The organism is Aquimonas sp., from assembly GCF_044377145.1.
Taxonomy (GTDB): Bacteria; Pseudomonadota; Gammaproteobacteria; order Xanthomonadales; family Xanthomonadaceae; genus Aquimonas.
The window spans coordinates 1-56,494 of the sequence record NZ_JBILJQ010000020.1; the positions used below are offsets into that span (position 1 = coordinate 1).

Genomic DNA, 56,494 nt, shown 5'->3' on the forward strand with positions numbered 1-56,494 from the left:
GCGCACATGCGCCCGCCACCGCCACGCCTCCGAACACGCCATCGACCGGTCCTCCGTTGGGGAAACCGGAGACGGTCGGGAGAATCAGGTAAGGAAGGTAGGTGAGGTGGGCGGACGCTTACAATTCAACCGCTATACTTGCGTGACGGTCGCCACGCTTGCAGCTGTCCGACCACCCCCGATTTCCGTGCTGTCCTGTTTGCGGGGCAGCGCACCGCCCACCCGCCATCGGCCAACCGCCGACGGTTGCCAACGGAGCCGTATATGAGCATCGAACATCTGGAAGACATCGCCCAGGCCATGGTTGCCCCGGGCAAGGGCATCATCGCGATCGACGAGTCGACCAACACCATCAAGAAGCGCTTCGAGTCGGTCGGGATCGAGAACACCGAGGAGCATCGCCGCGCCTATCGCGAAATGCTGCTGACCACGCCCTCGTTGAACGAGCACATCTCCGGCGCGATCCTCTACGACGAAACCCTCCGCCAGGCGACCCGCGCCGGTGTGCCGTTCTCCGAATACATGCTCAAGGCAGGCATCCTGCCCGGCATCAAGGTCGACAAGGGTACCCAATCGCTGGCCGGGTTCCCGGGCGAGCTGATCACCGAGGGCCTCGACGGGTTGCGCGATCGTTTGAAGGAGTACGCGCGGCTCGGCGCCAAGTTCGCCAAGTGGCGGGCGGTGATCACCATCAGCGAAGACACGCCCTCCGGTACCTGCATCGATGCCAACACCCATGCGCTGGCGCGCTATGCCGCGCTGTGCCAGGAGCAGGGCATCGTGCCGATGGTGGAACCCGAGATCCTGATGGACGGCAGCCACGATATCGAAACCTGCTACGAAGTGACCGAGGCCACCCTGCGTTCGCTGTTCGGCGCACTGTATGAGCAGAACGTGCTGATCGAAGGCACCATCCTCAAGGCCAGCATGGTTCTGTCGGGTAAGGATTGCCCGGAACAGGCCAGCGTCGAGGAAGTGGCGCTGGCGACCCTGCGCTGCCTGAAGGCGTCGGTTCCGGCCAATCTGCCGGGCATCGTGTTCCTGTCGGGCGGCCAGAGTGACGAGAACGCCACCCTGCACCTGAACGCTATGAATGAGTTCGGCCACTCGCCGTGGCCGCTGAGCTTCTCCTACGGTCGGGCAATGCAGCAGGCCGCGCTGAAGATCTGGGCGCAGGACATGGCCGGCAACTATGCGGCGGCGCAGAACACCGTGTTCGAGCGCGCGCGCGCCAATGGCCTGGCCGCGCTGGGCGAATACGAAGGCTGAGTCTGCGCCTCAAGTTGTCCACGCGAACGCCGGCCCTTGCGCCGGCGTTCTTTTTGCTGCGGCGCAGCGAGGTGATTTGTTCGAGCCTCGACTGAAGTCGAATGGAAGCGATCCTCCGAGTCTGGCTGCATAGGTGCAGAGGCCTGCTGAGCGAGCTCCACGGTGCAGGCCTTGCATGCAACGTCGGTTGCCACCTTTCCCTGCCCGAGCCTATCGACATGTCAGAGTCTGTATCGCTCGCTGAGCTCGACCTTCTGCAACTGCCAATCCCGCTGGCTGTGGTCACCGCAGACCGACGCGTGCAGGGCTGCACACCGGCATTCGCCCAGATTCTGGGTAAGGCGCCCGCAGCCTTCGCAGGGCAGGCACTGGCGGCACTCGGCATGGCCGACAGCGTCTGTGGCGAACAGGCGGTGCGGGTGGAATCCGGCGTGGCGGTGCCCTTGCTGGTGCAACCCTGGAACGGCGCTTGGCTGATCGTGCCGGCGCCGGCCGCGCGTGCTGGCAGTCGAGAGCTGCTAAGCGTGTTGGCAGGACAACTGCAGGCCTGTGATCTGAACTTGCCGGCGCTCGATCCGATGCTGAGCGATCACTCCAGCCTGCCGTCGATCAAGGCCGGACTCGGCAATCTTTCGGAAGCATTGCGCCAAGCTGTACTGCTGGTGCGCCAGGTCGCCGCCGAAGTGCCCAAGCTCAATGCCGGCAGCGCGCAGGTCGGCGCCTCTTCGGAATCACAGGACGCCGCGCTCGCCGAAGCGCTGGGCTCCGCAGCTGCGCTGCGCGAAGGATTGAAGGCCGCCGCTGATGCTCTCGATGCGGTGCGCGGCATGGCCGATGAAGCTGGCGCTTTGGCGGGCAACGGCACCCGCATTGCTGATGCTTTCAACCGCACCATGCAGGAGGTCCAGGACAGCACCAAGCGCGCCGATGCGATCGTCCAGACCATCGATGCGGTTGTGATGCAGACCAATATCCTGTCGATCAATGCCGGCATCGAGGCCGCCCGTGCAGGTGACGCCGGGCGTGGCTTCGGGGTTGTTGCGCGTGAGATTCGCGCGCTGTCGGAACGCACTGCGGGCGCGGCCCGCGACGTTCGCGCCACCTTGGGCGAAATCCATCAGCGCATTGCTGAGGGTCTGCGCCAGGCCGGCGAAACCGGTAGCGCCCTGGCGAGCGTGGTCGAGCTGATGGGCCGCGCTGGAGGAGCGATGCGCGACGGGGCCTCGCGCGTGCTCGCGCGCAGCAGTGATGTCGTCGCACTTGAGCAACTGATGCTGGGCGTGTCGGCGGAAGCGGCGCACAACCTCGATGCGGTTGCCTCCATGCTCCAGGTCAGCACCCGGATGGCCGGCCAGATCGGAATTCTGGACGACTGCGTCGGTCTGTTCCGCCTCAGCGGTGATCCGCTTTCCGAGCCACGCCACGCACGTGCACTGGAGCTGGCGCGCACAGCCTCGGCGGAAGCCGGCAAGGCGTTGGAATCGCTGCTGCTCAAGCGGAGCCTGTCCGAGGAGTCGCTGTTCACAACCGACTACATCCCGATCGCGCGGACCGACCCGCCGAAGCACTCTACGGCGTTTGATGGTCGCTGCGATGAAGTACTTCCAGCCGTGCAGGAGCCCGTGTTGGCCGCAGCGCCGTGGGCGGTGTACGCCATCTGCGCCAACCGCGATGGTTATGTGCCTACCCATAACCATCGCTTCTGTCAGCCGCTGACCGGCGACCCGAAGCTTGATCTGGCTCACAACCGCACCAAGCGGATCTTCAGTGATCGCGTGGGGCGCAGCGTTGGTGCGCACACCGAGCCCTATCTGCTGCAGGTCTATCGTCGCGATACCGGCCAGATCATGTTCGACATCTCGGTGCCGATCCGAGTCGGCGGGCGACATTGGGGCGGCTTCCGTATCGGCTATGCGCTGACCTGAGCACAGTGGCGCGGCTACAATCGCCGACGAAAAACCACTGCGGAGACTGCGTCATGCGCCCACATCGAGGTCCGGCGATCGCACTCGCGCTTGCTGCGGCGCTAGCGTCGTGGTCGGCAGCAGCTGCCGGACCTGCGGCACTGGCGATGCTGCCGGGCCGTTCTGCTCCGAGCCTGCAGGCCGCCGACCAAGCGCAGGCAGTGCAAGTCAGAACCGATGTCTTTGCCGCGGCACCCGATCGACTGCACCTGCAGTTGCCCGGGGGCGAAGTGTGGGCCTACACACGCGCGCTGGAGCGGCATACCGATCAGCGCTTCAGCTGGCACGGCAGCCTGGATGCCGATGGCCAGCAGCCAATCGTGATCAGCGTGGCGGGCGACAGCGTGGCCGGATTTCTGAGCATGCCAGATGGCATGTGGGAAATCGTGCCCGGCGCGTATGCACGCGAAGCCTGGCTGATCAAGCTTGAAGACCAGCGTCTGCCCGGCTGCGCAGGCGCCGTCACCGATGAGGGCGGTGCTGAAGCGCCTGCAGAGTTTTCGCCAGCGGAGGCTGCGGGCGTTGTTGACGGTGGGGAGCAGATCGATGTGCTGCTGTTCTACACCGCGGCCGCGCAAACCGCCGCCGGCAGCGCGAACGCTATCCGCGCGCAGGCGCAGGCAGCCGTGGACGCCGCCAACACCGCGTTCGCCAATAGCGCCATGCGGATGCGTTTCCGCGCCGTGGGCATCGAGTTGCTGGAAGGGTGGGAGGAGACCGCCGATTCTGGCGGCGCCGAACTGTCGCGGTTCAGGTCAAATGCGACGGCGCTTGCCCGTCGCGATGCCACCCGCGCCGACATGGTCAGCTTGATGGTTGCCAATCTCGCTGGCGGCTGTGGGATCGGCTACGTCATGCGCAATGTGGGCGCTGGCTTTGCGGGCAGTGCGTTCCAGATTACCGACCGCGATTGCGCCGTGGGCAACCTCAGCTGGGCTCATGAGCACGGCCACAACATGGGCTTCGAGCATGACCCGGCGAATGGCGCCACGCCGGCGACCGCGTCCCGGCCGTGGTCGTTCGGCCACTACGTCGACGGGCAGGGCAGTCAATCCTTTCGGACCGTGATGTCCTATGCGTGCCCGGCTGGCGGGTGCACGCGGCGGGCCTACTTCTCCAACCCGCTGGTGACGTTCAACGGCTTCGCCACCGGCGTGGCGGACCAGCGTGACAATGCGCGTACCGGCGATGAAGTGGCGGATGTCGTTGCCAACTTCCGCCTGGCCTTGCGCGATTTCAGCGATGGTTTCGAGTCGCGCTGAACTGCGCTCGCTGCCTTTGATCCGCCGGCATCCGAACGACGGCGGGACTCGGTTCAGCGCTTGGCAGGGGCGTGCTGTGTGATCTGCCTGCTGTACCGGCCTGGAGCATCACGGCCCAGCCGCTGCCGCCGGCGTACAGGTGAATCCGCGTGAGCCGCGCTCGGTGCGGCCTTCAAGTCGCGCCAGCAGTGAGCCGGCGCGGCCGTCCAGACGCCAGTCGTAGATCAAGCTGAAGGCCATCACCCGCGCGACGTACTCGCGGGTTTCGTGGAAGGGGACGGTTTCCAGCCACAGGATCGTGTCGTCGAGCAGCGGCGCGGTCTGCGGGCGCGCCTGCCGCCACCGCGCCACCGCCGCCGGACCGGCGTTGTAGGCCGCCGTCGCGAGCCCTGGTTGTCCGTCGTGCGCGTCCAGCATCTCGCGCAGATACGCGGTGCCGAGCTCGATGTTGAGGATCGGATTGTGTAGCGACTGCGCGCCGCTGAAGCTGTTGCCCAGGCCGCGCGCGGTCTGTTGCGCGGTGGTCGGCAGCAGCTGCATCAGTCCGCGCGCATCGGCGGGGGAGCGGGCGCCACTCATCCAGCTGCTCTCCGCGCGGATCAAGCCGGCCACCCAGGCCGGGTGCAGCCGGTGACGCCTCGCCTGGCTGCGCAGGGCACCCGCGTGTGGCAGCGGGAAGCGCTGCCCGTAGTAGCGCATGCCGTCACCGCTGCCCAGTGTTTGTGCCGCGCGATCGTTCCAACCGCGGGCAAGGGCTGCCTCTACCGCCAGCGCCTGCTCTGGCAACGGTGCGTCGCGCAGCGCTGCAGTCCACTCCTGCGCTGCCCAGCCGGGACGTCCGAGTTGGTACAGGTCCAGCGCTCGCACCAAGCCGGCGTTGGTGGCGACCCGGTGGCGCGTGGCACGCTCGGTCGGTGGTTCAAGCACACACAGGTGGTAGTCGCGATCAAGCAGGTCAGCGGCCAGGAAGCCGTGGAAGTTCGCCTCGACCGCGGCCTGCACCAGCAGTGCCTGCGCACGCTCGGCATCGCCCTGCTGATGCCGCAGGCGCGACTCGATCAGGCGCCAGCGCGCAGAGTCGCGCTGACTGCCCGGCATCGAGGCCAGCGCGGCGAGTGCGCCGGAGGCATCGCGCTGGGCCAGCCGTTCGCGCACCTGCCATTCGTGCAGGCGCGCATCGAACGCGCTGGCCGGCACGCGGGCGAAGCGATCCGCGGCCTCCGGCAGATAGCTCGCAGCGCTCCATAGCGCGATCGTGTTGCGCAGGCGTCCGCTGCGCTCAAGCTCCAGCTTGAGCGGTGTCTGCAGACTCTCCAGCAGCGCTTCGGCGGCGGCTGGATCAGCCTGCGCCAACCGCTCCAGCCCGGCCTCTACGGCCGCGCGGGTACGTGGCGTCGAGGGCCAACTGCTCGCCACTGCGGACGGACGCTCGATGAACAGCGCTTCGGCCTCAACCTGGGTCCGCAGGCCGGCGTCGAGCCGACGCGCCAGAAAGCGCATCAGGCCGGCGTTACCGCGCTCGGCGGCGCGCTCGATCCGCAGCAGCACGCGCGCGGTGTCCAGACGGCCGAAGCCACGCAACGCGCCAAGCACCGGGTCGCAAGTGACGGGCAGCGATTCGCCGCTGTCCCACAGCGCCAGCGCGTCATCGATTGCAGTCGCGTCGGTGCCCAACGCGAAGCGCGCGGTCAGCGCGTGGCAGCGCAGATCCGGATCGGCCGCACTGACGATGCCGTCGTCAAGCTGGCGGAAGCCGGCCCAGTCTTCGCGCTTGGCCAGCACAGGCAGGGCGAGCCGCCGCAGCGCCTGTGCGGCGGGTTGGCCGGCATGGCGATCAACGAAGTCAGTCGCGGCAGATCCGCGCAGTGAAGCGGGGTGCCGACGAAGGTAGCTGATTTCGATCCACGGCCACAGCGGATCGCTGCCATGGCGTCGACGCAGCGCGTTGAGCTCGCTGGCGCTGGCGCGTTCGACCTCGGCCAGCGCGACCCGTAGCGTGGCGATGCGAGCGGTGTTGGCGGCGCTGTCCGCACGGCTGTCGACGGGGATCACCGTCAGCATTGCCGCCAGCATCAGCAGTGCAGGCGCCAGCTGCCTGCGCAGTAGCGAGAACTTCAACATTCCATGTCGTCCGCAGTGAGGGGAGATCGATCGATCGCGCGATGAAGTCTCAGCGCGCTGCTGCTAAGTTGCAGGCCGGACAAGACTAGCAAGCCACGCATGAACATGCTTTTTCTCTACCTCGCGCTGGGCGCAAGCGCCGGCCTGCTGGCCGGCCTGCTCGGCGTGGGCGGTGGTCTCGTCATCGTCGCTGCGCTGGCTTGGCTGTTGCCAACGCAGGGCGTACCGGCCGGCCAGGTCATGCACGTGGCACTGGCGACTTCCTTGGCCAGCATCGTGCTGACCGGCCTGTCGTCGGCGCGCGCGCATGCCGGCCGCGGCAGCGTGCTGTGGCCGACCGTGTGGCGGCTGGTCCCCGGGCTGATCATCGGTGGCGTTGTCGGTGCGATGTTCGCCGCCAGCCTGGCCAGTGAAACCCTGCGCTATGTGGTGGCCGGCTTCTGTCTTCTGGCCGGCACGCAGTTGGCCTTCGGCACCCCGCGCGCGAAGGTCGAGCGCAGCGATGCTCCCGTTTCCGCCTGGTTGACGGCCGCGGGTGGGGCTATCGGTGCGCTGGCGGCGGTGGTCGGTATCGGCGGCGGCAGCCTCACGGTGCCGATGTTGGTCTGGCTGGGCGTGCGCCCGGTGCGTGCGGTGGGCACGTCCAGCGCCTGCGGGGTTGCGATCGCCCTGTCGAGCGCCGCCAGCTACGCCCTGCTGGTGCCATCTGCACCGCTTCTGCCGGGCAGTGTCGGCTACGTGTATCTGCCGGCCGCGTTCGGCATCGCCCTGGCCTCCGTGCTACTTGCGCCCGCCGGCGCACGGCTCGCGCATCGGCTCACGGGCCCGGCATTGAAGCGCGTGTTTGCCGTCTTCCTCTACCTGGTCGGAGTCTCTCTTCTGGTGGGCTGAGAGTGCTGCGCAGCATGACTGCACTTGCGAAAACGTTACGGGTTATTTACAAATCGCACCGCGTCGTATCCGGTCGGGGGAGCTGGCGACGCGATCCGGCGCGCACCCGCGTCATCATCCACTAGGGGAGTCATGAACATTCCACGTATCCGTCTGGCGGCGGCGATCCGCTGTGCGCTGCCGATCCTGCTGTTACCTGCTTTCGCTACCGCACAGGAAGATTCAGCCCGAGAGCTGGAACGCATCGAGGTCACAGGTTCGCGCATCAAGAAGGCCGAGATCGAAGGCCAGACACCGGTCCAGGTCATCACCCGCGAACAGATCCAGCGCACCGGCCTCACCGCCGTCGCCGATCTGCTGCAGCAGATGACCGGCGGTGGCTCCTCGCTCAACACCAAGTTCAACTCCAGCGGCAACTTCGGTTTTCCGCCGGACGGCAGCGGCGTGGGCGCGGGTGCGGCCACGGTCGATCTGCGTCACCTCGGCGCGCAGCGCGTGCTGGTGCTGGTCGACGGCGTGCGCTGGGTGAACGAATCCTCGGCCTCGGGCGTGGGCTCGGCCACCGACCTCAACACCATCCCGCTCGGCATCATCGAGCGCATCGAGATCCTGGAGGACGGTGCATCCGCGATCTATGGAGCGGACGCCATCGCTGGCGTCGTCAACATCATCACCCGGCGCGAAACCGACGGCGCCCAGGTCTCGGTGCAGTTCGGCGGCTTCGGCGGCGACCGCGGCCAGACCAGCTCGATCGATGCCAGCCTGGGCGGCAGCGGCGATCGCCACGCCTTCTTCCTCGGCGTCTCGCGCACCGAGCAGAAGGAGATCGCCTCTTCGACCTACGACTTTTCCGGCGTACCGCGTCCCGGCACCGGGCTCACCTTTGGCAGCTCGGCGACGCCGAACGGCCGCTTCGCTTTCACTGACCCCAATACGCGGCAGGCGCAGAACATCACCACGCCGAACGGCCAGTCATTTCCGAACGGTCCGCGCTACCCGCAGGATTTCATCCCCTTCACCACGGCGAACCGCTTCAACTTCGCCGAGTACAACCTGATTCTCACCCCAAGCACCCGCAAGTCGGTGTTCTCGCAGGGCCGCATCGAGCTGGGTGAATCCACCACCGCCTACGTCCGCGCACTGTTCAACCGTCGCGAGTCGGCCAATCAGGCGGCGCCCGAGCCGATCTTCCTCGGCCCCGACGCCGGCACCGGAAATCCCTATGCCGACAACATCCGCATTTCCGCGAGCAACCCCTTCAATCCTTTCGGCTTCGATCTGATCTCCAGCGGCCCCGGCGCCAACCTGGTGCTGATCGGCCGCCGTCCGATCGAAGGCGGCCCGCGCCGCTTCGAGCAGGTGGTCGATACCTGGTACTTCGGCACCGGCCTTGAGGGCAGCTTCGACCTCGGCGGCCGCGCCCTGCTGTGGGACCTGAACTACGCGCGCAGCAGCAACCAGGCGGAGCAGACCAACTTCGGCAGCTACAACATCCGCCGCATCGCTCAAGGCCTGGGCCCGCTGGCGGCCTGCCAATCCGATCCGCGCTGCGTGCCGATCAACATCTTCGGCGGCCCCGGCACGCTGACCCGCGAGATGCTGAACTACATCCAGCCGGTGGTGCGCGACGCCAGCGAGAACAACATCGAGCTGATCTCAGGCAACCTGACCGGCGACCTCTTCAGCCTGCCCGCGGGCGCGCTGTCGTTCGCGACTGGTTTCGAGAACCGTCGCCTGGACGGGTTCTACCGCCCAGATGCGCTCACCGTCGCCGGCGAGTACAACGGCGTGCCCTCGCGACCGACCTCGGGCGAGTACGACGTCACCGAGTACTACGTCGAGCTCAACGCGCCGATCTACGAGGCCGGCAGTTCGCGCCTCGACCTCAGCGTGGCGGGCCGCTACTCGGATTACTCCACCTTCGGCGGCGAGACCACCGGCAAGCTCGGACTGCGCTGGCAGATCAACGATCAATTCCTGCTGCGCGGCACCTTCGCGGAAGGCTTCCGTGCGCCCTCGATCGGCGAGCTGTTCGGCTTGGCCAGCCGCTTCGATGCGCAGCTGGACGACCCCTGCCTGATCAGCCTGACCAACCTGCCGCCGCGTGCGAACTGCACGGAGGAGTTCGGCGTGCCCCCAGGCGCCCAGCAGGCAAACTCGCAGATCTCCGTGACGACGGGCGGCAACGCCAAACTGCAGCCCGAGAGGGTCGACAGCACCTCGGCTGGCTTCGTGTGGAGCCCGGGCTTCGCCGAGAGCAGCGCCTGGTCGCAGCGTCTCGACATCGAGTTCGCCTGGTATCAGCACGAGCTGGAGGGTGGCATCCAGGCCATCGACGCGCAGACCCAGCTGAACCTGTGCGTCGCGGGCGGCCGGTTCTCGCCCTTCTGCCAGGGCATTACCCGCGCCTCGACGGGTGGCATCAACGGCTTCGACAACCGCCTGCAGAACCTCGGCAGCATCGAGACCAGCGGCTATGACCTCGACATCGGTTGGACTCTGCCCGAAACCGACCTCGGCGAGTTCCGCGTCGATTGGCAGAACACCTTCGTCGACGACTACGTGGCGCGCGGCGCCAACGGCGTCCAGCAGCCGCGTCGCGTGGGTATCGAGGTCAACAACAGCGCGATCCCCGAATGGACCTCCAACCTCGCGGTCGACTGGACCTACGGCGACTTCAGCGCACGTTGGACCACCCGCTTCATCGACCGTGTGACAGAAGACTGCGGCGCCGCGCGCACCTTGTCGGTCTGCCGCAACCCCGCGCCGAACGCCAACCCGCTAGGCTCAACCACCTACCACGATCTGCAGCTCGGCTGGAAGGCGCCGTGGGTCCAGGGCGCGCAGTTGACCCTGGGCGTCAACAACGTGTTCGAGAAGCAGGCGCCGATCTGTCTGTCCTGCTCGCTCAACGGCTATGACGCGTCCACCTACGACCTGCCGGAACGCTTTGTCTACGGCAAGTTCGAACTGAAGTTCTAAGCGGCGGTTGACCGCGCCGATGCAGGCACGGCGGCTCAGTCTTACCCCGACAGGCCCCGCCTTCAGCGGGGCCTGTCGCATTTTTTTGGGGCGTCAGTTCTTGACTTCTGCCAGCGCGGCGCGCTCGCGGGCGATCAGGGCGTCGGTGACTTCAAGCTGGCGGGCGAAACCGCCGGCTTGACGCAAGCCGACCCGATAGCGGCCGTTGATGATCAGCTCCGGTGTGCCGGTGGTGCCGAAGTTCTGCGCGGTTTGACGCGCCCGCGCCAGCTGGGCGTTGACGGCGAAGCTGTTCATGGTCGCGAGGAAAGATTCGCGGTCGGCGCCGAGCTCGGCATACAGGTCAGCCACCCCCTCGGCGCTGGTGATCACCCGGCGCTCGGTGTGCAGCACCTTGAACACTGCGGAGTGGGTGGTATCGAGCAGGCCGAGTGCTTTCGCGGCGAAGTGGGCGCGTGCGTAGGTATCCCAGGCGCCGCCGAAGGCCGCGGGCAGATAGCGGAACTCGACGTCATCACCGAGCTTGGGCTTCCAGCTGTCGACCAGCGGCTGCATGCTGGCGCAGGCGCCGCAGGTATAGCCGAACACCTCGATGACTTCGATCTTGCCGGCCGCGGCCGTCGTCGGAACCGGCGGCTCGATCAGGTCGTAGTCGCGCCCTGCCTGCAGGTCGGACACTGGATCGGCGATCTGGGCCTGGCTCTGGAAAGCGCTGGCGCACAGCAGCAGGGCGGTGGCGATACGAAGAATCATGAGAGGTATCCGTCGGCTGGATCGACGCGGGCTGCGCCGAGCGAAGCTCCCAGACTGCCGGACCCCACGCAAGTTCAACCTGCAGCTTGATCCGTCACCTCGTTGGCGGTGGATTGCCGCTGCGCAACGGGTTTCGGCGTCTACAGCTGGCCGCCGACTTCGATCTCGGCCGCGACCGGCACGTGATCGGCTGGCGCGCCTTCCAGCAGCCAACGACGGCTGACCTGGATGCCGGCAGAGACCAGGATATGGTCGATCGCCCGTTTCGGGCGCCAGCTCGGAAAGCTGAGCAGGATGTCATCGGGCGGCTGCAGTCGGGTTCGCCGATACAGCAGCTGCATCTCCGAGCACAGCGGCTCGCAGTTGAAGTCGCCCATCAGCACCGCCTGTGGTGCGTCTTCGATCAACTCGGCGATAAAGGCCAGCTGTGCCAGCCGCGACTTCACGCCCAGCGAGAGGTGGGCCACGACCACCACCAGCTCATCGGCACCCGTCCCGTAGCGCGCCAGCAGCGCGCCGCGGCCGGGGATGCGACCGGGCAGCGGGTGGTCGATGACCTCGGTCGGTTCCGGTCGGCTCAGCAGGGCATTGGCGCTGGTGGCGATGCCGCCCATGCGCCGGTTCGGCTGATGGCTCCAGAACGGAAAGCGCGCGCGTTCGGCCAGGTAGTGGGTCTGGTTGACGAAGCCGGAGCGCAGAGAACCGGGATCGGCTTCCTGCAGTCCGACCAGATCGAAGCCGCGCGCCATGCCGGCCAGGGCATCGAGATTGCCGCGCTTCTCGCGATGCGGCAGCACATGTGTCCACGGCCGGGTCACGTAGTCGCTGTAGCGATCGGTGCGCGCGCCGGCCTGGATATTGGCGCTCAGCACCCTCAGCCGGGTCGTGATCGGCGTGGGCGAGGGCGCAGACGCAACGGCCCCGGGCGCGGGTGCGACCGGGGCCGTGGATGGGAGCGGCGAGGCAGCTGGCGGATCAGTTCGCCGCAACGGCGGCGCGCTCCTTGGCGACCAGCGCATCGGTGATTTCCAGCATGCGCTGGAAGCCGCCTTCGCGCGGCGACATCACCCGGTACTTGCCGTTGACGATCATGCTCGGCGTACCGTCCACGCCGTAGCGCTGCACGGTCTGCTGGGCACTCGCGATCTTGGCATTGACAGCAAAGCTCTGCATGGCCGCCAGAAACTCTTCGCGCGTCACACCGTACTCGACGTACAGATCGGCCACGTCTTCAATGCTGGCCACCGGCTTGCGCTCGACGTGCAGCTTGTTGAAGGTGGCGACGTGCGAGCGATCCAGAATGCCCATGGTCTCGGCGGCGTAATAGGCGCGGGCGTAGACCTCCCAGGCGCCACCGAACACCGCCGGCATGTAGGAGAACTGGACATCGTCGGCCAGCTTCGGCTTCCAGGCGTCGACGATCGGCTGCAGGTTGGCGCAGTGGCCACAGCTGTAGCCGAATACTTCGATCACTTCGATTTTGCCGGCCGGCGTCGACACCGGCACTGGCGGCTCGATCAGCTGATAGTCCTGACCTTCCACAATGCTCGCCTGAGCGGGCGGAACCTGGGCCGTGCAAGCGGCGGCGGAAGCGAGCAGCGCAGCGGCAGCGAAGAAGCGCATCAACATGGGGAGGACTCCGGAGTGTGGGGTCGCCCGGGTCGGCGCGGACCGATCTGAATGCATCTGCAAGCAAAGACCCAGCCTGTATTGCAGATTTGGCCGCCGATGGACAGCGCCGGAGGTCAGCGGTTCCCGCGGCCGCCCGGCGCCTGTTCAGCTGGTCGGGCAGAACTCACTGTGCCGCGTGCAGGCCTTCCGCGTAAGTCGCCAGGGCCTGGATTTCCTCGTCGGTAAGGTAGCGCGCCACGCCAGCCATCACCGCGTTGGCATTGTCGCCGGTGCCGTACACCGCGCCGTCGCGGTAGGCGCGCAGCTGAGCCGCGGTATAGGTCGCATGCTGGCCGCCGAGGCTCGGGTAGGACGGGCCTGGATTGCCGCTGCCGGCCGGGCCGTGACAGGCGCCACAAGCGGGAACGCCGCGCTGCAGGTCGCCACCGCGGTACAGCTGCTCGCCCACCTGGTAGAACTTCTTGCCTTCGTTCGGGCCGCTGGCGACCAGGCTTTCATCAGCAACCCCCGCGCGCACCTTCTGGCTGGCGAAGTAGGCACCGATGTCGCGCATGTCCTGTGGCGACAGCATCGCCGCGAAGCCGAGCATGATCGCGTTGGCGCGCTCGCCACTCTTGTACAGCGCCAGCTGCCGCGCGATGTAGCGCTCGTGCTGGCCGGCCAGCTTCGGGTACTGCGGATCGGCGGCGTTGCCGTCCATGCCGTGACAGGCGGCGCAGACCGCGGCCTTGCCAGCGCCAGCGGTGGCGTCACCGGGCCCAGCGGCAGCAGTGTCGTCGGCCAGCGTGGCGACTTCAGCGGGTGCAACTTCAGGCGCGACATTGACCTGCGCGGGAGCGGTAGCGGGACTCTGGGCGAAAACCGTGGTGGCGGCCAGCAGGCCGACCAGCCCTAGGTAGCGGCGAAAACTCATTACACTTGCTCCGAACTGGATGCTGTCTCGACCGCTTGAACCGCCGCAGGCTGCGGCAGGCGCGGGAATCGCGGGATTATTCCAGCCCGCCCATGACGGGTCAACGAAGCCGGCACCCGTCCGCACCGGAAAGCCCATGTCCGAGCATCATCCCTTCCGCGCTGCCAGCTATCTGCTGAGCGTGCACAACCTGCATCAGCTGCCCAGTGACGACGGCCTGGAAGTCGCCATCAGCGGCCGCTCCAACGCCGGAAAATCCAGCGCAATCAACCGCATCTGCAGCCAGACCGGACTCGCTCGCACCAGCAAGACGCCGGGCCGCACGCAGCAGTTGGTGTACTTCCAGCTCGCCCCGCAGCGCTATCTGGTCGACCTGCCGGGCTATGGCTACGCGAAAGTCCCGCCGGAGCTGCGCGACCACTGGCGCGGCCTTATCGAGAACTACTTCCAGAGCCGCCGCGCGCTGGCAGGGCTGGTGGTGGTGATGGACATCCGCCATCCCCTGCGTGAGTTCGACCTGCAGATGCTGGGCTTTGCCCAGGCGCGCGGTCTGCCCTGCCATGTGCTGCTGACCAAGGCCGACAAGCTGGGCCGCGGGCAGCAGTCGCAGACGCTGAAAACCGTGAAAACGGCCCTGGGTGAGGGCCACAGTGCGCAGCTGTTCTCCGCGCCCAGTGGCATCGGCGTCGACGAAGCGCGTGCGCGCTTGGCGGGTTGGCTCCAGCTCGGGCCGGTCGCGGGGGGATCCGATCAGAAATGAGTGGAGTCACTGAACTCCTGCGGGTCGCAGGAAATTTCCTGAACGAAGGCAAGCCCGATAAGGCTGTCGAAGTGCTCGCCGCGATTGCGCCCGAGCGCCATGATCCGGACACGCTCTACCTCTTGAGCATCGCAGCTCTGGAATGCGGAGAGCCCGACCTTTCCCGCCGCGCCGCGGACGCCTGTCTCCAGCTTTCGCCGAAGCATGCCGGCGCGCATTTCCAACTCGGGCTGGTAGCGCTTGAGAAAGGTGAACGCGAGCGCGCTCACGCATCCTTCGATGCGGCGCGGACCCTGGCGCCCGGCTGGGCCGAGGCGCACTACAACCTTGGCGTGGTGCAGGCCGAGTCCGGCCAGTTTGAAGAGGCCGAGCGCAGCTACGGGCTCGCATTGCAGGCGCAACCCGACTTCCCGCATGCAGCCAACAATCTGGCCAATCTGCTGTTGGAACGTGGCCAGGCCGTCAGTGCCTTGCGGCTGCTCCGCGAAGCCGTGGCGCACGATCCGCAGTTTGCCACCGGATGGTGTTCGCTCGGTCGGGTCCTGCTCAGGCAGGGACACAGTGAGGAGGCCGTGCAGTCGCTGCGCAAGTCGCTGTCCCTGCAACCCGATTCGCCGATCGCGCTGGAAAACCTGGGCGACGCCCTGCGCCAGCTCGGGCGCGTCGACGAGGCGCTGGCCGCATTCGAAGCCGCATCGCTGAGCCCGCCGCAATCGGACTCGCTGCGCTTCAAGCTGGCCTCGTTGCGAGGCGAGCCGATTGCACGCCCACCCGATCAACTGGTGCAGTCGCTGTTCGACGACATGGCAGACAGCTTCGATGAGCGTCTGGTCGAGCAGTTGGGCTACCGGTTGCCGTTCGAACTCGATCGCCTGCTCGGCGATGCTTCCGGGCCCGCTTTTGCGAACGTGCTCGACCTTGGCTGCGGTACCGGGCTGTCGGGCGCAAGCCTGCGGCCGCGCGCCGGACGTCTGGTCGGCGTGGACCTGTCACCGCGGATGCTGGACCGGGCGGCTCAACGCGGCGTGTATGACGAGCTGCAGCAAGGCTCGCTGCAGGCCGCGCTGGAGAACACCTCCGCCGCGAGCTGGGATCTGATCGTCGCCACCGATGTATTCGTCTACGTCGGTGACTTGGGCCCGGTGTTTTCCGCCATCGCGCGCGCGCTCGCTGCGGGCGGGACGCTGTGCTTCTCGGTCGAACTGGCGCAGGGCGACGGATTTCAGCTGCGCTCCAGCGGCCGCTATGCGCATCCCGAGGCCTACCTGCGGGAGCTCATGGATCGCAATGGGCTCGCGCTAGCCCATTGCCGGCAGATTCCGCTGAGGCGCGAGCACGGAGAGTTTCTTGAAGGCTTGGCGGTCTGCTGTCGTCGGGTCAGCTGATACCGAGTCCTTGGGTTCGTTGCCGAGTTCATCGCGCTGTAGTTCTTGCTTCCTCGCCAGCATCCGCCTTGCGCGAGCGTTCAGCAGCTCAGAAGAGCTCGATGTCGTCGTCCTTGTTCTTCATCTTCTCCATGAAGATCTGCAGGGCCTGCTGCACCGACATGCCGTGCAGCAGCACGGCCTCGAACATCTCGACCTCTTCGGGCATCGAGTAGCGCGCGCGGATCTGCTCCTGCAGCTCCAGCCAGCCGTCGGCGCGGGTGGCGCGGTTCTCGTCGCTGACCAGGTTGGCCAGCGATTCCAGACCATGGCTGACGTGCGACAGGCGCTGCACCAGCCGGTCGTAGAACTGGAACGCGATGATCGACTGATGAACCATGCCGGTGACCTGGTGGGTCGCCGAGGCCATGCGACGCTTGAGTTCGCCCAGGTTGCCGTCATCAGGCAGCTGCGCGGCGCTTTCGCCGATCGTGCCCATGTGTCGGGCCATCGTAGTGAAGGTTTCGGTCAGCACCTGTACCGAGCTGTCGCTGTCGCGCATCGCCGCTTCGATCTGGCCGACCGCGAGCTCCATCATCAACACGGTCTCCCGCATCTTGTCCCAGGCCGGATCGGGTTTGCGGACTTGGGTGCCACGGGGCTCGGCAGGCGCGGTCATCGGTTGTACTCCTGGGCAGACGTTTAAAGAGCCGCGGGCGCGAGCCGCGCGTCGCGCTGGCACATCGCCGGAAGCTCAATGCTGCGAGCAACCCGTTCAGGCGTTGCCCTGCTGCAGACCGGAAAGCAAGTCCTGTACCGACTGAAGCCTGACGCCGAGCGCAGCCAGCGTTTGAGGCAGCCGCGACCCGAATCAGGCGCGATCCAGCCGCGGATCGAGCCGCCCGCGCAGTGCGTCGACCGCGGTGTTGACCAGCACGATGCCTACACCGATGCAGGCGACCACGCCCAGCACCAGGGTGTAGTCGCGGTTCAAGGCGCCCTGCACGAAGTAGCGGCCCAGGCCCGGCAGGCCGAAGATCTGCTCGACGACCGCCGATCCACTGAGCAGATTGATCGAGGCCGGTGCCAGCCAGGCGACCAGCGGCAGCGCGGCCGCCGGCGCCGCCTGCCGCAGCAGCAGGGTGCGGCCGGGCAGGCCACGCGCTTGGGCCGCGCGATACCAGTCGCTGGCCCAGGCCTCGATCAGGCCGGCACGGACCAGTCGCGCGGCATAGGCCAGATTGGGCAGGGCCAGGGCCAGCACCGGCAGTACGAGTTGATCCGCGCGACCCCAGCCTCCGGCTGGCAGCCAGCGCAGCAGTACCGCGAACAGCAGCACCAGCAGCGGTGCCACCACATACTTGGGCAGGGCGAGACCCAGCCCGGTCAGGCTCATCAGCAGCCGATCCAGCGCCTGCCCGCGGCGACGCGCGGCCAGCCAGCCGAGCGGCAGCGCGAGCGTGATCGCCAGCACCAAGGCCAGACCACCGGTGAGCAGGGTCACCGGCAGCGCCTGCGCGATCAGGTCGGCCACCTGCTGATCCGGGTAGGTGAACGAAGGCCCGAGGTCGAGCGTCAGCAGGCCGCCAAACCAGTCCAGATACTGCTTCCAGAGCGGCGCATCGAGCGCATAGCTGCGGGCCAGCGCCGCTTCAATCTCCGGCGGCGCCGAGCGCTCGCCGTCGAACGGGCCGCCGGGCGCCAGCCGCAGCAGCACGAAGCACAGGCTGAGCAGCAGCCACAGCGTGAACACGGCTTCCGCGCCACGTTCGAACAGGCGGCGCGCGCTCATTCGACAAAGCTCAGGTAGCGGCTCGGGTGGCGATCGAGCGGATTCGGCTCGAAGCCGCGGAGCTGCGGATGCACCAGGTGCTTCGAGGTATAGACATACAGTGGAACGATCGCGTGCGCTTCCAGCAAGCGTGCTTCGGCCTCGGCGTGCAGGCTGGCGCGCACGGCGGTGTCGGCGCTGTGTTGTGCGGATTGCAGCAGCGCGTCGTAACGGGGGTCGCGGTAGCCGCTCCAGTTCAGCGGGCTGTCGCCCACGAACAGGTCGAGGAAGCTGCTGGCGTCATCGAAGTCGGCGATCCAGCCGCCGCGGAACACCTCGGTGACCCGACGCTGCCGACGATTCTGCACGAAGACCTTCCATTCCTCGTTGCGCAGTTCGGTGATCACGCCGAGCTGCTCGCGCCACATCGCCGCCACTGCCAGCGCGACGCGCCGATGCACGGTCGAGGTGTTGAAGCGCATGCTGAGCCGCGCCGGTCGTGTCGCCGAATAGCCGGCTTCGGCATAGGCGATGCGCGCGCGGACAAGCCGCTGCTCGGTGCTCCACTGCGCCCACTTGGGCAAGGCACCCTCGTACTCACGCACGCCAGGTGGAACCAGGGCGTAGGCGGGCAGCTCGCCCATGCCGGTCACCGCACGCACCAGCAGTTCGCGATCGATCGACAGGCTCAGGGCTTCGCGCAGCAGCGGCGCATCCAGTGGCGCACGTTCGATGTTCAGGCCCAGAAAGAACACCCCCAGATACGGGCTGACCCGCAGCTGCTCGCCGAAGCGCGCGCGCAGGCGATCCATCCGTCCGGGCGGTACGGTTTCCGTGATGTGCAGATCGCCAGCGGCGTAGCGCTTGAGCTCGCTGGCGGCATCTTCGGTGACATGAAAACGCACCTGTTCAATCGGCGCAGGGCTGTGAAAATGCGGATTGCGCTGCAGCGTGATCATCGACTGCGGGCGCCATTCGCTAAGCCGGTAGGCGCCGTTGCCGACCAGCCGCTCGGGCTGGGTGTGCTGGCTGCCGTGTGCGGCGGCCAGATCGGCCCGCAGCGGAAACGCGATCGGCAGGGTCAGCCGCGGCAACAGATCAATCGGCTGCTTGAGTTCGATCTCGACGGTCTGCGCATCCAGCGCACGTACGCCGAGATCGCTCGGTGGGATCTGCCCGGCCTGCAGCTCGGCGGCGCCGCGGATCGCGTACAGCAGCGGTGCCAGCGGTGCCGCTGTGGATGCGGCGAACGCGCGCTGGAAGCTGGCGACGACCTGATCGGCGGTGATCATGGTGCCGTCGCTCCAGCGTGCCGCGGCGCGCAGATGGAAGGTCCAGAGCTTGCCGTCAGCGCTGCGCTGATAGCGTTCGGCCAAACCGGCAACGATGCGACCCTTTGCATCCTGCGTGACCAGGCCTTCGTACAGATCACGCAGCACATTGCTGCAGGCGATCTCCTGACAGCGATGCACGTCCAAGGTCGAGGGTTCCGGCCCGTTGCCGCGTTCCAGCACACGCGCCGGAGCCTCTGCCGTGGTCAGTGCAAGCAGTATCGGCAGACCGATTGGCAATGACGAAAGGAATCGCATGAGGGCAGAGGTCACCGGTTGGATAGGGGCGAACGGGCAGGTGCGGCTTCGACTGTTAAGCTCGCGCGCCGCAGCACGCGGATCCCCGCAGCATTTCTTCGGCAGATATTGGCATCTCTCGTGAATACACAGTCGTCACCCACCAGCGCTGCGCCGCCGCCGGAAGAGCCCCTTGCCGTCAATCCCAGCCTCGGCGAGCAATTGCAGAACCTGATCGACACACTGCCGGAACACAGCATCGAGCTTGGCAGCCTGCTTGACCGGGTCGGCGACGAAGGTTTGCTGCTGCTGTCGCTGCTGCTGGTGCTGGTGTTTCTGATTCCAGTCTCGATTCCCGGCGTCAGCACGGTGTTCGGTGCGGCCATCCTGTTGATCGGCCTGAGCCGACTCTCGGGCCGACCGCTGTGGATTCCGGCGCGATTGAAGACGCGTCCTCTGCCGGCCGCACGGCTGCGCGGCGCGCTCGAAGCCGGTCTCGTCTGGGTCCACCGGCTGGAGCGCATCAGCCGCCCACACCGTGTGCCGAGCCTGGCCCAGGGGCGTTTGGTAGGCCTGTTCAACAAGCTGGCTTTCTGCACGGCGGCCCTGCTGCTGATGGCGCCGTTCGGATTCGTGCCGTTCAGCAACACGCTTCCCGCAATCGCCTTGCTGTTCTACGCGATCGGTCTGATCCAGCGCGACGGCGTTGCAATCCTGCTGGGCCATGCCGCGCAGATCGCGACCGTGATCTACTTTGGCGTGCTGATCGGCGGCGGTGGTCTGGCCCTGGGCTCGCTGCTGAAGACCTTTGGCGGTTGAAGCCGGCTCTGGCTACAGGGCTGATGCCGAGTCGCAATCGTTGATTTCATGGGCCGAGGTGCGCGGCCGCCACCGGCAGACGCACGCTGGCTCGCCCTTGCTCCAGCTTCGCGCTGCCCCCACTCAAACTGTCGACGCATCGCCGCCTCCCAGGAGTTATCCGCGTGTCCAGCCCCAGCAGTTCGCAAGCGGCCCCGATCGAATCCTTCGCCCAACTGGTGGCCGACCTCGACGGCGGCAGCAAGCCGCCGGCCGACTGGCGCATCGGCACCGAGCACGAGAAGTTCGGCTTCCGCCTGTCCGACCTGCGGCCACCGACCTATGAAGGCCCGCAGGGCATTCGGGCGGTACTCGAAGCCCTGGCCCAGTTCGGTTGGACGCCCGTCATTGAAGGCGGACACCTGATCGCGCTGAAGAAGGACGGTGCCTCGGTGACCCTGGAGCCCGCCGGCCAGCTCGAACTGTCGGGCGCGCCGCTGGAAAACCTGCATCAGACCTGCCGCGAAACCGCCGGCCATCTGGGCGAGCTGAAGATCGTCTCTGACCGTCTGGGTGTGGGCTTCTTCGGCATGGGCTTCCAGCCGAAATGGCGCCGCGACGAAATGCCGTGGATGCCGAAAGGCCGCTACAAGATCATGCGCGAGTACATGCCGAAGGTCGGCGGGCTGGGCCTCGACATGATGACCCGCACCTGCACCGTGCAGGTCAACCTCGACTACGCGAGCGAGGCTGACATGGTGAAGAAGTTCCGCGTGTCGCTGGCTCTGCAGCCGATCGCCACCGCGCTGTTCGCCGACTCGCCGTTCTACGAAGGCCAGCCCAACGGTTTCCTGAGCTACCGCTCGCACATCTGGACCGATACCGATGCCGACCGCACCGGCATGCTCGATTTCGTGTTCGCCGAAGGCTTCGGGTTCGAGCGCTACGTCGACTACATCCTCGATGTGCCGATGTACTTCGTGTATCGCGATGGCAAGTACATCGATGCCTCCGGGCTGTCGTTCCGCGACTTCATGGCCGGCCGGCTGTCGGTGCTGCCGGGCGAGAAGCCGACCTTGGCCGACTGGACCGATCATTTGACCACCGCCTTCCCCGAGGTGCGCCTGAAGCGCTACCTGGAAATGCGCGGTGCCGATGGGGGGCCCTGGAGCCGCCTGTGCGCGTTGCCGGCGTTCTGGGTCGGCCTGTTGTACGACGACACCGCGCTGGATGCCGCCTGGGATCTGGTCCGTGATTTCAGCATGGAAGAGCGCAATGCCTTGCGTGATGGTGTGCCGCGGCACGCATTGAAGCTGCCGTTCCGGCAGTCCAACGTGCAGGAGCTGGCCCGCGAGGCGCTGAAGATCGCGGCCCACGGCCTGCAGCGTCGTGCGCGCATGAACTGCAACGGCGTCGATGAGCGGATCTATCTGGAATCCTTGATCGAGATCATCGAGGCCGGCCAGACCGCCGCCGAGCGCAAGTTGGAGCTGTTCCACGGCGCCTGGCAGGGCAGCGTCGACCCGCTGTTCCGCGAGTTCGCTTACTGACCCGAACCGCAGATGAGGGCGAGCTGTCGCCACCGCTTTCCACGCGCGCAAGCCCGGCCCGGCGCTCGGGCTTGGCGCGATTGCTGATTCCCCATTCTGCCGTCCCGGCCTACCATGGCAGGCCACGTCGACCCCGGACCTGCCCCATGCCTTCGATCCAACCGCCCAATGCCCCGTTCTCCGACGCCGATTTCGAGCGCCTGGACGATCTGCTGTGGGAGGGCGCGGTGCCGCGCGACGGCATGAACCTCGAAGCCGTTGACGGCTTCTTCAGCGCATTGTTCGTGTCGCCGCTGCCGGTCGATATCGAAGACGTGTTACCGGGGATCTGGGGCGGTGGCGATGCGCCCTTCGAGGACGAAGCCCAGAACGAAGCCCTGCACAGCCTGCTGCTGTCGTTCTGGCGCGCGGTCGGTCGACGCATCGCGCAGACCAACGAGGACGATGCACAGGCGCACATCCCGGCGATCCAGCTCAGCGAGGAGCTGTTCGAGGCGGTGCGCGAGAACCGCATCGACACGCTGGAGGACGACACCCCGTACGGCGCCGATTGGTCGGCCGGTTTCGAATACGGCATGTATCTGCAGCAGGAGGCCTGGGACGAGCGGCTTGAAGCCGACCCCGAGCTGGAAGAAGCGGTCAGCGTGATCTTCGCGCTCGGCGAGAGCGAGGACGAACTCGACGAAGACGATCTGGGCGATCTCGAAGACGATCTTGAGGACGACCAGTTCGACGACCCCGACCTCGAAGGCGCCGAACGCCCGCTGCTGGCGCGCGCGCTGGCCGGCGCGCCGGTCATCCCGCCGACCGAAAATGGTGTGCCGGGTAGCGAAGTACGCTCGGCGCTCGATGAAATCATGAGCGGCGTGCGCGGCGGCGATCCCATCGTGGTCAGCGGCGAGCCCGCAACTGCACAGGCGCTCGAAGTAGAAGATGCCGATGGCGATGTCTACGACGTCGACAGCGAGCCCGACGAAAATCTCGAACCGCTGAGCCCGGCCGAGCGGCTGCAGCTGATCCTTGAGCTACCGGGCGTGCTGCAGGCCCTGCACTTCGTCCGCCTTGAGGAGCAGAAGCCACAGCCGGCGCGGCGTGAGCACGAGGTCGGCCGCAATGATCCCTGCCCCTGCGGCAGCGGCCTGAAGTACAAGAAGTGTCATGGCGCGCCTGAAGCGCTGAACTGAGAGGTCGGCCATGTCGCGCACCATCGCCATCGTTGAGGACGAGCCCGCGATCCGGGCCAACTACGTCGATGCACTGACCCGCTATGGCTATCAGGTGCACGGGTTCGGCAGCCGACCCGAAGCGCGCGCGGCGTTCACGCTGCGCCTGCCGGATCTGGTGATCATCGATGTCGGCCTCGGTGATGAGCCCGAGGGCGGCTACGAGCTGTGCCGCGAGTTGCGCACACGTGCGCCGACCCTGCCGATCCTGTTCCTGACCGCGCGCGATGCCGATATCGACGTGATCTCCGGCCTGCGCCTGGGCGCTGATGACTACCTGAGCAAGGACATCTCGCTGCCGCAGCTGACCGCGCGGGTGACCGCGCTATTCCGGCGTATTGATGCGATGCGCGCACCCGCCGCGCGTGAAACCGTGCTGTCGCTGCGCGGTCTGCGGCTGGAGCTGGAGCGCATGCACGTCACCTGGAACGGTGTCGCGGTGCCCTTGACGGTCACCGAATTCTGGATCGTGCACGCGCTGGCGCGCCATCCCGGCCACGTGCGGGCGCGCGAGCAACTGATGCGCGAGGCCGAAGTGGTGGTCGACGAGGCCACGATCACCTCGCACATCAAGCGCATCCGCAAGAAGTTCGAAGCCATCGATTCAAGCTTCGATGAGGTCGACACCGTGCACGGTGCCGGCTACCGCTGGCGGCCGTGATCAAGGCCTGATTCCGCATGCGTCTGCGCCAACAGCTGGTGCTGCTGGCTGCTGCTGCCTTGGCCCTACCGGCTGCCGGCGCTTTGCTGGTCCGCGAGCTGGAAGCCCAGCTGCGGCGCGGCCAGGAAGCCCAGCAGGCAGCCACCCTGGCGGTGATGGGCGAGGCCATCGAGCGCGCGCTGGCGCGTGATCCCGGCCTGCTGCCCTTGGCGCCGGGCGGTATCGCGGTGCCGGTGCAGGCCGAGGCGCTGCAGCTCGACGGATTCGATGACGACTGGGCACAGCAACGTGCAAGTGCACGAACGCTCGATAGCGTGGGACATCTGCGCCTGCGTGCGGCGCGCAGCGAAGGCGCGCTGCATCTGTTCATCGAGGTCACGGACGCCAGCCGGCTGCGCGCCGAATCCAGCCAGCCCGAGGCGCAGTACGCCGACCGCGTCGAGCTAGACATCGAAACCGCCGACGGCCGCTCGCGCCTGCGCTTGGCCAATGCCGCGCCCGGCGCGCTGTCCGCGCAGTCGCTCGGCGGGCCGCACCTGCGGGTGGCGGGCGAGTGGCAGGAAGACGCCGCAGGCTATCGGATCGAGCTGCGCCTGCCGGTCGGCCTGCAGGTGCTCGGGCTGGCGGTGCAGGCGGTGGACCACCGCGCACCGGCCCAGGTTGGCACCCGTCTGGGCAGCACCGCACTGCGACCGCTGCGCGAGCCGCAACCGCCCTTGGCCGAGCTGCTGGCCGCGCTGTGCCCGCGCGCGCACGTCTGCGAACTGCTGGACAGCACGGACAGCCGGCTGCTGAGAGCGGGTGCCTTGGCCGCCGATGCCGGGCAGGTTTCGGCTTGGCGACGGCTGTTCAGCGCCGTGCTGGGCGAGGTCGGCAGTGAAGCCCGCTACGCAGCCGGCAGCGATGCTGCGCGCTGGCGCAGCATCGAAGACGGCAACCGTCTGGAGTTGGCCAGCCGGATCGATCTGGCCCAGGACGGCGAGCGCCACGGCGTGCTCGAACTGCGTCAGGCCAGTGCCGCCTTGCTGTTGGCGGATCAGGCCTTGCTGCGGGTGCTGGCGGTCAGTCTGGGCGTGCTGCTGCTGCTCGCGGCCCTGCTGTATTTCTTCGCCGGTCGGCTGTCGACGCGGATCCGGCGCCTGAGCCTGCAGGCCGAGGCCGCACTTGAGCGCGGCGGCGTCGATGCCGCGCGTGGCTTTGAGCGTTCCAGCGCGCGCGATGAGCTGGGTGAACTCTCGCGCAGCTTCGGCACATTGCTGGACGAGGTCGCCGGCTACACCGACTACCTGCGCAGCCTGGCCGGCACGCTTTCGCATGAGCTGCACACGCCGCTGGCGGTCGTGCGTGGTTCACTCGACAACCTTGAAGCGCAGGGCCTTCCCGACGGCAGTGCGGTGTACCTGCAGCGCGCGCGGCAGGGCAGCGAGCGGCTGGCAGCGATCGTCCGTGCGATGGGTGAGAGCTCGCGCATCGAGCGCGCCATCGCCGCAGCCGAAGCCGAGGACTTCGATCTGGCCGCCCTGCTGCGCGGCTGCGCCGAGGGCTATCGCGGCCTGCTGGCGCCGCGTCGGCTCGATCTGATGGCACCGGCTGGGGCCTTGCCCTTCCACGGCGCGCCGGATCTGATCGTTCAGGCCTTGGACAAACTGGTCGACAACGCCCGCGGCTTCTGTCCGGCCGATGGCTGGATCCGCCTCGGCCTGTCGCAGGAGTCCGACGGCGTGCGGTTGACGGTCGCCAACAGCGGGCCGCTGCTCGCCCCCGGCCGCAGCGAGCGCCTGTTCGATGCCCTGGTCAGCCAGCGCCCGCGTGGCGCCGGCCACGACAGCGCACCGCACCTGGGCCTCGGCCTGCACATCGTTCGTCTGGTGAGCGAACGTCACGGCGGCCACGCGCGGGCAAGCAACCTCGCCGATGGCAGCGGCGTCGAGTTCAGCCTGAGCCTGCGGCCGATGGTGCGTGCGCGGCTGTAGCGCAAGTCCGAAGGCCTGCGGCATGACAGCCGCGGATCAGCCTACTGTGGCCTCAACCGTGACTGGCGAACCCGCCTCTACGCGCGACAGAAGGTGTTCCACCGCATGCACCAGCAGGGCTGGCCCCACGTAGGTCTCATGGGTGCGGCGTATCAGCGCCATGTAGAGTCGGCCGAACAGATTGCGGGTTTGAACCCGCGTCGCCAGCCGGAACCGGGTGCGTCCGTCGCAGCGCAGTTCGACGCTGGCACTGGCGCGAAAACTCAGGTGTCTATCGTCCGCGCCCAGCAGCACTTCGGCGGTACGGGCTGAAGCATCCGTGCGTTGATCCAGCACGGGAAAGCGTCCGCAGTAGCGCTGCGGGCAGCTCTCCGACAACAGCGACGACACCGGGCAACCGAGGCTGGAAGTGCGCAGCCCGAGCGGGCGTACCAATCGGTTGCGCAGACCCATCAGCAGGCCGACACCGCGTGGCGGATTCTCGACGAAGCCCTCAAGCAGCTGCGCCAGGAGCGCCGCAGCCGAGGGCTTCGATGCGTCCAGCCACGCCGGGTCGAGGTCCAGATAGACACTGCCCACGCTCCCCGACGGACCATCCAGCGCCGAGTGCAGCAAGCTGGCGTCCGGTATCGAGTGCTCTCTGCGTGGCTGCAGGTGCGTACGGCGTCGCTCCACCCAGCCCAAATGCACACGTAGAGTCTGCGCTTGGGAGCGCAGGCGCCCCACCGCACCGCGCAGCGCGCCACACAGTTGTTGCGCCCGGGCATGCGGGGGCGAGCACAAGCTCAGCCGGTACTCCGCAGCCGGTTGCGCACCCGCATCGAGCAGGGCCTGCACCGGAGACGGCACACACTCGGTCAGGCTCGGAATATCGGCCGCGTTGGCCAGCACCTGGGTACGCTGCGCGTGGCTCAACTCTCCTCCCAACTCATCGGTGTGGCAGGACAGGGCAAACAGCGCCGAGTGCTGACCGCTGGCGTCCAACGGCAAGAACTGGTGCCAGGTGCCACCGCAGAAGCGCACGGTGAACAGGCTGTCGGCAGGCACGCGCACATGTTTGAGACTGCGCACGAAGGCCTGCGGGTCGGCGGCCATCTCGGCATCGTCGACGTGTGCAAAGCGCAGCAGCGCACCTGAGCTTCCGGCGACGGCGGTAAAGATCCGGTTCCCGGCATGGCGATGAAACGGATGGCCGGATACGCCGACCATGAAGCTGTACAGCGACGAGGCATCGCCGTGCGCCAAGTGCATTCCACCCAGGCGCGCTGAGGGTTCTTCCAACGCATCCACGAAGCCCGGATGCGCTCGCTGGCGAGCCGCGGTCTGGGCGATCAGGGCGTCGCCCGCGCCGGGGCCGAGCTGCGCGATCAGAGTGACCTCGATCGGTGCGGCGTCGGCACCGTTGCGCAGGCTTACGCTTGGGAAGCCCTTGCTTGGTGAAGCGAGTTCGTTCATTTCGGCGTCGCCCGGCTACGCGCCCGCGCCCGGCTCTCGCGCTTCAAGGGGCCGGCGATTGGGCAGACTTCGGCGGCCCACGCGAACACGGTATTGGTCAGGCGCTCAGGCACCAGGCGGAAGTAGACGAACTGGCCGCGCTTCTCGCGGCTGATCAGGCCGGCATCTTCAAGAATGCGCAGGTGGCCCGACAGCGCCGGCTTGCTGAAATCGAAGCGATCGCCGATCTCGCCAGCGCTCAACTCGCCAGCGTTGAGGAAGGCGAGGATCTGGCGGCGCGGAGCTGAGGCCAGTGCAGCGAAAACGCGGTCCATGCTCATATCAGTTAGGTAATTAGTTAACTGATCGGAAGCCTAGCGTGGTGCCTGCTGCAACGCAAGCCGTGCGGAGAGCCGAGCCTTTGAACCGTGCCGCGCGCGGGTCCACTTCGATGGAACGTGTCCGCGGCGCGCGCGCGCGAGGCGAGGTCAAACCTGCAAGCGTGCGCATCGACTGGGACGGGGCAGAAAGGCAGAGCTCAGTCTGCCCTCCATCGCGGGTTTGATCCGGCGGAAGCCCTGCGGCTTCGCGTTCGCAAGTGGGCAACCCAGACACACCCGCCGCCAGCGACCGAAGACTCCCCCGCCACGCGCAATCGCTCCCGGCGCGGCCTCGGTCGTTCCAAGCGCCGCGCCTTGCGCGTTCGACAGACCTCAGTCGATGTGGCGCTCGGCTTCCTTCTCGACCTTCTCGCCGGCCTTCTGGGTGTCTTTGCCGAGTCCGCTCATGGTATTGCAGCCGGACAGGCCCAGGCTGAAGGTCGCGATCAGCAGCAGGGCGGCGAAGGTGCGCAGCGATGCGCTGCAGCGGGTGCGGACGGTCGTGCGGTTCATGGCGAATTCCTTGGGCGGGCGATGGCTGCACCTTCAGCCACCGACCCGCAGGCTGCGCGGCGGCAAGGCCGGCGTCTGTGCTCCATCGAACTGAAGCACTCAGGCCAGCAGCGCGTGCTCAGCCTGTTCGGCCCAGCCGGCGTACAGCGCGCCCGAAGGATGCAGGCGTTGGTCTGCCTCTGTTGGCGGACCTCGCGAGTCCAGGGTTCTGCCGCGGATCTGAAGCCAGCTGTTCGAGCTCCCTCCGACAGCGCGTTTGTCGCTCGCGCGGGTGTCGGCGCAACCCGGCCATGCAAAGCCGACAGCTTGGCAGGCGAGAGTGCGCCAGGTTTCAGGTCTGATGTCGACGCCTGCCGTTGGCGCGTCCTGTGGACATTCAACGGCGATACCGGATTGGATCTTGGTAGACCAAGCCCCCGCCTTACGGATCGCGCGTGGGACTTTCGCGGGCTTCGGCTCGCACCTGCTCGCGCAGCATTTCCGAGAAGCTGCGAGTGATGCGGGTCGCCATGGCCTCAGGCTGCAGCGGTTGTTCGGACTTGTGGCGTGACAGCGGGCCGTCCAGCCACAGCGCCGCCGCACCGTGCACGCAGGCCCAGGCGCTGAGCACCACGTCCTGCTGCCGCTCCGGCGCCGCCTGCGGGCCAAGGCAGTCGGCCACGGTGCGGGTGAGCTGGGCAAACGCGGTGTCGCCTGCGCTGTCCACGCAGGGGTTGGTTTCCGGCTGCGTCAGTTCGGGTCGGAACATCAGCGCGAAGCTGGCCGGATGGGCGATCGCGAAACCGATGTAGGCGGCGCCGCTGGCGGCAAGCCGATCAAAGGGATCGGGGCCGGCGCTGTCCGCGGCAGCGGCGGTGCAGGCGGCCAGCGCGTGGAAATCCTCTTCCGCCAGCGCCGCCAGCAGGGCGGAGCGATCCTTGAAGTGGTGATAGGGCGCTGCGTGCGAAACGCCCGCGGCCTGCGCCAGCTTGCGCAGGCTGAGGCCCTCCACGCCCTCACGTTCGAGCAGGCCGCGGGCCGCTTCGATCAGGGCGCGGTGCAGGTCGCCGTGGTGGAAACGGGCGCGGGCGGGGAGGCGGGGTGTGCTCATAGCGGCCCATCTGAACATCTTGACACCGTAAAGTTCAATCTTTACGGTGGAAACATCGTTCGACCCGCCTTCGCAAAGCCCCTGCATGGGTTCGCGTCTGCGCACCTCAGGAGCCGCACATGCACCGCCCGCCCCCGTTCCTCTTCGCTCCGCTGACGCTGCTGCTCGCGGCCTGCGGCGCGCAGCCGCCCACGCCCGCCGCCCCGGCGACCGTCCCGCTGTCGGTGCGCACCGCCGCGGTCGCCCCGGCGCCGGAAACTATCCAGCTCAGCTTCCCCGCCCAGCTGCGCGCCCGCGAACGCAGCCTGTTGGCCCCGCAGATTTCCGGGCAACTGATTGAGCGCGCCGCGCTGGGCCAGCCCGTGCAGGCCGGCGACGTGCTGCTGCAACTGCGCAATCCAAACGTCGAACCCGCGCAGGCCGCGGCCGATGCCGAGGTGCGCGCGATCCAGGCGCAGCTGGACAAGGCCCGCGACGACCACGCCCGAGCCGCCGCGCTGCGCGCGCGTGGCCTCGTCGCTCAGGAAGCGCTGGATGCCGCCCGCAGCCAGATGGACAGTCTGGAAGCGAGCCTCGCGCGCCAGCGCGCGCAGGGCCGAGGCGCCGCCGCCAATGTCGGCGAGCAGACCCTGCGTGCCGCCGGTCCAGGTCGGGTGGTGCGGGTGCTGGCGGAGCCCGGCGAGTTCGTCGCAGCCGGTCAGCCGGTGATCGAGCTGGCCGGCGACGCCGGCCTGGAGTTCGAACTGGCGCTGCCGCCGCGCATCGCGCAGGGCCTCGCGCCAGGCCTTCGGGTAGGGCTTGTCGCACTCGATGGCCGCACCCACGCAGCGGTGTTGGCCGGGCATCCGGGCCAGGCCGCTGTACAGGGCGCGGGCGCGGCGGGGCTGGTGCGGCTGCGCTTCGAGCTCGTGCACGACGCGGTGGACGGTGCCGCGCTCGCAGCCGGCGAACCGGTCGAAGTGCAGCTGCCGCTCGCCGCGCCAGCGGGTGTGGCGGTTCCGCTGTCGGCCCTGCGCGCGACCGGCGGCGTGCCGCCGGTGCACGTGCTGTCGCTGGAGGGTGATCGCACACGCGCAGTCGAAGTCGAGCCACAGCTGCTGCTCGGCGAGATCGCGCTGGTCGACCCCGCCGTGGCCGGCGCGCTGGCTGTCGGTGCGCCCCTGGTGACCGAGGGTTCAAGCTCGCTGCGCGCCGGCGATCGCGTACGGGTGCTGCCATGAACGGGCTGCTGGCCGCGCTGCAGCGCGACCGCCTGATCCTGGCGCTGGCGACGATCCTTGGATTAGCCGGTGTGTTGGCGCTCGGTCAGATGCCCAAGCAGGAGGATCCGTCGTTTCCCTATCGCGGCGGCATCGTCACCGCGGTGCTGCCGGGCGCGGGTGCCGACACACTGGCACGGCGGGTGGCACCTCCGATCGAGCGCCAACTCGCACAGATCGAGGGCATCGACGAGATCCGCACCACCGCGCGCCAGGATGCGGTGGTGATCTCGGTGCAGCTGCGCGACGATATCTACGACACCGAGAGCGTGTGGACGCGGGTGCGCGAAGCCCTCGCGCGGGCGCAGTCCGAGCTGCCGGCTGAAACCCAGCGGGTCCAGCTCGACGACCGCATCGTCGGCGCCGAGCTCGCCGTCTACGGCATCTTCGGCGGCGATGATCCGGTGGCGCGGCGCACCGCCGCGCAGCGCCTGCGCGATCGGCTGGCCCAGATCGATGGAGTCGCCAGCGCGCGCCTGTCCGGCGACCCCGGTGAATCGATCGCGCTCCACCTGGACCGTGCCGAGCTGCGCGGCCTCGGCCTGCGCATCGAGGACGTCGCTCGCGCGGTGCAGGCGCGCAGCGAGCCCGCGCGGCTGGGCGCGCTCAGCGCCGAGGGGCGCAGCCTGCCGCTGTCGCTGGACGGCGGCCTCGATGCGATCCCTGATCTCGCGCAACTGCCGCTGACGCTCGCGGACGGAAGCGTCCTGCCGCTGGGCAGCCTCGCCCGCATCGAACGCCGAACCGCCATGCCCAGCGCCCAGCGCGCCTATGTCGATGGTGCGCCTATGGTGGCGGTGGAAGTGCGGGCTGCGCGCGAAGCGGTCGACGTGCTGCGTCTGGGCGCAGCCCTGCGCGCCGAAGTCGAGCGCATGCGGCCGGCGCTGGCGCCGCTGCAGGTGCGCGAAGTGTTCTACCAGCCCCAATTCACCGAAGACCGCCTCGGCAGCCTACTCAGCAGTCTGCTGACCGCGATGGGCCTGATCCTGGCCGTGCTGATCGTCGCCATGGGCCTGCGTCCGGCGCTGGTGGTTGCGGCCATCCTGCCGATGGTTACCGCCAGCACCCTGGCCCTGTACGCCATGGGCGGGGGCGTCCTGCAGCAGATCGCGGTGATCGGCATGGTGGTCGCACTCGGCATCCTGGTCGACAACGCGATCGTCGTCGTTGAAAGCATCCAGCGCCGGCTTGATGCCGGCCAGCCGCGCGTGCAGGCGATGCAGGAGGCCGTCCGCGAACTGGCGATGCCGCTGCTGTCGGCTACCGGCACCACGATCGCGGCCTTTCTCCCGCTGCTGCTGTCCAGCGGCAACACCGCCGACTTCACCCGCGGCATCCCGATCGCGATCACCCTGAGCCTCGCGGTGAGCTATGTGTTCGCGGTTCTGGTGACGCCGCTGCTCGCGCTGCGACTGCTGCGTGCCGAGGCGCCCGCGACGCCAGCCGCCAACGGAGTGCTCGAGCGCTGGGCCATTCGTCTGTGCGGCCGCGTTGTGGAGCTGCACCGGCGGCATCCGCGGCGCTCGCTGCTGCTCGGCGGCGTGCTGGTGTTCGGCTCGCTGGCCAGTTTCCCCTTGCTGCAGCAGCAGTTCTTTCCCGACGCAGATCGCGCGGCACTGCTGGTTGAAGTGCAGCTGCCCGATGCCAGCCACCCGGACCGTACCGACGAGGTTTCGGCGCAGATCGAGGCCTTCCTGCGCAGCGATGCGCAGGTGGGCTCGATCCAGCGCTACGTGGGGTTTGCTGGCCCGACCTTCTACTACAACCTGCAGCGCTCGCCGCGCGACCCCTCGCGGGCGCGCCTGCTGGTCGAGACGGCGGGCCTCGAACACAACCGCGCGCTGCTGGAGCGGATCGCCCGCTGGTCGTCCGATGCGCTGCCGGGCGTCGACGTGGTGCCGGTCATCCTGCGCCAGGGGCCGCCGGCGGCGGCGCCGATCGAGATCCTGGTGTTCCATCCCGACCGCGCTCAGCTGGTGCAGGCGGTCGAGCAGGTGACCGGCCTGCTGCGCGACATCGAGGGCAGCCGCGCGGTGCGCCACAGCCTGGGACAGGGCGTGCCGGCCCTGCAGGTGCAGCGCAGCCTCGGCGCGGGCGAAAGTGTCGACATGGGGCAGGCGGCGCTGGCCGCCGCGCTCGCGGCCAGCACTCAGGGCTGGGCGGTGGCGACCTATCGCGGTGGCGAAGAGCCGGTGCCGATCCGTCTGCATCTGGCGCCCGACCAGCGCACCGACAGCGGTGCGCTGCTGGGCCTGCCGGTCGGCGCCGCCGGTCTGCCGCTGGCGCAGATCGCCTCGCTCGGTCTCGCCCTGCAACCCGGCGCGGTCGAGCGACGTGACCTGATGCAGGTCGCCAGCGTGTCCTCCGAGCTGCAGCCGGGTTTCGGCTTCGGCGGTGTGCTCGATGCGCTGCGCGAGGCGCTCGCGACGCAGGCGCTGCCCGCTGGCACCGAGATCCGCTTCGGCGGCGAGGCCGAGAACGCCGGCAAGGCCAACGACGCCGTGGTGCGCGCGCTGCCGCTGGGGGCGATGGCCTTCCTGTTCTTCCTGCTGCTGCAGTTCAACTCGATGAGTCGGGTCGGCCTGGTGCTGGCCTCGCTGCCCTTCGCCCTGGCCGGCGTGTTCCCGGCTCTGCTGCTGGCCGGGCTGGCGTTTGGCTTCCAGCCGCTGCAGGGCGTGTTCGCCCTGATCGGCATCACCGTGAACAATTCGATTCTGCTGCTGTCGGCGGCGGATGACGCGCTGGCCGAGGGCGCCTCGCCGGATGCGGCCGTGCTGCAGGCGCTGGATCGCCGCATCCGCCCGATTCTGCTCACCACCGCCACCACCGTGGTCGGGCTGCTGCCGCTGGTGTGGTCAGACTCCACCCTGTGGCCGCCGCTGGCCTGGGCGATGATCGGCGGCCTGCTGGCCTCGGCCTGGCTGTCATTGACCGTGCTGCCGCTGATGCTGCGCGCGCTGCTGCGCTGGCAGGCGCGCAGGGGACAAGTGCAGGTGCCGGTGCGGCAATGAGCCGCACCGCGGAGCCCGCCGGGCTCCGCGGGTGGTAGCGAACAGCCTGCGGATGCTTGCGCTGATTCGCCATCGCCGGCTGGGTCGGGTTCAAAACAGGAACGTGAAGCCCGCGGTGAGTGCTGAGGCCGTGCGCTGCTCGACCAGCCCCGAGCTCAGCAGTCCTGAGGCCAGCTGGCGACGCTCCCACTGCGCCACCAGCCGCAGTCGCGGGCTCAGCTGGTACTGCGCGGACAGACCGACGCGGCGTTCACGGACGCCGCTGCGTGCGGTGAAGGCGGGCGTGAGCGGGCCGCTGGCCGGCTGCACGTTCGCCGGGTGAGGAGGCGAGAAATCGAGTTGCTGCGCGTCCGCATCGGCCCACATCACCTGGGCGTGCGCGAGCGCGGCGAAAGGACCGAGCTCGGCGATGCCGATGCTGCCGCGAACGGCGACGGTCAAACCGTCCGAGTCGCCGGTGCGCTGCAGGGGCCGGATCAGGACTTCGTAGGGCGCAGGGCCGATCCGGCCGCTGTGGCTTGCGACCAGTCCGAACGAGAGAAAGGGATCGATGTCCTCACCGCCCAACGCCGACAGCAGCGCCGAGTCTTCGGCCTTGCGGCCGCGATCGATCGAGGCGATCGCGGCGAGTTCGAAGCCCTCGCGGCGCAGCAGGTAGGCGCCGAACTCCGGAGCGCCGCGAAGGGTCTTGGCAAGCCAGCGCGAACGCTCGATGTCGAGCAGGGGGACTGGCCCGGTGCGGTCGCTCGCGCTGCCGATGAATCGGGGCTCCTGCAGCGCGGCGACGCCGATGCTGCCCTGCGCATGTGCGGTTGTAGCGGGCATTGCGGCGGCCAATGCGACAACTGCAGCGGTGCTGAGTGCTTTCGGGTGGATCATTGCGAACTCTCCTGGTGGGTACGAAGCCGCACGCGTGCGGCCTTCGGCGCGGATGCGCAAAGGTTTGGGTCTGAGGTGGATGCCTGCGGCCGCAGGCGCCTTCTGGCGGACGAGGCCGCGCTGTAGCTCAGCCGTCGTCGCCGGCGGTGCCGGCGACGGCCGGCGTCCACGGGCGATAGGCCGAGCTGCGCGGCGGCAGCGGCGTGCACGCAGTGGTGCCGGCGATGACCTGGTCGATGGCTTCCCAGCCGCTCGGCAGGTAGTCGTGCGGACAGGCGTACAGCCAGAAGTCCGCGCCCTCCAGCGTCCGGCTCGCGCGCATCACGGCGCGGGTATGGGTGAACCCGGTCCTGAATTCCACCAGGCTCTCGTAGTCGAGCCACAGCGTGTAGGTCCAGGCGTGCGTGCCGAGTCGGCGCAGGCGGACGTCGTGCGCCAGCAGTCCCGGCTGGGTCGGCAGATCCTTCAGCACCTGCCGGGTGTGCTGGTAGAAGGTCCACAGCCCGCTGAGGTTGACCCGTGCGCGGGTGACCGAAAGCACGCGTGGTGGCCGTTCGTCCGCTGATGGCTGCGTCGGGGCTTGTGCGGGAGCGGGCTCGGCGGCGCCGACCAGCGCGGACAGACCGAGCCCGGCTGCGCCGAGCAGCCAGGCAGCGATGCGCTGGCTCAGCGCAGTGGCGCGCCGCCCAGTTCGATCGGCAGGCGAACATCCTCGGGCACGCCCAGCGCTGCGCTGACACGCGCCATCGCATGCGGCACCGCTTGGGCCAGGGTTTCCGGCAGCAGTTCCAGCTTGGGCAGCACGTCCGAGTTCAAGGCGCTGGCCACGCCGTGCATCGCCGTCCACACATACAGCGCGTCCAGCTCGATGTCCTTCTCGGTCGCCGCTGTGCCCGCGCGCAGTCGTCGAATCGCCTCCAGCAGCAGGCGAAACGAGTGACGGGCTTCGCGCAGCAGTTCCGGGTGCTCGGTGACGCTGGGCCAGGGTGTACCGAACATCAGCCGGTACTCCAGCGGATGCCGCAGCGCGAACTCCAGGTAGGCCCGGCCCAGCTCGGACAGATCCTCGTGCGCGACTGTCTGCTTGGGGCGCGCATCCAGATGCTGGGCGAAGCGCTGAAAGGAGCGACGGATCACTTCCGCCAGCAGGTGATCGCGGCTGGGAAAGTGCTTGTATGGCGCCTGATGCGACACCTTCAGGCGGCGTGCGATCTCGCGCAGGCTGAGCTGCTCCAGACCCTGCTCGCTGATGACCTGGTGCGCCGCTTCGACGCAGGCCTCCTTGAGATCGGCTGAGGCAGAACGCATGCAGGAACTCCGGGCCGGGTGGGTCGAGCATGATCGGCGATTGCAGGGTCGAGGTCACGACTGCACCCCCGCCGGTCGGCCGGCGGCAATCATCCCGCCCATGATCCGCTGCATCAGACGCACCCGCAGCGGCCGCGGCAGCATCGCCAGCGAGTAGCCCAGCAGCTTTGACAGGGCGCCCGGGCGGACGGTGCCGCTGCGCCCAAGAGCGCGCAGCAAGGGGTCGACCAGCGCCTCGGGCTCGGCGGCGCCCGCCATGCCCAGCCCGGCCCGCGCGCCGAAGCGCGTGGCCACCGGCCCCGGCGCTGCCGCCAGCACGCCGACGCCGCTGCCCGCGAGTTCAGCCGCAAGGCCCTCGGCGAGGCTCTGGACGAAGGCTTTGCTGGCGGCATACGTGGTGCTGCCGGGCACGCCCTGGAAGGCCACGATCGAGCTGAAGAGGAGCAGCGCGCCATCGCCCTGGGCGCGAAAGCAGCGGCCGAAGGCATGGGCGAGATGGAGCACGCTCGCGCAGTTCACCTGCACCTGCTCCAGCTGTTCGCGCAGGGGCTGATCCAGCAGCGGGCCGCTGCTGCCGAAGCCAGCCGCCGCTACCAGCACCCGCACGTCCAGTGGCTCGCACTCGGCCAGCAGCCGATCGCAGGCGTCGGGGCGGCTGAGATCGAGGCGGACGGTGCGGCACTGCACCTTCGACTGCTGCTCGATCGCGAGCGCGGTCTCCTGCAGTCGCTGTGGATCGCGGCCGCACAGCACGAGATGCATCCCCGCACTGCCCAGCCCGTGCGCCAGAGCCTGTCCGAGCCCGCTGGAGGCGCCGGTCACCACGGCCCAGCGCCCGCGCCAGCGTTCAAGCCCCGGCGCGCTCATTGCACCCTCACTTCGAGTCGCAGCTCGCCGCTGGCCGGGGTCTCGATGCGGGCTTCATCGAAGCGCGGAGCGCGCAGGCGCGGGCGCACGCCACCGGACACGCCCCAGGCTTCCTTGGGCATGCCGAACAGATTGGTGTCGACGATCCGGTTGCCATTGGTGTCGTGCGAGGCGGTCACGGCATAGCTGCCCGGCGGCAGATCCTTGAACTCGCAGGTCACGCGATCGCCGCGGGCCGGCTGCCAAAGCGTCTGCACGGCCGCCGCCGGGTCGGTGGGAAATCCTGCGGCCTGCCGATACAGGCCACAGCCGACTTCGCCGCCGGCACCAAAGCCGATGACCTCCACGCGCAGCGAAACAGGGCCCGAGGGGGAGGAGTCAGTGCTTCCGGCGACACCGATTGAGGGGTACAGCAAAGCGAGGCTGAGCACGGCAGCGAGTGGGAATCCGGCCACGAGGCACCTGGGGTAGCGCTGCCAAGTTGACAGCGTCAACCACGCTACGCGGGCAGGTTGACGGTGTCAACATTGGCCGTTGCCATGGAGCCTCCCTCGCCAGTCAATGGGCAAAAGCGACGCGTCCCGGAACGCGCCCGGGCACACGCCGTCCGCCAGCGGCTGCCCGCTGTCGAGGGTATTGGGGGTGACGGCGCGGGCACTACGCCGGCCCGATCGAAGGTGGGTGCGCTTCGCTTTCGGCAACTGGAACCGAGGCGAGCGTGGCGGCCACGGTGGGCCGGGGCCCACCCTATGGGCCGAGCAGTCCGATCTCGGCGGCTTCAGCCCAGGCGGCGTAGAGCGCACCGCTCGGATGCAGGCCATCCTCGGCCACCCACGCACTGCCGCGCTCGCGGGATACCGCGCTGGTGTCGACGAAGCGTACGTTGCGCGCCTGCGCGATCTCGGCGGCGGCAGCGTTGAAGGCATCGAGCTCGCGGGCGATCTGTGCGGTGTCGCGGCCGCTCTTGGCGCCAAACGGCGTCACGCCCCAGTCGGGAATGGCCAGCACGATCACCCGCTGGGGGTCGTCGCCGGCCAGCGCCAACGCGCGTTCAAGCAGGGCGACGAACTGCTCGCGGTACTCGTCGAGCGCGCGGCCGCGGTACTGGTTGTTGACCCCGATCAGCAGGCTCACCAGGTCGAAGTCGGCGCGCGTGCCGACCGGATACTTGCCATCCATCGCCGCGGCCAGCTCGTCGGTGGTCCAGCCGGTGGTGGCGATGATCTCGGGCGGGTCGAAAGCCCGGCCATGTGCGTTCAGACGCGCGACCAGCTGCAGCGGCCAGCGTCCGGATTCGGCCACTGCTTCGCCGATGGTGTAGGAGTCGCCGAGGGCGAGAAAACGTCGCGCGCTCATTTCAGAGTTCGCTCATGCCGCCACCTGCTCAGGCCACCGCACGCTTGATCTCCTGCGCATTGCGTTCGAGTGCGCCCTCGATTCTCAGGAACACCTCGGCGATGTCTTCGGCGAGCGGCAGCAGGGTGACGCGGAAATGGTTGCGGTAGGCAACATTGAAGCTGGAGCCGGGCACGATCAGCACGCCGTCCTGTTCCAGCAGTTCCAGCGCGAAGCGGTAGTCGTCGAAGCCGGGCAGGTCACGCGAATCCACGCCGGGGAAGGCGAACATCGAGCCCATCGGCGCGACCAGCGACAGCCGCGAGCTGCGCGCGCAGGCGTCGATGATCGCCTGCCGCGACTGCTGCAGACGGCCGCCGGCGGCGGTCAGTGCGGTCACCGTATCGGGGCCGTTGATGGCCGCGGGAATCGCCCACTGCGCCGGCACGTTCGCACACAGACGCAGTGCGCCGAGCAGGTCGAAGGCGTGGTGGTACTCGGCCAGACGACCGCGGTGTCCGGACAGCACCACCCAACCGGCGCGGAAGCCGCAGCTGCGGTGCACCTTCGACAGCCCGCCGAAGGACAGGCAGGGCACCTCGCCGGCCAGCGGTGCCAGCGGCACGAACTCGGCCTCGTCGTACAGCAGCCCGTCGTAGATCTCATCGACCATCAACACCAGCCGGTGACGTTCGGCAATCTCCACGATCTGCTGCAGCAACTCGCGCGGATAGACCGCGCCGGTCGGGTTGTTCGGGTTGATCACCACCAGCGCACGGGTGCGCGCAGTGATCAGCGATTCCATCTGCTCCGGGTCGGGCAGGAATCCGTGCTCCGGGCGGCAGTGGTAGTAGCGCGGGTTGCCGCCGTTGAGCAGGGTCGCGGCGCTCCACAGCGGATAGTCGGGGCTGGGCAGCAAGACCTCTTCGCCCGGGTTCAGCAGGGCGCGCAGGGCGATATCAATAAGCTCACTGACGCCGTTGCCGAGGAACACGTCATCGGCGGTGACGCCATGGCTGCCGCGGCGCTGGTGCAGACCGGCGACGGCTTCGCGCGCCTCCGGCAGGCCCTGCTGGTGGCAGTAGGGATCGCTGTCGGCAATATGCTCGGCGATCGCCTGCTGGATATGCGCAGGTGCATGCAGGCCGAACGCGCCGGGATTGCCGATGTTCAACTTGAACAGCTTGCGCCCGGCCTGCTCCAGCTCCCGGGCTCGTCGGGCCAGCTCGCCGCGGATCTCATAGCGGACCTGTTCAAGGCGTTGGCTGGTCGGAACGGGACGGTGCGGCATGGCGGTCGGCAGGGCGTGGACGGCCGTCAAGACTAGCCGAGAACCCACGGTGGCGATAGGAAACCTCGGCCCCGCGCAACCTCGCCGAATCAGCGCAGATGCGGGCTGCCGCGGGGCAGGGCGGTGATGATTCGCTTAGAATGCGCGCCCCGTCCCCCGCGCCCTGTGCGCGTGACAAGGTCAGCATGATCGTGTTCGAGGGCCAGGCGGCCCTTTCGTCTTTCCGGCTGAAGGCGCTCAGCGCCCGGGTCGAAACGCTTGCGCCCGGCCTGGGCCCGCAGGCCACCCGCTGGCTGTACTTCATTGAGCTGGAGCCCGGCGCCAGCCTCACGGCGGAACACTCGGCGCAGCTCGGCCGCATTCTGGAAGCGGCGCCCGGACAGTCAGCGCCACAGCCGCAGGCACCGTGGGTGCTGCCGCGGCTGGGCACTCGCTCGCCGTGGTCGACCAAGGCCACTGAGATCCTGCGCGGTGCCGGCCTGCCGGTGCAGCGCGTCGAGCGCGGTCTGGCCTACCAGCTGACTGCGGCGCTTTCGCAGGTCGCAGGCCTCGCCGTGCTGCTGCACGATCCGATGACTCAGGCCCTGGTCGAGGACGGACGCGCGTTGTCGGGCCTGTTCGCCGCCGGCACGCCAGCGCGCGCTGCGCGCATCGACACCGCCGCGTTGGCGCAGGCCAACACCGAGCTTGGCCTGGCGCTCTCGTCCGACGAGATCGACTACCTGCGCGACCGCTACGGCGCTCTGCAGCGACAGCCCTCGGACGCCGAGCTGATGATGTTCGCGCAGGCCAACTCCGAGCACTGCCGGCACAAGATCTTCAATGCGCAGTACCGGATCGACGGCGAGGATCAGCCGATCAGCCTGTTCGGCATGATCCGCAACACCCAGCGTGTGTCGCCGCAGCTGACCCTGTCGGCCTACAAAGACAACGCAGCCGTGGTTGAAGGCTTCGAGGCGCGTCGTTTCGCGGCCGGGCCGGACGGCGAGTACGTCGAGCGGGCGCTGGCGCCGTCTGCATTCGCGATCAAGGTCGAGACGCACAACCATCCGACTGCGATCTCGCCGTTCCCCGGCGCGGCCACCGGCTCCGGCGGCGAGATCCGCGACGAGGGCGCGACCGGCCGCGGCGGCAAGCCCAAGGCCGGGCTGACCGGCTTCACGGTGTCGCATCTGCGCATCCCCGGCCTGACCCGGCCGTGGGAGCAGGAGCGTCCGCTCAACCCGCGCATGGCCTCGGCCTTCGAAATCATGCGCGATGGCCCGCTCGGCGCTGCCGCGTTCAACAATGAATTCGGCCGCCCGGCCTTGACCGGCTACTTCCGCAGCTTCGAGCTGCCGACCGCCGAGCCCGGCCTGTGGCGCGGCTACGACAAGCCGATCATGCTGGCCGGCGGCGTCGGCAGCATCGAGCGCGATCAGGTCGAGAAGCGCCGTCTGCGCCCCGGCGATGCGGTGGTGATCCTCGGCGGACCGGGCATGCTGATCGGTCTGGGTGGCGGCGCTGCGTCATCGGTGGCCTCGGGGCAGAGCACCGAGGACTTGGACTTCGCCTCGGTGCAGCGCGACAACCCCGAGATGGAGCGCCGCTGTCAGGAAGTCATCGACCGCTGCTGGCTGCTCGGCGACGGCAATCCGATTCTGTCCGCCCACGATGTCGGCGCCGGCGGGCTGTCGAATGCGGTGCCCGAGTTGCTGAATGATTCCGAGGCCGGCGGCGATATCGACCTCGCCCAAGTGCCCTCCGACGATCCCGGCCTGTCACCGATGCAGCTGTGGTGCAACGAGGCGCAGGAGCGCTACGCGTTGGGTATCGCTGCCGAGCAGCTTGAAGAATTCGAGGCCCTGTGCCGGCGCGAGCGCTGCCCGTACGGCGTGATCGGCCGGGTCACCGCGGCGCGCCATCTGCGGGTGCTCGACTCACGGCCGCAGGCGTTGGCCGTCACCGGCACGGCCGAGGCGGTGATCGATATCCCGATGGATCTGCTGTTCGGCAAGGCGCCGAAAATGCTGCGCGACACCGAAGTGCCGCGTGCCACCAGTTGGCCGCGCCTCGATCCGGCCGCTGTCGATCTGCGCGAAGCCGGTCTGCGCGTGCTATCGCACCCGAGCGTCGGCGCCAAGCAGTTTCTGGTGACGATCGGCGACCGCACGGTCGGCGGGCTGTCAGCGCGCGATCAGATGGTCGGGCCGTGGCAACTGCCGCTGGCCGATTGCGCGGTCACCCTGGCGGATTTCAGCGGCTACACCGGCGAGGCGATGGCGCTCGGCGAGCGCAGCCCGCTGGCCTTGATCGACGCAGCTGCCTCCGCGCGGATGGCGGTCGGTGAAGCCTTGACCAATCTCGCTGCCGCGCCGGTGGCCTCGCTCAAAGAGGTGAAGCTGTCGGCCAACTGGATGGCCGCGGCCTCGCATGCCGGTGAAGACGCGCTGCTGTTCGAGGCGGTCAAGGCGGTCGGCATGCAGCTGTGTCCGGAGCTTGGCATCGGCATTCCGGTCGGCAAGGATTCGCTGTCGATGCAGGCGCGCTGGCAGCATCAGGATCAGGCGCTGTCGGTGGTCTCGCCGGTGTCGCTGGTGGTGACGGCGTTCGCCCGCGTGGAAGACGTGCGCGCAACCCTGACGCCCGTGTTGGCGACCGATCAGGGCGACAGCGAGCTGTGGCTGATCGGCCTTGGCGCCGGCAAGCAGCGCATGGGCGGCTCGATCCTGGCCCAGTGCTTCGAGCGCTTCGGCGGTGCCAGTCCGGATATCGAGGACGCCGAGACCTTGCGCGAGTTCTTCGAGCTGATTCAGGCCGCCCGCGCCGAAGGCTTGATCCTCGCTTACCACGATCGTTCAGACGGTGGCGCATTCGCCGCCGCCTGTGAAATGGCATTCGCTGCGCACTGTGGTCTGCAGCTGCAGCTCGAAGGTTGGACCGAGGCCGCGCTGCCGGCGCTGTTCAACGAGGAACTGGGCGCTGTGGTGCAGATCCGCACCGAAGACCGTGCGAGCTTCGCTGATCTGGTTGAGCGCCACGGCCTGATCCACTGCGCCCAGCGTATCGGGCGCCCCAGCCGGCAGCCGCGGGTGCGGGTGCTCGATGGCGAAGATCTGCTGGCCGAATGGAGCTGGCAGGAGCTGTTCGAGGCCTGGTGGTCGACCAGCCACGCGATCCAGCTGCGCCGCGATGAGCCCGGCTGCGCCGAGGCCGAGCGCGCAGCCGCCAGCGATTTCAATGCTGCGCCGCTGGAGGCCGTGCTGAGCTTCGATGCCGCGGACGACATCGCCGCGCCCTACGTCAACTCGGGCGCCCGTCCGCGGGTGGCGATCCTGCGCGAGCAGGGTGTCAACGGCCAGATCGAAATGGCCGCCGCATTCACCCGTGCCGGCTTCGAAGCGGTCGATGTGCACATGAGCGATCTGCTCGAAGCTGGCGGCGACCTCGCCTCGTTCCGCGGTCTGGCGGCCTGCGGCGGCTTCAGCTACGGCGATGTGCTCGGCGCTGGCCGCGGCTGGGCGACTTCGATCCTCGAACACGAGCGCCTGCGCGCAGCCTTCGCCGAATTCTTCGGCCGCCGCGACACGTTCGCGCTGGGCGTCTGCAACGGCTGCCAGATGCTTGCCCAGCTGAAGGATCTGGTACCCGGCGCCGAGGCCTGGCCGCGCTTTCAGCGCAATCTGTCCGAGCAGTACGAGGCGCGGCTGACGCTGGTCGAAGTGCAGGAGTCGCCCTCGATTCTGCTGGCCGGAATGGCTGGCTCGCAGCTGCCGATCGTGGTCAGCCACGGCGAAGGTCGCGCGGTGTTTGCGTCAGCGGCCGAGCAGGCGCGGGCACTGGTGGCGATGCGCTTTGTGCAGCCCGGCGGTGCGATCGCCAGCGCCTACCCGGCCAATCCGAACGGCACGCCGGACGGCATCACCGGCCTGACCAGTGCCGACGGCCGGGTCAGCTTGATGATGCCGCACCCCGAGCGGGTGTTCCGCAGCGTGCAGATGAGCTGGCACCCATCGGGCTGGGGTGAGGATTCGCCTTGGCTGCGTCTGTTCCGCAACGCCCGCGCATGGGTGGCCTGATGAGCCTCTCTCCGCTGCGACGCTTCATTCTCGCCGCCACCCTGTGGCTGCCGTCGTGCTTCTTCCTGTGGGCGCTGCTGATCAACCCGATTCTGTGGCCGGTGGCGAAGATCGCCGGCGCGGTGCTGGTGCAAATCCTGCCGCAGACCATCGAACTGATCGAGCAGGAAGGGCAGAACTTCGAAGTGGTGACGCGTCTGCTGACCGAGGCCGATTCCAGCGGTCGCATCGGTCAGCTGATCCTGACCTCGACGCCGATGGTCTACGCATGGTGCCTGCCCTTGTTCGCCGGCCTGGTGATGGCGGCGCCGATCACGGGTCGGCAGGTCTTGAAGCAGTTTGCGGTCGGAGTGCCGGTGCTGTGGCTGGTGATCAGCTGGGGGGCGGTGTTCGACGCGCTGTATCTCCTGCAGTTCCGTGCCGGCCCGCTTGGTCAGGCTGCGCTTCAGCAGGCCGGCATCGCCACCGATGTGATCGGCCTCGGCTACCAGTTCGGCTACCTCGTCCTGCCACCTGTGATCCCGATCGTGCTGTGGATCGCCCTGAACAGCGCCTTCCTGCAGGAACTGGTCGAGTTCACCCGGGAACCTCCGGAGCCACCGACAGTCTGAGCCCCGCCTCGCGACCTGCGCGGCGCGTGGCCGGAGTTCGGGGTTATCCTTGTCGGCCGTCCGCTCCATCTACGACCGTCCGAGGCGATCCGCTTGAACGCAGTGCTGGCTGACAATGCTCCCGCCGCCGAAACGCCCGTCGAAACACCCGACGAGGCCGTGCTGGCGCTGGAGACCCGCATCAGCGAGGCCCTGCTCGCGCGCGGCCGCCTGAAGGAGGCCGATCTGGTCCGCGCCAAGCGCCTGCTGGAGGAGTCGGGCGGTAGCTTGATCGGTCTGATCACCCGCATTGGTCTGGCATCCGAGCGAGATGTGGCCGAAGCCAGCGCCGAAGTGCTGGGCCTGCCGCTGGTCTCAGTCAAGGACTGCCCGGATGCGCCGCCGCCGAACGTGCAGCTGTCGCTGCGTTTCCTCAAGCAGCAGCACCTGTGCCCGATCGGCGAATCCGAGACGCATATCGACCTGCTGACCGCGGATCCGCAGGATGCGTACCTGGTCGATGCGGTCAAACTGGCCACCAGCAAAGAGGTCAGACTCCACGTTGGCCTGCGCTCGGAAATCGATGATCTGATCGAGCGCTACTACGGCGCCGGCCGATCGGCAATGGGCACGATTGTCGAGAACCTCGCCGACGGCGATGTGCGCAGCGAGGACGATGTCGAGCACCTGCGCGATCTCGCCTCCGAGGCGCCGGTGATCCGGCTGGTGAACCTGGTCATCCAGCGCGCGGTCGAAGGCCGCGCATCCGATATCCACATTGAACCCTTCGAGAGCCGGCTGAAGGTGCGCTACCGCATCGACGGCGTGCTGCACGAAGTCGAATCGCCGCCTTCGTCGAGCACCGCGGCGGTGATCTCGCGCATCAAGATAATGGCCAAGCTCAACATCGCCGAGCGTCGCCTGCCGCAGGACGGTCGCATCATGCTGCGCGTGCAGGGCAAGGAGCTCGACTTGCGCGTATCGACCGTGCCGACCGCGCACGGCGAGTCGGTGGTGATGCGTATCCTCGACCGCGAATCGATCGTGTTCGACTTCCACAAGCTCGGCTTCACCGACAACTTCCTCGACAAGTTCATGAAGGTGCTGGAGCTGCCGCACGGCATCCTGCTGGTGACCGGCCCGACCGGCTCGGGCAAGACCACCACGCTGTACACCGCGCTGTCCAAGCTCAACCGGCCGGATCTGAAGATCATCACGGTCGAAGATCCGGTCGAGTACCAGATCGAGGGCATCAACCAGATCCAGGCCAAGCCGCAGATCGGCCTCGATTTCTCGCACGCGCTGCGCTCGATTGTCCGCCAGGATCCGGACGTCATCATGATCGGCGAAATGCGCGATCTGGAAACCGCGAAGATCGCGATCCAGTCGGCGCTGACCGGTCATCTGGTGCTGTCGACCCTGCACACCAACAACGCTGCAGGCGGCATCACCCGTTTGCTCGACATGGGGGTGGAGGACTACCTGCTGACCTCGACCGTCAACGGCATCCTGGCCCAGCGTCTGGTGCGCCGGCTGGATGCCGGGCACCGCGAGGCCTATGCGGCGATGCCCGAAGTGATCAACGAGTTCCAACTGCGCCGCTTCAGCGACGCCGACCCGATCCAGCTGTACCGCCCCGTCGCCTCGCCGGCCTCACCCTCGGGCTACTTCGGCCGCACCACCATCATGGAGTTTCTGGTCATGAACGATCCGCTGCGGCGGCTGGTGATGCAGCACGCCGACATGGGTGTGATCGAACAGGCCGCGCGCGACAACGGCATGCGCACCATGTACGAAGACGGCCTGGTAAAAGCGATGCAGGGCGTGACCACGATCGAGGAGGTCCTGCGGGTGACGCAGGAGGGGTGATGGAGAGCCGGGATTCGGGATTGGGGATTCGGGATTCGCTAGAGCGGCGCGGCAGCGCTCCAGCCAGTTGGGCTCCCGACATGCTCTGGACCAGTAACCGCAGCGCAAGGCAGGGTCTTGCAGAGCCCGGCTTTGACGAATCCCGAATCCCGAATCCCGAATCTCGGCTCTAACCCATGCCCCAATTCCGCTACAAAGCCCTAAGCCCCGCCGGTGAAGCGCTCGACGGCATCATGGAGGCCGCGTCGGCCGACGAGGTGATCGCCAAGCTGCAGGACGCGGGCAACATTCCGCTGAAGGCGCAGCCGGCCGACGAGGCGGCGGGCCGGGGTCTGGGCGCGCTGTTTCAGCGTTCGCCGATGGGCGCGACCCAGGTGCTGCAGTTCACCCAGCAACTGGCGACCTTGCTGGGCGCCGGGCAGCCGCTGGACCGCGCGCTGCAGATCCTGCTGGACCTTCCAGAATCCGAGCAGGCGCGCAAGGTCATTGACCGTGTTCGCGAGGCGGTGCGCGGCGGCACGCCGCTGTCGCAGGCGCTGGAGCATCAACACGGCGTGTTCTCGCGCTTGTACATCAACATGGTGCGCGCCGGCGAAATCGGCGGCTCGCTCGACGACACGCTGAAGCGTCTCGCTGACTACCTCGAGCGCAGCAAGGCGCTGAAGGAAAGCGTGATCAACGCGATGATCTATCCGGCCATCCTGATCCTGATGGTGGTTGGCGCGCTGGGCTTGCTGGTGGGCTACGTGGTGCCGCAGTTCATGCCGCTGTTCGAGGACATGGGCGCGGAAGTGCCTTGGCTGACCTCGCTGATCATGTGGCTGGGTCTGGTCGTGCAAAGTTGGTGGTGGCTGATACTCGGCGTGATCGGCGTGGCAGCCTGGATGTTCTCGCGCGCACTGGCCGATCCCGCCAACAAGCTCGCGTTCGACGGCTGGCTGCTGCGCCGTGGCATGTTCGGTGTGCTTGCTGCCAAGCTCGATACCGCACGCCTGGCACGCACGCTCGCTACCCTGGTGCACAACGGTGTGCCGCTGCTGACTGCCCTGGCAATCGCCCGCAATGTGCTGTCGAACACGGCGCTGTCGCAGGCGGTGGGCGTGGCCGCCGAGGAGGTGAAGACCGGCGGCGGTCTGTCGGTGGCGCTGGCGCGCAGCAAGTTGTTTCCGCGTCTGGCCCTGCAGATGATCAGCGTCGGCGAAGAATCGGGCGAGCTGGACACCATGCTGGGCAAGGTCGCCGATACTTTCGATGTCGAAGTCCGCAATACCGTTGAACGTCTGCTGTCGGCGCTGGTCCCTGTGATCACCGTCCTGATGGCCGTGGCGGTCGCCGTGATCATGATGGCGATCCTGATTCCGATCTTTGAACTCACCAACACCGTGGGATGAACTCTATGAATGCCAGCAACGCCCGTCGCCTGCGCAGCCTTCGCCAGACCGGTTTCAGCCTGATCGAAATCCTGATCGTGGTGGCCCTGATCGCGGTCATCGCAGGTCTGGTGGCCAACCAGGTCTTCGGTGGGCAGGACCGCGCCAAGGCCTCATTGACCCGCACCCAGATCCAGACCCTGACCGGCAAGATCGAGCAGTACCAGCTCGACAATGGCAACCTGCCGAGCAGTCTGTCCGACCTGATCCGTCAGCCCTCCGGCTCCAACACGTGGCTGGGACCGTACGCCAAGGACGCCGACATCAAGGACCAGTGGGGTAAGGATTTCCAGTACTCCGCCAGCGGTGAAGGCGATGCGGGCTACAGCCTCGTCAGCCTCGGCAAGGACGGCAAGCCTGGCGGCGACAGCGTCAATCGCGACATCAAGAACACCGACTGAGCATGTGCACGCGCACTGGCGAAGGAGCAGCCTGACACCATGCGCATGCGCGGGTTCACCCTGATCGAGATACTGGTGGTGGTCGCGCTGATGGGCATCGCCATGGCCGTCGTCGCCGGTGCGATGGGGATGGGCCTTGCCGGCCAGCAGATCCGTGGCGCCAGTCGTGATCTGGTCGCCGCGCTCCGCTACACGCGTGGCCAGGCGATCGTGAAGCGCGAAGAACAGGTCTTGATGTTGAACGTCGACGACAAGTCCTACCGCGCGGCAGGGCGGCCGACCCAGACCCTGCCCGACCAGCTCGTTCTCGCGATTGAAACCGCGCAGCAGGAGCAGATCAGTCGTGGCGAAGCAGGTATCCGTTTCTTCCCCGATGGCTCATCCACCGGCGGCAACATCGAGCTGGCGCGCGGCGAGACCGTCTGGCGCATCGACATCAACTGGCTGACCGGCGAGGTCACTCTGCGTGAACCCGGCAAGCGCTAAGCCACCAATGCAACGGGGCTTCACCTTGATCGAGGTGGTGCTTGCGCTGGCCATCTTCGCGGTGGCGATCGGCCTGTGCATGCAGATCGCCACCAGCGCGCTCAAGCAGACCCGGGTCGCTGCCGAGCAAACCCATGCCGCCCTGCTCGCCCAGTCGTTGCTGGACACCAGCGGCGTCGGCGAGCGCCTGCAGCCCGGCCGCACCAGCGGCAGGCTGGACGGCGACTATCGCTGGGAACTAGATGTCAGCCCGTATGAAGCGGATCTGCAGACTGACAGTCCGCTGACGCCCGGCATGCTGGCGGTGCAGCTGTATCGACTTGAGCTGACTCTCAGCTGGGCAGTGGGCTCGAAGCGACGCGACATGAAGTTCTCGACCCTGCGCGCGATGACGCCGGATCCGAACGTACCGATGAGCTCGCCATGAGCCGGGCACGCAGCCGCGGTTTCACCCTGATCGAGATTCTGGTGGCGGTCTCGCTGCTGGCCTTGATGGTATTGGGCGCGATGGCGGCCTTGTCGACCAGCGTGCGCGCTGTGCGCAGCGGCGAAGCGCTGGTCACGCGCACCGACAGCGTGCGCATCGCCCAGCAGTTTCTGCGGCAGCAACTTTCACAGGCGATGGCCCTGCCTTTTGAGCGCAGCGACGACCTCGGCATGGTCTATGTATTCGAGGGTGACGACACCCAGATGAAATTCGTGGCGCCCATGCCGGGTCATCTCGCGCGTGGCGGTCCGCACGTGCAGATCATCTCGATCAGCCGCAGCGCCAAGGGCCAACGGATCGAGTTCAGTCATGCCTTGCTCAACGGTTATGACAGCGATTCCGGCAGCGCTGGCGAGCGTCCTCCGGTGCTGGTGCTCGATGGGCTCGCGAGTGCGCGCTTCGAGTACCGCACCGTCGATGAGAACGGAGAAGCCACCGACTGGCTGCGCGAGTGGGACAACCCGCAGTTCCTGCCGATGATGGTGCGCCTGGTTGCTGAGTTTCCGCGGGATCGTCCGCAGCGCTGGGCCGAGCTTGAGATCCCGGTAATGGCGGGATCCACGGGTGTGGTGGGAGGCTTCTACAACGGCCAGCCGAGCCGACGCCCGCGTAGCGACCGCGAAAGCGACTCACCGCAGAAGCCAACGCAATGAGCGCCGCCGGATTTCAGCTGGGCCGCGGTTCCAGAGGTGTGGCTCTGGTGTTCGTGCTGTGGATGCTGGCGCTGCTGACCCTGTTGCTGGGGAGCTTCGCCCTGATTTCGCGCACCGAAGCGCTGCAGGCGCGCCATTTGCTGGACACCACCCAAGCCCGCTATGCCGCCGAAGCTGGCATCAATCAGGCCGCCTGGGCCTTGTCGCTGCCGGATCCGACCTTGCGCTGGATCCCCGATGGGCGACCCTATGCGACCCGATTTGGCGATGCCGAGATCGAGATCCGGGTGACGGATGAGTCCGGTCTGATCGATCTGAATGCAGCCGAGGCGCAGACTTTCACGAACCTGTTCGTGGGCGCGGGCCTGGACACGATGCAGGCGACAGCGATTGCCGAGGCGATCATTGACTGGCGCGATGGCGATGATCTGCGTATGCCCAATGGCGCCGAAGACAGCGACTATGCGGCCGAGGGATTCGCCTACGGTGCCAAGGACGCACCCTTCGACATCCCTGCCGAGCTGCAGCAAGTGATGGGGGTGTCCTACGAGCTGTACCAGCGTGTGGCGCCCGCCCTCACGGTCTACTCGGGCCAAGCGGTGCCCAACCTTGCGTTCGCACCGATCGAAGTCATACGCAGCATGGCGAACATCAATCAGGAAGTCGCAGACACCATCCTCCAGCTGCGTTATGCATGGAGGCCAGGCCTGGGCACGCCATCGCCCGCCTTGCCCGATGGCACCCCGCTCGTGGCGGAGGGGGGCACCGGGACGTATAGTATTGAAAGCCGCGCGACTCTCCCGAATGGCGCCTGGACGGAACTTCGGGTGACTCTTCGACTCGGAGGTTCTGGCATATCGGGCCGGGCATTCAGCGTGCTTCGTTGGCAGGATGGCACCGCGCTCTGAGGCCGAAACTCCTTCCGTTCACTCCTACCTGAAGCTGGCGCATGACACTGGCGGACGCCCTCAATCCAGTGCTGGCGCGACTGCGGTCGCGTTTCGCACAGACCCCGTTGCCGCGCTTCTGGCGTTGGTGGACGGGCGAACTGCTGTCCTTCCTTCCGCTGCGCTGGCGCGAAGTGCTGACAGTCGAAGATGCATGCGTGGTACTGCAGGCCGATGGCGAGAATTTTGCCGTCAGCGCCGAGCGCGGCGGCCTGCGCCGGCCACTCATGCTGCTCGCTGCAGGTGAACGTGAAGAGTGGGCGCAGTTGCTTGAGCGTGGGCTGGATGACTCGCGCCGCGGTCAGCGCCGGGTGCTGATGCTGCCCGCTTCACGCCTGCTGCGACGGACGCTCAGCCTGCCGGCCGCAGCGCTCGAGAATCTCGATGCGGTGCTTGGCTTCGAGCTCGACCGGCAAACGCCATTCAAGGCCGATCAGGTCTACTTCGATAGCCGTATCCTGCGCCAGGACCCTGGTGCCAAACAGGTTCAGGTTGAGCTGCTGGTGGTGCCGAAACCGGTGCTCGACACCGAATTGAACCAGTTGGGCTCGATTGCGGCGGGGCTGTCGGCGGTCGACGTAGTGGATACGCACGGATCCCGCCTGGGCGTGAACCTGCTTCCGCCGAGCGCGCGGGCCAGCATGCCGCGTGCGCATCCGATCATTCAGTCCAGCCTGTTCGCGGTCAGCGTGTTGCTGGTGCTGTTCGGCATGGGTCAGGTGACAGAGAATCGGCTCGGCGCAGTAGCATCCATGCAGGCTGAAGTGGAGGTGCAGCGCGAGAACGCGCGGGTCGTGGTCGCGCTGCGCAAGCAGCTGGAAGACGCTGCCGCCGCCGCCAATTTTCTCGCCGTGCAAAAGCAGACCCAAGCCTCCATGCTGCAGCTGCTGAGCGAGATCACCCGCACCCTGCCGGATGACACTTTCCTCGAACGCCTGTCGGTCAGCGACAATCAGGTCAGCATCACCGGATTCAGCGCCCAGGCGACCCGCCTGGTCGGATTTCTGCAGGAGTCGCCACTGTTGCGCGACGCTGCGCTCAACGGATCGATCCAGCCGGATCCGCGGGTGGCGCGTGATCGCGTCACCATCACGGTGAACTACGGCCCCCCGGCCGAGGTGAAGCCGTGAGTGCTCTGGTGAATCCCAAGCACAGCCGCGGGCTCGCGCTGGGGCTGCTCGCGGCGCTGCTGCTGCTGTTGTATCTGCTGTTCGTGCACTGGTGGTTTGTCGAGCCGCTGCTGGCCGCGCGCGCCGATTTCATCGAGGAGCGTTCGCAGGAGCAGCGCATGCGCGCGAATGCCGCGCAGCGTCCCGAGATCGAGGCTCGGCTGGCCGAAGTGCGTGCGTTCGAATCCAACAACCCGGGCTTTCTGACCGACCCCACCTTCGATCTTGCTGCGCCGGCGTTGATCATGCGCATTCAAAGCTTGATCGAGCGTCAGGGCCAGCCCGAGCGTTGTCTGGTCATCAACAGTCAACCGATGCGAGGGCGCGAGGCCGAGGCCTTCGAACGCGTGACGGTGCAGGTCCGCCTGCGCTGTGAGCTGGAGCACCTGTACCCGATCATCCATGAGCTCGAAAGCGGCAGTCCACAGCTGTTCCTGAGCGAGCTCAATATCGTCGCTCGCCGAACCCCGTCGGAGCCGGGCGGTGAGGTGTTCGTTGGCTACGTGGATGTCTCGTTCAACGTGCACGGCTATCTGCGTCCGCAGGGAGGAAGCTGATGGCGAGTCGATCGCAGATTCTTATGACAGCAGGCCTCGCTGCCTTGGCCGCATGGAGCGGCCTGTTCGCCTTGGCGGCCGTCACTGGCCTCGGTGGCCGGCACAGCGTGCTCGGCGACGATCCTTCGCTGGTGCCCGAGCTGCCGCAGATCAATCTGGAGCAGGCGGTCAGCCGGCTTGAAGGGCAGGGCAGCTACGCCGGCATCGGCGACCGGCCCTTGTTCAACCACGACCGTCGCCCGTTGCCACCGGTGCAGTCGGCGGATTCCTCGGGTGTTGTCCCACCTCCTGCGCCCACCGCAATGGACGCCGTTCTGACCAGCGTGATTCTGGGCGGTGAGCGAAAGATCGCCATCGTGTTCCACGCCGCCAGCAACACCAGCCAGTCCGTTGCCGTCGGGGCGGAGCTGAAGGCCGAACTGGCCGGCTGGCGCTTGACGGACCTGCAGCCACGGATGGCGGTGTTCGAAGGGCCGGGCGGCAGCAAGTCGCTCGAACTTCGCGTGTTCGACGGTGCCGGCGGTCAGCCCCCCACGGCGATCGCCGAGCCGATGCCTGCTCCCGATGCTGCTCCAGCCGTGGGTGCCGATGGACAGCCCGTGGCGGTGGACAGCCCCGAGGCCCGCGCCGAATTGATCCGGCGCCGAATCGAGGAGCGTCGCCGCCAGATGCGCGAGGAGTCCGAACGTGCCCGCCAGTAACTACCAGGAATCGAACCCAATGCGGGAACCTTTGACCAGTGATGGTGCTCTTGTGCCGTCCCTACGCCCGGAGTGTGTCGCTCGCGGCGCCTTCGCATCAGGAGCATCCAGCGTGACCCAACGCGTACTCGGCCTGCTCGCACTTGCGAGCCTAGTCTTCGCCAGCGGCTGCGCCACCACCGGAGGGTCGCCCAGCTATCCGCCGCTCGTCAGCCAGTCCGATCGCATGGCCCAACAGCCAGCGACAACTGCGCCACTGCCAGCCGGGCTGAACGATAGTTCGACGGCATCCGCTGACACGGACGCAGATGCAGACACGGGCAGCGACACTCGCCTCGGCACCGGCAGCTTCATCAACCGCGACCTCGCAGGGCGAGGCCCAGCCGGGGCCGGCGCCACTGGTGAAGTGACCTTCAACTTCGAAGGCGAGTCTCTGCACGCTGTAGTCAAGGCGATCCTCGGTGACTTCCTGCAGGAGAACTACGTCATCGCTCCGGGCGTGCAGGGCACGGTGACCTTCTCTACGGCAAAGCCACTGCGTGGCGACCAGGCCCTGTCCATACTGGAAATGCTGCTGCGGTGGAACAATGCGACTGCGGTATGGCAGGACGGACGCTATACGATCCTGCCTGTCGCACAGGCTGTGCCAGGCAATCTGACCCCGCGTGCTGGCGCCGCTGGCGGCGCACGTGGCTACGAAGTTCGTGTGGTGCCCTTGCAGTACATCGCTGCGGTAGAGATGGAAAAGCTGATCAAGCCCTACGCCAAACCGGAGGGCATTCTCAGCGTCGACCCGGCTCGCAACATGATCGTGCTTGCCGGCACCTCGGCTGAGCTCGCCAATTACATCCAGACTATCGAGATCTTCGATGTCGACTGGTTGGCCGGGATGTCGGTCGGCACCTTCCGGCTGGAGCAGGCCGAGGCGCAGAAGGTCGTCGGAGAGCTTGAGAAAGTGTTCGGTGAGGGCTCCGGCACGCCGTTGGCGGGCATGTTCCGTTTCATCGCGCTGGAAGGCGTCAACTCGATCATCGTGATCACCCCGCAGCCTCGATATCTCGATCAAGCCAAAGAGTGGATCGAGCGTCTGGACGAGGGCGGCAGCCAGTCGGGTTCGCGCCTGTACGTCTACGACGTGAAAAACGTCAAGGCCACGGACCTCGCTGGAACTCTGGGCGAGATCTTTGGCGGGCAAGCGCGTCAGAGTGCATCCGCGCAGGGCGGCTCGGTTGCTCCAGGTTTGGAGCCGGTGCGCGCCAGCACGCTGGGCCGTGGCGAACAGCCGCGATTCGACAACAACGCTGAGCCGGCACCTGCCGATACCGGCGCCGCCGCAACCTCGTTCAGTGGCGGCCCGGCATCGGAAGGCGGCGGCGGCTTGCCTTCCGGGCCGGTCGTCGACGCGGCAGGTGGGATTGCGCTGGGCTCCGAAGAGAATGTGCGTGTGTCTGCGATCGAGGAAAACAACCAGCTTCTGGTCAAAGCGACCAGCCAGCAGTGGGAGTCGATCCGGCGCGTGATCGAGCGGCTCGACCAGATCCCTCTTCAGGTGCATATCGAAGCGCGGGTGGTGGATGTCACCTTGAACGATGAGCTCAACTATGGCGTCAACTGGTTTGTGGAGAACGCCATCACTACTGATGGCGGTTTGCGCGGCATCGCAACCACCCGCAACAGTTTCAGCTCTCAGCGGGCCTCCATCGTCGACGGCGCCAGCAACTGGAATTTCATCGCCGGTCGTAGCATCCAGGGCATCATGGATTTACTCGACAGTGTGACCCGCACCGAGGTCTTGTCGGCGCCGTCAGTGATGGTGCTGAACAACAAGAGCGCTACCGTCAATGTCGGCGTCCAGATCCCGATCCAGAGCGTATCCATCGGGGGGCTTCCTGGCGCGGGTGTGGGCACGGGTACGACGCAGAACTCGTTCACCCAGTTCCTGCAGACGGGCGTCACCCTCACGGTCACCCCTCGCGTGAATCCCGGCGGTTTGGTGTTCATGGAGATCGAGCAGGAAGACAGCAGCCCGGGCGCCGCGCCCGCGGGTACTAACCCGCCGATCAACAACAAGACCCTCAGCACCGAAGTGGCCGTGCAATCGGGCGAGACCCTGATTCTCGGAGGGCTGATCAAGCAGACCGACCGTAACGGCAAAACCGGTCTCCCCTTCATCAGCCGGATACCGGTCTTCGGAGCTCTGTTCGGCCAGCACACCACCGGGTCGGATAGGCAAGAGCTGATCGTGCTGATTACTCCTCGGGTCGTCAGCAACCCGGGCGAGGCGCGCCGCATCACCGATGAGTACCTTCGCCAGTTCCGCGGCATCGAGCCGCTTCGCCCCGTACCAGCAGAAACTGAATAAAGGAATGCCCATGCACACGATGATCGACGAAACCCGGCGACCGAAGCCGCACTTGCTGCGGACACTGGCCTGGCTGGCTTGGGCTGCCATCCTGTCCGTCGCCCTGCTGGGCTGCAAAACTCAGGGTGATGTCAGGTCGGGCGCAGCTGGCTCAGCCAAGGACGTCGAAGACTCGACGAGCCTGGAGGCGCGCGCGAAAGCACGCTGGGACCACCTGATCCTGCGCGAGGCCGAGCAATCCTGGGACTACCTCAGCCCTGGCTTTCGGGCCATCACCGACCGCGAGAAGTACATCGATGACATGCGCAACCGACCGATCCGCTGGTTGTCCGCTGCGGTCGACAGGAAGGAGTGCGCGGACGAGCAGACCTGCGACGTGGTCATCCGCCTTGACATCGAAGTGGTCGTTCCCGGCGCCGGCGCGGTTGTCACGGCAACCTGGGTCCGTGAGAAGTGGCTGATGATTGAGGGGGCGTGGTACCATGTCCCGTGACGTTCGAGGAAAGCGCTTGCCATCACCGATGGCATCAAGTACTTTCCTCGGGCGTGTGACTTTGGCCGATCGGGGATGGCAGGCCCCTGAAAGGATTTGCACACAACAACGCCCTGCCAAAAGCCCTGTGGAAGAAACAACTTTAGGAGTGAGTTCATGAAGACCACCTCGCTGTCCAGCGCCCTCGTAGCCGCACTCGTTGGCGTCGCTGGCATCGCTTCGCTGGCCAATGCGCAGTCGCGCATGTACCTGAACGCCGATGGCCTCGGCCAGGTTCTGATCTACCCGTACTACACCGTTAACAACAACCAGGCCACCCTGGTCTCTGTTGTCAACACCACCGACCAGACCAAGGCCGTCAAGGTCCGCTTCCTGGAAGGCCGCAACTCGCAGGAAGTCCTGGACTTCAACCTGTACCTGTCGCCGTTCGACGTCTGGACTGGTCAGATCACCGACCTGGGCAATGCCAACGGTCCCGGCGTGCTGGCCACGACCGACACGTCCTGCACCGTGCCGGACCTGGTCAATCGCCCGGCGCAGGGCACCACGCCTGCCGGCTCGGTTGATTTCCGTAACTTCCAGTACGCCGCCAACCGCAAGGACGACGGCCCGCAGGGTCTCGACCGTACCCGCGAAGGTCATTTCGAGATCATCGAAATGGGCAACGTGCTGAACAACGGTGATGCCGCTGACCTGATCATTGAGACCAGCGCTGGTGCGCCGATCGCTCGCACCCTGCGTTCCGCCATCAAGCACACCGCTGCCGGCGTTCCGAGCAACTGCGCCGCTGTGCGTGGCGCTTGGGCCAGCACGGGCGTGTGGACCGCGACCGGCGCCAACGTCGACATGACCCCGCCGTCCGGTGGTCTGTTCGGCGGCGTGTCCATCGTCAACGGTGCACGCGGCACGAACCTGAGCTACAACGCGGACGCCATTGACGGCTTCTACCGTCAGCAGGGCACTGCCGCCAGTGGCCTTTGGAACACGTTGCACGTTCGCCCGGACTCGGTGAACCCGTCACTCGTCTCGGCCGCCAACCGCGCTGACGGCGGCGTCGACAGCGAAGTGTTCATCAACGGCCAGTCGGTCGTGATGGGCTTCCCGGCTGGTCGCGAGGCTTCCGCTGTGTCGGCGCTGTTCATGTACCGCAACCTGCTGAACGAGTTCGTGGCTGACGCAGCTCTGGGTGCGAACTCCGAGTGGGTGGTCACCTTCCCGACCAAGCGTAATCACATCGATCGCGCGACCTTTGTCCCCGGCAGCACGCTGGCGACCCGCAACCACACCGTGCTGCAGGCCCTGCGTCCGTTCACCGACTGGACCGACACCACCTTGGACGGCCGCGTGTACGACACCCTGGGCTCGTGCGAGCCGATTACGCTGTCGTTCTGGAATCGCGAAGAAGGTCCGCTGACCGGTCCCGGCGAAGAAGTGATCGACTTCTCGCCGCTGCCCCCGGGCAGCGCTCC

General features: G+C 67.4%; 47 protein-coding genes and 2 pseudogenes (1 of these 49 cut by a window edge). 30 read left to right on the top strand and 19 right to left on the bottom strand.

Features of this window, described 5'->3' with window-relative positions; all coding sequences use genetic code 11:
- Positions 1–264 precede the first annotated feature (264 nt).
- The 3 genes from ACIQ7H_RS08290 (at position 265) to ACIQ7H_RS08300 (ending at position 4,495) form a co-directional block, all read left to right on the top strand.
- On the top strand, positions 265–1,269 hold the full coding sequence (locus ACIQ7H_RS08290; RefSeq protein WP_395790284.1) for a class I fructose-bisphosphate aldolase: 1,005 nt from the start codon (positions 265–267) through the stop codon (positions 1,267–1,269).
- A 218-nt stretch (positions 1,270–1,487) separates the two neighbouring features.
- The gene (locus tag ACIQ7H_RS08295) at positions 1,488–3,194 is read left to right on the top strand and encodes a methyl-accepting chemotaxis protein (protein WP_395790286.1); all 1,707 of its coding nucleotides are present in this window, start codon (positions 1,488–1,490) and stop codon (positions 3,192–3,194) included.
- A gap of 53 nt (positions 3,195–3,247) precedes the next feature.
- On the top strand, positions 3,248–4,495 hold the full coding sequence (locus ACIQ7H_RS08300) for a M12 family metallo-peptidase (protein ID WP_395790288.1): 1,248 nt from the start codon (positions 3,248–3,250) through the stop codon (positions 4,493–4,495).
- Positions 4,496–4,603: 108 nt separating this feature from the next.
- Here ACIQ7H_RS08300 and ACIQ7H_RS08305 read toward each other — a convergent pair whose 3' ends face one another.
- Positions 4,604–6,616, bottom strand: coding sequence for a transglycosylase SLT domain-containing protein (locus ACIQ7H_RS08305; RefSeq protein ID WP_395790290.1), 2,013 nt, complete (start codon positions 6,614–6,616; stop codon positions 4,604–4,606).
- A gap of 99 nt (positions 6,617–6,715) precedes the next feature.
- On the opposite strand from ACIQ7H_RS08305, the gene ACIQ7H_RS08310 reads away from it, so the two are divergent.
- Both ACIQ7H_RS08310 and ACIQ7H_RS08315 read left to right on the top strand, forming a co-directional pair.
- Positions 6,716–7,507 carry a sulfite exporter TauE/SafE family protein gene (locus ACIQ7H_RS08310; RefSeq protein ID WP_395790292.1) on the top strand — a complete coding sequence of 264 codons (792 nt, stop codon included), beginning with the start codon at positions 6,716–6,718 and terminating at the stop codon, positions 7,505–7,507.
- Positions 7,508–7,639: 132 nt separating this feature from the next.
- Positions 7,640–10,489 (top strand): TonB-dependent receptor domain-containing protein, encoded by a 2,850-nt coding sequence (locus tag ACIQ7H_RS08315; RefSeq protein ID WP_395790294.1) that lies wholly within the window; start codon positions 7,640–7,642, stop codon positions 10,487–10,489.
- A 93-nt stretch (positions 10,490–10,582) separates the two neighbouring features.
- Here the strand turns inward: ACIQ7H_RS08315 and ACIQ7H_RS08320 are convergent, their stop codons facing one another.
- The 4 genes from ACIQ7H_RS08320 to ACIQ7H_RS08335 all read right to left on the bottom strand — a co-directional run bounded on the left by ACIQ7H_RS08320 (position 10,583) and on the right by ACIQ7H_RS08335 (position 13,787).
- Positions 10,583–11,242 carry a thiol:disulfide interchange protein DsbA/DsbL gene (locus ACIQ7H_RS08320; RefSeq protein WP_395790296.1) on the bottom strand — a complete coding sequence of 220 codons (660 nt, stop codon included), beginning with the start codon at positions 11,240–11,242 and terminating at the stop codon, positions 10,583–10,585.
- A gap of 140 nt (positions 11,243–11,382) precedes the next feature.
- Complete coding sequence (locus ACIQ7H_RS08325; RefSeq protein ID WP_395790298.1) at positions 11,383–12,114, bottom strand: endonuclease/exonuclease/phosphatase family protein; 732 nt, start codon at positions 12,112–12,114, stop codon at positions 11,383–11,385.
- Between the two features lie 103 nt (positions 12,115–12,217).
- Positions 12,218–12,871, bottom strand: a complete 654-nt coding sequence (locus ACIQ7H_RS08330) for a thiol:disulfide interchange protein DsbA/DsbL (RefSeq protein ID WP_395790300.1) — start codon at positions 12,869–12,871, stop codon at positions 12,218–12,220.
- A gap of 166 nt (positions 12,872–13,037) precedes the next feature.
- The gene (locus tag ACIQ7H_RS08335; protein WP_395790302.1) at positions 13,038–13,787 is read right to left on the bottom strand and encodes a c-type cytochrome; all 750 of its coding nucleotides are present in this window, start codon (positions 13,785–13,787) and stop codon (positions 13,038–13,040) included.
- Positions 13,788–13,923: 136 nt separating this feature from the next.
- Between ACIQ7H_RS08335 and yihA the strand changes: the two genes are divergently transcribed.
- Both yihA and ACIQ7H_RS08345 read left to right on the top strand, forming a co-directional pair.
- Positions 13,924–14,547 (top strand): ribosome biogenesis GTP-binding protein YihA/YsxC, encoded by a 624-nt coding sequence (gene yihA / locus ACIQ7H_RS08340; protein ID WP_395790304.1) that lies wholly within the window; start codon positions 13,924–13,926, stop codon positions 14,545–14,547.
- Entirely contained in the window at positions 14,544–15,932 is a 1,389-nt protein-coding gene (locus ACIQ7H_RS08345) for a tetratricopeptide repeat protein (protein ID WP_395790306.1), read from the top strand. The genes yihA and ACIQ7H_RS08345 overlap by 4 nt, the downstream gene beginning before the upstream one ends.
- A gap of 88 nt (positions 15,933–16,020) precedes the next feature.
- Here the strand turns inward: ACIQ7H_RS08345 and ACIQ7H_RS08350 are convergent, their stop codons facing one another.
- The 3 genes from ACIQ7H_RS08350 to ACIQ7H_RS08360 form a co-directional block, all read right to left on the bottom strand.
- Complete coding sequence (locus ACIQ7H_RS08350; RefSeq protein WP_395790308.1) at positions 16,021–16,590, bottom strand: hypothetical protein; 570 nt, start codon at positions 16,588–16,590, stop codon at positions 16,021–16,023.
- Positions 16,591–16,782: 192 nt separating this feature from the next.
- Positions 16,783–17,703 (bottom strand): ABC transporter permease, encoded by a 921-nt coding sequence (locus ACIQ7H_RS08355; RefSeq protein ID WP_395790310.1) that lies wholly within the window; start codon positions 17,701–17,703, stop codon positions 16,783–16,785.
- Complete coding sequence (locus ACIQ7H_RS08360; protein ID WP_395790312.1) at positions 17,700–19,271, bottom strand: peptide ABC transporter substrate-binding protein; 1,572 nt, start codon at positions 19,269–19,271, stop codon at positions 17,700–17,702. The genes ACIQ7H_RS08355 and ACIQ7H_RS08360 overlap by 4 nt, the downstream gene beginning before the upstream one ends.
- Positions 19,272–19,391: 120 nt before the next feature.
- Here ACIQ7H_RS08360 and ACIQ7H_RS08365 point away from each other — a divergent pair, with 120 nt between their 5' ends.
- From ACIQ7H_RS08365 to ACIQ7H_RS08390, 6 genes and pseudogenes are all read left to right on the top strand, one after another.
- Positions 19,392–20,069 carry an exopolysaccharide biosynthesis protein gene (locus ACIQ7H_RS08365; RefSeq protein ID WP_395790314.1) on the top strand — a complete coding sequence of 226 codons (678 nt, stop codon included), beginning with the start codon at positions 19,392–19,394 and terminating at the stop codon, positions 20,067–20,069.
- A 164-nt stretch (positions 20,070–20,233) separates the two neighbouring features.
- The gene (locus tag ACIQ7H_RS08370; RefSeq protein ID WP_395790316.1) at positions 20,234–21,598 is read left to right on the top strand and encodes a glutamate--cysteine ligase; all 1,365 of its coding nucleotides are present in this window, start codon (positions 20,234–20,236) and stop codon (positions 21,596–21,598) included.
- 146 nt (positions 21,599–21,744) lie between these two features.
- Positions 21,745–22,296 (top strand): annotated as a pseudogene (locus ACIQ7H_RS08375) (UPF0149 family protein); the annotation flags it as partial.
- Between the two features lie 381 nt (positions 22,297–22,677).
- Positions 22,678–22,782, top strand: a pseudogene (locus tag ACIQ7H_RS08380) (SEC-C metal-binding domain-containing protein); the annotation flags it as partial.
- Positions 22,783–22,792: 10 nt separating this feature from the next.
- The gene (gene pdsR / locus ACIQ7H_RS08385; RefSeq protein WP_395790318.1) at positions 22,793–23,482 is read left to right on the top strand and encodes a proteobacterial dedicated sortase system response regulator; all 690 of its coding nucleotides are present in this window, start codon (positions 22,793–22,795) and stop codon (positions 23,480–23,482) included.
- A 17-nt stretch (positions 23,483–23,499) separates the two neighbouring features.
- Positions 23,500–25,455, top strand: coding sequence for an ATP-binding protein (locus ACIQ7H_RS08390; RefSeq protein WP_395790320.1), 1,956 nt, complete (start codon positions 23,500–23,502; stop codon positions 25,453–25,455).
- Positions 25,456–25,491: 36 nt separating this feature from the next.
- On the opposite strand, the gene ACIQ7H_RS08395 is transcribed toward ACIQ7H_RS08390, so the two are convergent.
- From ACIQ7H_RS08395 to ACIQ7H_RS08410, 4 genes are all read right to left on the bottom strand, one after another.
- A complete protein-coding gene (locus ACIQ7H_RS08395) occupies positions 25,492–26,910 on the bottom strand; it encodes a DUF2867 domain-containing protein (protein ID WP_395790322.1) in 1,419 nt (472 codons plus the stop codon).
- Positions 26,907–27,230, bottom strand: coding sequence for a metalloregulator ArsR/SmtB family transcription factor (locus tag ACIQ7H_RS08400; protein ID WP_395790324.1), 324 nt, complete (start codon positions 27,228–27,230; stop codon positions 26,907–26,909). Before ACIQ7H_RS08400 ends, ACIQ7H_RS08395 begins: the two co-directional genes overlap by 4 nt.
- 372 nt (positions 27,231–27,602) lie before the next feature.
- Positions 27,603–27,782: an entericidin A/B family lipoprotein gene (locus tag ACIQ7H_RS08405; protein WP_395790326.1), complete on the bottom strand. Its 180-nt coding sequence runs from the start codon at positions 27,780–27,782 to the stop codon at positions 27,603–27,605.
- A 421-nt stretch (positions 27,783–28,203) separates the two neighbouring features.
- Complete coding sequence (locus ACIQ7H_RS08410; RefSeq protein WP_395790328.1) at positions 28,204–28,872, bottom strand: TetR/AcrR family transcriptional regulator; 669 nt, start codon at positions 28,870–28,872, stop codon at positions 28,204–28,206.
- Positions 28,873–28,991: 119 nt separating this feature from the next.
- Here ACIQ7H_RS08410 and ACIQ7H_RS08415 point away from each other — a divergent pair, with 119 nt between their 5' ends.
- Together ACIQ7H_RS08415 and ACIQ7H_RS08420 are read left to right on the top strand one after the other, a co-directional pair.
- A complete protein-coding gene (locus tag ACIQ7H_RS08415; protein ID WP_395790330.1) occupies positions 28,992–30,092 on the top strand; it encodes an efflux RND transporter periplasmic adaptor subunit in 1,101 nt (366 codons plus the stop codon).
- Positions 30,089–33,142: an efflux RND transporter permease subunit gene (locus ACIQ7H_RS08420; RefSeq protein WP_395790332.1), complete on the top strand. Its 3,054-nt coding sequence runs from the start codon at positions 30,089–30,091 to the stop codon at positions 33,140–33,142. Before ACIQ7H_RS08415 ends, ACIQ7H_RS08420 begins: the two co-directional genes overlap by 4 nt.
- A gap of 90 nt (positions 33,143–33,232) precedes the next feature.
- On the opposite strand, the gene ACIQ7H_RS08425 is transcribed toward ACIQ7H_RS08420, so the two are convergent.
- From ACIQ7H_RS08425 to ACIQ7H_RS08455, 7 genes are all read right to left on the bottom strand, one after another.
- Complete coding sequence (locus ACIQ7H_RS08425; protein ID WP_395790334.1) at positions 33,233–34,021, bottom strand: MipA/OmpV family protein; 789 nt, start codon at positions 34,019–34,021, stop codon at positions 33,233–33,235.
- 127 nt (positions 34,022–34,148) lie between these two features.
- A complete protein-coding gene (locus ACIQ7H_RS08430) occupies positions 34,149–34,562 on the bottom strand; it encodes a hypothetical protein (protein ID WP_395790336.1) in 414 nt (137 codons plus the stop codon).
- Between the two features lie 125 nt (positions 34,563–34,687).
- Positions 34,688–35,329 carry a TetR/AcrR family transcriptional regulator gene (locus tag ACIQ7H_RS08435; RefSeq protein ID WP_395790338.1) on the bottom strand — a complete coding sequence of 214 codons (642 nt, stop codon included), beginning with the start codon at positions 35,327–35,329 and terminating at the stop codon, positions 34,688–34,690.
- A gap of 54 nt (positions 35,330–35,383) precedes the next feature.
- Entirely contained in the window at positions 35,384–36,196 is an 813-nt protein-coding gene (locus tag ACIQ7H_RS08440) for an SDR family NAD(P)-dependent oxidoreductase (RefSeq protein ID WP_395790340.1), read from the bottom strand.
- Complete coding sequence (locus ACIQ7H_RS08445) at positions 36,193–36,651, bottom strand: DUF2141 domain-containing protein (RefSeq protein WP_395790342.1); 459 nt, start codon at positions 36,649–36,651, stop codon at positions 36,193–36,195. The genes ACIQ7H_RS08440 and ACIQ7H_RS08445 overlap by 4 nt, the downstream gene beginning before the upstream one ends.
- Positions 36,652–36,943: 292 nt before the next feature.
- Entirely contained in the window at positions 36,944–37,552 is a 609-nt protein-coding gene (locus tag ACIQ7H_RS08450; RefSeq protein ID WP_395790344.1) for a GDSL-type esterase/lipase family protein, read from the bottom strand.
- Between the two features lie 28 nt (positions 37,553–37,580).
- The gene (locus ACIQ7H_RS08455) at positions 37,581–38,822 is read right to left on the bottom strand and encodes an aminotransferase class I/II-fold pyridoxal phosphate-dependent enzyme (RefSeq protein WP_395790346.1); all 1,242 of its coding nucleotides are present in this window, start codon (positions 38,820–38,822) and stop codon (positions 37,581–37,583) included.
- Positions 38,823–39,007: 185 nt separating this feature from the next.
- Here ACIQ7H_RS08455 and purL point away from each other — a divergent pair, with 185 nt between their 5' ends.
- The 15 genes from purL to ACIQ7H_RS08530 all read left to right on the top strand — a co-directional run.
- On the top strand, positions 39,008–42,880 hold the full coding sequence (gene purL / locus ACIQ7H_RS08460; RefSeq protein ID WP_395790394.1) for a phosphoribosylformylglycinamidine synthase: 3,873 nt from the start codon (positions 39,008–39,010) through the stop codon (positions 42,878–42,880).
- Positions 42,880–43,491: an exosortase H-associated membrane protein gene (locus ACIQ7H_RS08465; protein WP_395790348.1), complete on the top strand. Its 612-nt coding sequence runs from the start codon at positions 42,880–42,882 to the stop codon at positions 43,489–43,491. The genes purL and ACIQ7H_RS08465 overlap by 1 nt, the downstream gene beginning before the upstream one ends.
- Before the next feature lie 93 nt (positions 43,492–43,584).
- Positions 43,585–45,339 carry a type II secretion system ATPase GspE gene (gspE, locus tag ACIQ7H_RS08470; protein WP_395790350.1) on the top strand — a complete coding sequence of 585 codons (1,755 nt, stop codon included), beginning with the start codon at positions 43,585–43,587 and terminating at the stop codon, positions 45,337–45,339.
- A gap of 176 nt (positions 45,340–45,515) precedes the next feature.
- Positions 45,516–46,730: a type II secretion system inner membrane protein GspF gene (gene gspF, locus ACIQ7H_RS08475; RefSeq protein WP_395790352.1), complete on the top strand. Its 1,215-nt coding sequence runs from the start codon at positions 45,516–45,518 to the stop codon at positions 46,728–46,730.
- A gap of 5 nt (positions 46,731–46,735) precedes the next feature.
- Entirely contained in the window at positions 46,736–47,170 is a 435-nt protein-coding gene (gene gspG / locus ACIQ7H_RS08480; RefSeq protein WP_395790354.1) for a type II secretion system major pseudopilin GspG, read from the top strand.
- 39 nt (positions 47,171–47,209) lie between these two features.
- On the top strand, positions 47,210–47,656 hold the full coding sequence (locus ACIQ7H_RS08485) for a GspH/FimT family pseudopilin (RefSeq protein ID WP_395790356.1): 447 nt from the start codon (positions 47,210–47,212) through the stop codon (positions 47,654–47,656).
- 7 nt (positions 47,657–47,663) lie between these two features.
- Positions 47,664–48,083, top strand: coding sequence for a prepilin-type N-terminal cleavage/methylation domain-containing protein (locus ACIQ7H_RS08490; RefSeq protein WP_395790358.1), 420 nt, complete (start codon positions 47,664–47,666; stop codon positions 48,081–48,083).
- A complete protein-coding gene (locus ACIQ7H_RS08495; RefSeq protein ID WP_395790360.1) occupies positions 48,080–48,796 on the top strand; it encodes a prepilin-type N-terminal cleavage/methylation domain-containing protein in 717 nt (238 codons plus the stop codon). Before ACIQ7H_RS08490 ends, ACIQ7H_RS08495 begins: the two co-directional genes overlap by 4 nt.
- A 62-nt stretch (positions 48,797–48,858) precedes the next feature.
- Positions 48,859–49,704 carry a general secretion pathway protein GspK gene (locus ACIQ7H_RS08500; protein ID WP_395790362.1) on the top strand — a complete coding sequence of 282 codons (846 nt, stop codon included), beginning with the start codon at positions 48,859–48,861 and terminating at the stop codon, positions 49,702–49,704.
- Positions 49,705–49,745: 41 nt separating this feature from the next.
- On the top strand, positions 49,746–50,873 hold the full coding sequence (locus ACIQ7H_RS08505; protein WP_395790364.1) for a PilN domain-containing protein: 1,128 nt from the start codon (positions 49,746–49,748) through the stop codon (positions 50,871–50,873).
- Positions 50,870–51,469, top strand: a complete 600-nt coding sequence (gspM, locus tag ACIQ7H_RS08510; protein WP_395790366.1) for a type II secretion system protein GspM — start codon at positions 50,870–50,872, stop codon at positions 51,467–51,469. Before ACIQ7H_RS08505 ends, gspM begins: the two co-directional genes overlap by 4 nt.
- Positions 51,469–52,170, top strand: a complete 702-nt coding sequence (locus ACIQ7H_RS08515) for a hypothetical protein (RefSeq protein WP_395790368.1) — start codon at positions 51,469–51,471, stop codon at positions 52,168–52,170. Before gspM ends, ACIQ7H_RS08515 begins: the two co-directional genes overlap by 1 nt.
- Before the next feature lie 406 nt (positions 52,171–52,576).
- The gene (gene gspD / locus ACIQ7H_RS08520) at positions 52,577–54,532 is read left to right on the top strand and encodes a type II secretion system secretin GspD (RefSeq protein WP_395790370.1); all 1,956 of its coding nucleotides are present in this window, start codon (positions 52,577–52,579) and stop codon (positions 54,530–54,532) included.
- A 10-nt stretch (positions 54,533–54,542) separates the two neighbouring features.
- Positions 54,543–55,025 carry a hypothetical protein gene (locus ACIQ7H_RS08525; protein WP_395790372.1) on the top strand — a complete coding sequence of 161 codons (483 nt, stop codon included), beginning with the start codon at positions 54,543–54,545 and terminating at the stop codon, positions 55,023–55,025.
- 156 nt (positions 55,026–55,181) lie between these two features.
- Positions 55,182–56,494, top strand: the 5' portion of a protein-coding gene (locus ACIQ7H_RS08530) for a hypothetical protein (RefSeq protein WP_395790374.1). 523 nt of this gene lie beyond the right edge of the window; 1,313 of the gene's 1,836 nt are visible here — the first part of the coding sequence; its start codon is at positions 55,182–55,184; its stop codon lies off the right edge, out of view.

What these genes read in the sequence shown, in the direction of transcription:
- ACIQ7H_RS08290 (WP_395790284.1), top strand. Translation starts at nt 265, where the DNA reads ATGAGCATCGAACATCTGGAAGACATCGCCCAGGCCATGGTTGCCCCG.
- ACIQ7H_RS08295 (WP_395790286.1), top strand. Translation starts at nt 1,488, where the DNA reads ATGTCAGAGTCTGTATCGCTCGCTGAGCTCGACCTTCTGCAACTGCCA.
- ACIQ7H_RS08300 (WP_395790288.1), top strand. Translation starts at nt 3,248, where the DNA reads ATGCGCCCACATCGAGGTCCGGCGATCGCACTCGCGCTTGCTGCGGCG.
- ACIQ7H_RS08305 (WP_395790290.1), bottom strand. Translation starts at nt 6,616, where the DNA reads ATGTTGAAGTTCTCGCTACTGCGCAGGCAGCTGGCGCCTGCACTGCTG.
- ACIQ7H_RS08310 (WP_395790292.1), top strand. Translation starts at nt 6,716, where the DNA reads ATGAACATGCTTTTTCTCTACCTCGCGCTGGGCGCAAGCGCCGGCCTG.
- ACIQ7H_RS08315 (WP_395790294.1), top strand. Translation starts at nt 7,640, where the DNA reads ATGAACATTCCACGTATCCGTCTGGCGGCGGCGATCCGCTGTGCGCTG.
- ACIQ7H_RS08320 (WP_395790296.1), bottom strand. Translation starts at nt 11,242, where the DNA reads ATGATTCTTCGTATCGCCACCGCCCTGCTGCTGTGCGCCAGCGCTTTC.
- ACIQ7H_RS08330 (WP_395790300.1), bottom strand. Translation starts at nt 12,871, where the DNA reads ATGTTGATGCGCTTCTTCGCTGCCGCTGCGCTGCTCGCTTCCGCCGCC.
- ACIQ7H_RS08335 (WP_395790302.1), bottom strand. Translation starts at nt 13,787, where the DNA reads ATGAGTTTTCGCCGCTACCTAGGGCTGGTCGGCCTGCTGGCCGCCACC.
- yihA (WP_395790304.1), top strand. Translation starts at nt 13,924, where the DNA reads ATGTCCGAGCATCATCCCTTCCGCGCTGCCAGCTATCTGCTGAGCGTG.
- ACIQ7H_RS08345 (WP_395790306.1), top strand. Translation starts at nt 14,544, where the DNA reads ATGAGTGGAGTCACTGAACTCCTGCGGGTCGCAGGAAATTTCCTGAAC.
- ACIQ7H_RS08350 (WP_395790308.1), bottom strand. Translation starts at nt 16,590, where the DNA reads ATGACCGCGCCTGCCGAGCCCCGTGGCACCCAAGTCCGCAAACCCGAT.
- ACIQ7H_RS08355 (WP_395790310.1), bottom strand. Translation starts at nt 17,703, where the DNA reads ATGAGCGCGCGCCGCCTGTTCGAACGTGGCGCGGAAGCCGTGTTCACG.
- ACIQ7H_RS08360 (WP_395790312.1), bottom strand. Translation starts at nt 19,271, where the DNA reads ATGCGATTCCTTTCGTCATTGCCAATCGGTCTGCCGATACTGCTTGCA.
- pdsR (WP_395790318.1), top strand. Translation starts at nt 22,793, where the DNA reads ATGTCGCGCACCATCGCCATCGTTGAGGACGAGCCCGCGATCCGGGCC.
- ACIQ7H_RS08390 (WP_395790320.1), top strand. Translation starts at nt 23,500, where the DNA reads ATGCGTCTGCGCCAACAGCTGGTGCTGCTGGCTGCTGCTGCCTTGGCC.
- ACIQ7H_RS08395 (WP_395790322.1), bottom strand. Translation starts at nt 26,910, where the DNA reads ATGAACGAACTCGCTTCACCAAGCAAGGGCTTCCCAAGCGTAAGCCTG.
- ACIQ7H_RS08400 (WP_395790324.1), bottom strand. Translation starts at nt 27,230, where the DNA reads ATGAGCATGGACCGCGTTTTCGCTGCACTGGCCTCAGCTCCGCGCCGC.
- ACIQ7H_RS08405 (WP_395790326.1), bottom strand. Translation starts at nt 27,782, where the DNA reads ATGAACCGCACGACCGTCCGCACCCGCTGCAGCGCATCGCTGCGCACC.
- ACIQ7H_RS08410 (WP_395790328.1), bottom strand. Translation starts at nt 28,872, where the DNA reads ATGAGCACACCCCGCCTCCCCGCCCGCGCCCGTTTCCACCACGGCGAC.
- ACIQ7H_RS08415 (WP_395790330.1), top strand. Translation starts at nt 28,992, where the DNA reads ATGCACCGCCCGCCCCCGTTCCTCTTCGCTCCGCTGACGCTGCTGCTC.
- ACIQ7H_RS08420 (WP_395790332.1), top strand. Translation starts at nt 30,089, where the DNA reads ATGAACGGGCTGCTGGCCGCGCTGCAGCGCGACCGCCTGATCCTGGCG.
- ACIQ7H_RS08425 (WP_395790334.1), bottom strand. Translation starts at nt 34,021, where the DNA reads ATGATCCACCCGAAAGCACTCAGCACCGCTGCAGTTGTCGCATTGGCC.
- ACIQ7H_RS08435 (WP_395790338.1), bottom strand. Translation starts at nt 35,329, where the DNA reads ATGCGTTCTGCCTCAGCCGATCTCAAGGAGGCCTGCGTCGAAGCGGCG.
- ACIQ7H_RS08440 (WP_395790340.1), bottom strand. Translation starts at nt 36,196, where the DNA reads ATGAGCGCGCCGGGGCTTGAACGCTGGCGCGGGCGCTGGGCCGTGGTG.
- ACIQ7H_RS08450 (WP_395790344.1), bottom strand. Translation starts at nt 37,552, where the DNA reads ATGAGCGCGCGACGTTTTCTCGCCCTCGGCGACTCCTACACCATCGGC.
- ACIQ7H_RS08455 (WP_395790346.1), bottom strand. Translation starts at nt 38,822, where the DNA reads ATGCCGCACCGTCCCGTTCCGACCAGCCAACGCCTTGAACAGGTCCGC.
- purL (WP_395790394.1), top strand. Translation starts at nt 39,008, where the DNA reads ATGATCGTGTTCGAGGGCCAGGCGGCCCTTTCGTCTTTCCGGCTGAAG.
- ACIQ7H_RS08465 (WP_395790348.1), top strand. Translation starts at nt 42,880, where the DNA reads ATGAGCCTCTCTCCGCTGCGACGCTTCATTCTCGCCGCCACCCTGTGG.
- gspF (WP_395790352.1), top strand. Translation starts at nt 45,516, where the DNA reads ATGCCCCAATTCCGCTACAAAGCCCTAAGCCCCGCCGGTGAAGCGCTC.
- gspG (WP_395790354.1), top strand. Translation starts at nt 46,736, where the DNA reads ATGAATGCCAGCAACGCCCGTCGCCTGCGCAGCCTTCGCCAGACCGGT.
- ACIQ7H_RS08485 (WP_395790356.1), top strand. Translation starts at nt 47,210, where the DNA reads ATGCGCATGCGCGGGTTCACCCTGATCGAGATACTGGTGGTGGTCGCG.
- ACIQ7H_RS08490 (WP_395790358.1), top strand. Translation starts at nt 47,664, where the DNA reads ATGCAACGGGGCTTCACCTTGATCGAGGTGGTGCTTGCGCTGGCCATC.
- ACIQ7H_RS08495 (WP_395790360.1), top strand. Translation starts at nt 48,080, where the DNA reads ATGAGCCGGGCACGCAGCCGCGGTTTCACCCTGATCGAGATTCTGGTG.
- ACIQ7H_RS08500 (WP_395790362.1), top strand. Translation starts at nt 48,859, where the DNA reads ATGCTGGCGCTGCTGACCCTGTTGCTGGGGAGCTTCGCCCTGATTTCG.
- ACIQ7H_RS08505 (WP_395790364.1), top strand. Translation starts at nt 49,746, where the DNA reads ATGACACTGGCGGACGCCCTCAATCCAGTGCTGGCGCGACTGCGGTCG.
- ACIQ7H_RS08515 (WP_395790368.1), top strand. Translation starts at nt 51,469, where the DNA reads ATGGCGAGTCGATCGCAGATTCTTATGACAGCAGGCCTCGCTGCCTTG.
- ACIQ7H_RS08525 (WP_395790372.1), top strand. Translation starts at nt 54,543, where the DNA reads ATGCACACGATGATCGACGAAACCCGGCGACCGAAGCCGCACTTGCTG.